This window comes from Bifidobacterium sp. SO4 (genome assembly GCF_018555355.1).
Classification (GTDB): domain Bacteria; phylum Actinomycetota; class Actinomycetes; order Actinomycetales; family Bifidobacteriaceae; genus Bifidobacterium; species Bifidobacterium miconisargentati.
This window is the reverse complement of sequence record NZ_JAFEJP010000015.1, coordinates 1-57,671: the sequence shown is the minus strand read 5'-3', so window position 1 is coordinate 57,671 and position 57,671 is coordinate 1. Positions and strand designations below refer to the sequence as shown.

The window sequence follows — 57,671 nt, the reverse complement described above, 5'->3', positions numbered from 1 at the left end:
ATACGGCGTGTTCCCGCCCACATTGCGCCCGAAGGCCCCTGAGCTGAAGGTCAACTCGCGCGAGACCATCACCATCAACATCAACGACTACGTGCGCGTGGGCGCCGGCAAGGAGCCGCATATCGAGTCGTCCGGCTCCGTGAGCGCCACCAAGGCGTCCAACTCGGATCTGTACGCGAACGACCACACGCTGAAGTTCACCGCCGTGGACAACTATTCCGGCCCGGCGTCCATCACCTTCACCGCCACGGACGGCAAACCCGGCACGGACAAGAACCGCATCATCAACTCGGCGGTGATCACGCTGCAGATCACCATCGTGGGCAAGGACGTGCCGCCGCCCACGTTCACCTCCTCCACCATCGACGTGGAGGCCGGAGCCGATCCGAAGACCATCGACCTGAAGGCGCTCACCCATGCCCCGGCCGGATTCGAATCCGAAGCCGCACGGTACACGTACGCCGGCGGCACCTCCTCCTCGGACCAGATCACGGCGAAGCTGTCCGGCAACGGCAGCCTGCAGATCTCCGCCACCAAGGAGGCACAGCCGGGCACCACCGCAACCGTCCCCGTGCAGATCAACTACGAGAAGGGCACGGTGAACGCCGGCGTGACCGTGCGCGTGGTGGCGTCCAGCCGTTCGCTGGCCCGCATCAGCGCCAAGACCCTGCAGCTCAAGGCCGGTTCCGGCGATTCCGTGGATGTGCTGGCGGACGCCTACAACCCGTTCCCGGATTCCCCGCTGACCGTGGTGGCCTGCAAGGCGGACGACTCCACCAAACTCACCGTCGACGCATGCGACCCCTCGGGCCGCATCTCCATCACCGCCGCCTCGGACATCGGCGCCTCCACGAGCACCGTGCTGGTGACCGTCGAGGATGGCAGCAAGGTCAAGGAGCGGCAGGTGACAGGCACCATCACCGTCTCCGTGATCGACCGGCCCGAGCCGCCGCTCCTCTCCCCCGTGGGCGGCGAACCGCAGAACGGATCGGTGACCCTGACATGGACGCCGGGCGCGGCCAACGGCAGCCCCATCACCGAATACCGGGTCGATTGGACCGGAGGCGCGGAGGGCAGCAAATCCTGCGGCGCCGTCACCTCCTGCCAGATCACGGGACTGACCAACAACAAGCCCTATTCGTTCACCGTGAGCGCCCGGAACGAAGTGGGCTGGTCCAAGCCGTCCGCCTCGGTGGAGGCCACGCCGGACCGCGTGCCCACCGCGCCGACCAATGTGACCATCACCGGCGGCAACAAGACCGCGACCGTCAACTGGGACACCCCCAAGGGTGATTTCGGCGGCGTGGACAACTATTCGGTGACCATCAGCGGCGCGGGCGCACCCCAGACCAAAGAAACCAACGGCACGGCCAACAAGATGACGTTCACGTTCCCCAACGGCGACATCAAGGACGGCACCACCGTGACCGCCACGGTCAAGGCGCACAACGCCATCAACTGGGGCGCCGAATCCGCCCCCTCCGAGGCGGCGGACGTCTGGGGCGACCCGGATGCGCCGACCATCGACCTGTCCAACAAGGACGAGGAGGTCACGGCCAAGATCACCCTCGGAGACAACCACAACGCCGGATGCCAGGCCATCGTGTTCGGCGGCGACACGGAAGGCAGCCTGTCCTGCTCCGAGGATTCCACCACGTTCACCGTCCACGAGAGCGATCTGAACCAGTCCAAGATCACCGTGACCGCCACGGTCAAGCCCAAACGCACGCCGTCCGATCCGGAGACCGGCAAGGCGTCCTTCACCCCCGTCTACGAGGTGCAGCAGCCCACGAACGTCCGCACCTCCGGTTCGGGCAGCACCTGCACCGTGCGCTGGAGCAAGCAGGGCCTCGTCCAGTCCTTCAACGTGACCGCGGACGGTCTGGGATCCACCACGGCCGGCAAGAACGAGACCTCCGCCACGTTCAGCATGGATCCGTGGGCCACCTGCGGCACGGCCTCGGTCGAGCAGGTGTTCAACGGCGAGACCAGCGATCCGGTCTCCGGAGGCCCGTCGGGCTCGCCGTACGTCTATGAGGTCAAGGCGAAGATCACCGCCCCCAGCAGTCTCAAGTGGGGCGACAGCAAGGACGTGGTCGAGGTGTCCGGCGGTTCCGTGGACACCTACGGCAAGGACGCCCGCTACCAGATCGTCATCAACGGCCAGGCGTTCGACTGGACTCCGGGACGCCCGCTGGACGTGACCGACCTCGACATCGACGATGACGACGACTACCGGTGGAGCATCAAGGTCACCAGCACCGAAGGCCTGAGCGGGCTCAACAACACCGTCTCCGGCGGCACGATCCGGGGAACCCGCCCCGGCGTCGAGCCCGACACCGACGGCGAGGCCTCCACGTCCTCCTTCAAATCCCGTTCCAGCACCCATGCACTGATCAGATCGCCATGGATATTGGGACTGGCTCGAACACCGGGGCGGTGAGGACCTTACGACCCATACGTTCCGAATAGTCCACGAATCCCTCGCCAATCCAGCGCACGGACATCAATCCGATGGCAGACAGACATAATCGACACACCCAAAGCCGCCGAACACAGCCGACGGCATAACCCGGCAGCATGACCAGCAACAGTAGGAGAACAATCCCCATGAGCGAACACATCGACGACGCAACGCAACTGTCCGACGCCACCAGGCTTTCGGACTCCACCGAATTCTCGGACTCCACCCGCCTGTCCGACGCCACGCGCCTCTCCGCCACGCCGCATGGCCGGTCCGATCACGCCCGCGGCAAGCAGCCCTCCGGCGGCAGGCAGGCCAAAGCCGCGTCGCCCGATACCAAGGCCAACGCCGCCGCATCTCCCGTGGTGCAGCCCAGCCTTCCTCAGCGTCCGGGCACCGGAAGCGCATCCAAGCCGTCCGGCCCGCAAACCGCGCCCATCACGCCGAAGCGGAAGGGCGACGAGGGTTTCCCGAAGAAGACCCGGCAGCGCGCGGCCTCCCAGGCCCCCGGTGCCATCGATTCCGGGCTGCTGCCGGAACCCACCGACAAGGTAAGGGAGTTCCAGGACTCCTTCCACGCGCTGGTGGAGAACATCTCGAAGGTGGTGGTCGGCAAGGTGCAGCCGATCCGCCAGTGCGTCACCGCGCTGCTGGTGGGTGGTCATATCCTGCTCGAGGACAATCCGGGCACCGGCAAGACCCAGCTGGCCCGAGGTTTGGCCAATTCCATCTCCACCAGCTTCAAGCGTATCCAGTTCACCCCCGATCTGCTGCCCTCGGATGTGGCGGGCGTGACCTTCTACGACCAGAAGCACAGCGAGTTCGAGTTCCGTGAGGGCCCGATCTTCGCGTCCATCGTGCTTGCCGACGAGATCAACCGCGCCTCGCCGAAGACCCAGTCCGCTTTACTGGAGGTCATGGAGGAGCAGAAGGTCACCGTGGACGGCGAAACCCATCCCGTGCCGCAGCCGTTCATCGTGATCGCCACGCAGAACCCCATCGAACAGCTCGGCACCTACAAACTGCCTGAGGCGCAGATGGATCGTTTCCTCATCAAGACCTCCATCGGATATCCGGGCCATGACGTCTCGGTGGATATCCTCAAGCAGCTGGACGTGACCGACCGCGCCGGCGAGATCTCCCCCGTGCTCACCGGCGGGGATGTGCTGAGCCTGCGTAAGGTGGCCTCCGATATCTACGTGGACGATGCGATCCGAGAATACGTGGTGCGTCTGGTGGAGGCCACACGTCACAACGAGAAGATCATGGTGGGCGCCTCCATGCGTGGCGCGCTGGCCCTGACCCGTTGCGCCCGCATCTGGGCCGCGGCGGATGGACGCGCCTACGTGGTGCCGGACGACGTCAAGGACCTGGCGGTGCCGGTGCTCGCACACCGCATCACGCTCACCCCGGAGGCCACCTTCGACGGCGCCACCGCCGAAAGCCTGATCGCTCAGATCCTGGAGGACGTGCCCGCCCCCACCATCGGACGATAACGAAAACACTCCTGCAGGAGAAGGTTTTCTCGGAAGGGATTTTCATGGATACCGCATCCACTGCAATCGCACGGCGACGCCGGAGACGCGAGCGCTCATTCAGACGCGCCGTCAGGACGGTCCGGAGATTCTTCGCCTCATACGTCTCGCCCCTGGGCTGGGCGGTGCTGGCGGCGGGGCTGGCATGCCTGATCGCGTTCGCGTTGCTGGGCTGGTACGAGCTGCTGGTCTTCGCCATCGTGGCGGCGGTGATGCTGCTCTCCGCCGTGGTGCTGTCCCTGGGCAACACGCGCTTCAACGCCGCGATCTCCGTGTCCAACCGGCGGGTGACCGTGGGAGACATGGTGTCCGTGCTGGTGGATATCGATAACAAGGGCCGCACGCCTACCACCAACGCGCGTGGCGACCTACCGATCGGCGACGCCCACGAACGGTTCACCATCCCGATGCTCGCTCCGGGCCAGGCCAAACAGACGGATGTGGAGTTCCGCACGGTCTCCCGCGCCATCCTGCCCATCGGCCCTTTGCGCATCCGCAAAGGCGACCCGTTCGGACTCATCCGCCACGAAAAGGAGCTGGCGGAGCGGCTCACCGTGTTCATTCATCCGAAGACCGTGCGTCTGAATACGCTGAGCTCCGGCGTGCCGCGCGATCTCGAGGGGCAGCCCTCCGGCCAGATCGTGGACGACGACCTCGATTTCTACGGCCTGCGTGAGTACGAGCCGGGCGACGACGTGCGCAACGTGCACTGGCTGAGCTCGGCGAAGACCGGCACCCTGATGATCCGCCAGTATGAGGCCACGCGCCGCACGGACACGTCGGTGACCATGAGCGTCAATCCCGACGATTACGCCACCAGCCAGGAATTCGAGATGGCCGTGTCCATCCACGCCTCCATCGGCGTGCAATGCCTGCTCCAGGACCGCCCACTCTTCTGCCATGCCGGCGAGTTGCATGCCCAGCCGCGCAACGCCATGGAGTTCCTGGACGCCTCCAGCGCCATCGAACCGGACCGCGAGGACAATCCGAATCTGGCCGAAGGCACGCTGCGGCACAGCCCGGACGCCTCGTTCTACTTCTTCACCGTCGGTTCGCTCAAAAGCGTGGATCAGATCAAGCGCATGACCATGGCGTTGCCCCGCTCCGCCAGTTGCGTGGTGCTGCAGGCCGATTCCGGTGCGAACCGCGGTATCAGGCGATTCGCCAACTTCACGCTGGCCACCGTGGGCGAGCTTGATGACCTGCCGCTCATCATGGGGGTGCTCGCATGACCGCCAACCGTCGCAAAGCTCCCATTAGCGCCAGCCAAGCCACGTATCGGGCCACCGGGGCGACCGGATCCGTCGCGCCGGCCCGATCAGGGCAGCCGAGCCAATCGGCACAATCGATTCGGCCAACCCAATCGACTCAGCCGAATCAGCCGGCTCAGCCAGCCCAGCCGACTCGCACCTCGGCCGGGTTCTTCACCGCGCCACGCACCGCACCCGGCCGGACACCGGGAGGACTGCCCGCCGGAACCGTCCCCGTCTCCGGCGCCACGTTCGGCGGCACCCTTGGCACCAACACCACCACCGGGTCATGGGCGGATTCCACCCACTCGGTCATCTGGATGACCCATGGGGACCTGGCCCATGGCATCGGCCGCTCCGGCCAGCCCTGGGGGCGTCATCTCATCAGTCTGACGGCCGTGGTCGCGATGATGCTGCTGGCGTTGTCCAATCTCATCGACGTCTACGGCGAACCCGTCGCATGGGCCGCGGCGGCGGTGCCGGCCACGCTGATCGGCACCCTGATAGCCCTCGCCGGCACACGCCCCATCCTGCGACTGTGGTGGCAGCTGGTGTTCCTGGCGTTCGCGCAGTTCATCGTAGGACCGGTGATCGCGTTCAACGGCACCACCACAGCCCATATCGTGCCCGGTCTCGAGACCCTGAGCCGCGGCTGGGAGGCAACGTTCGGCTCGTTCAAATACCTGATTTCCATAACGCCGCCCATCGGCACCGCGGACGGCTCGCTGATGGCCGTATGGACCATGGGCCTGTGGCTCACGTTTCTGGCCGGCATCTTCGCCATCCACGGCAACGCCTGGCTGTCCCTGGTCAGCGTGCCACCACTGGCGTGCGCCGTGGCCGTCTGCGCGTTGCTGGGCACCGGGACCGGCTGGCAGAGGCCGATCTGCGGCACCGCCTTCGCCATCGTGCTCATCGTGTGGCTGTCCTGGAGGCTCGACCTGTTCGAATGGGGCCGCTGGATCTCCAGTCTGATCATCGCGGTGCTTGCCGCGGGTCTGGCGTTCGGCGGCACGCTACTGGTGCCGCAGGACCGCATGGTGCTGCGCGACCGCTACAACCCGCCGCTGAACCCGTACGACTACACCAGCCCCCTGAGCGGCATACGCTCCTATATCAAGGATCACAAGAAGGACGTGCTCCTGACCGTCACCGATCTGCCGGCGAGAACTCCGGTACGTCTGGCGGTGATGGACCGTTTCGACGGCTCGGTATGGAACCTCTCCGATTCCAGCGAAGCTTCGGACTCCTCGAACTACGAGCGCGTGGGCACGTCCATCGCCACCAGCGAGAAGGGCTACCCGTTCACCGCCACCTTCACCGTGAACAAGGGGCTTGCCGACACCTGGCTGCCATTGGCCGGCGCGGCCAGAAGCGTGGATTTCAAGTCGAACAACGACACGTTCTATTACAATGCGGACACCGATTCGGCCATCATCCCCGCCGGCACGCACGAGGGCCTGACCTACACCGAAACCGGCATCGTCCCCACCAAGCCCAGCGACAAGCAGATCAACCAGGCCAAGGCCTCCCGCATCAGTCAGCCGCAGGCGCAGGAAGTGCCCGATTCGGTAAGCAAACTGGCCACGTCGATCGCCGGCGGCCAGGCTTCGGGAGGCGCAGCCGCCACCGCATTGGCCGATACCCTCAAGGAATCAGGCTGGTTCTCCCATGGCCTGCAGGGCGACTACCCGTCCGAGGCCGGCCACGGCAACTACCGCGTGAACAAGCTACTCGCGGGCACGGCCATGGTGGGCGATTCCGAACAGTACGCCTCGGCCATGGCGCTCATGGCCCGCGAACTCGGGCTGCCTTCGCGCGTGGTGATGGGCTTCCTGCCCAAGGACGAGGATGGCAGCATCTCGGACAAGCGCACCAAGAAGGAGACCGGCAACCACACCGTCACCGAATTCACCGGCAACGACGTGACCGCCTGGGTGGAGATCAAGCTCCAGAACCTCGGCTGGGTGGCCTTCTACCCCACGCCCAAGGAAACCAAGGTGCCGGACGAGAACCAGAACCTGACCCCGCCGAACCCGCAGACGCTGGTCCGCCAGCCTCCGGTGCCGCTGACCGACCCCCTGCGCGACAAGACCCAGGCCAAAGGCCAAAGTTCCCTGGCCGGAGCGGACGCGGACGCCGATTCCACCAATCTGTTCTGGCCAAAATTCTGGCGTGTGACCCGTCTGGTGGCACTCTACGGTAGTCCGGTTTGGCTGCTGCTCATCGTCTGCGGCCTGATTCTCACGGTGAAGGCGCTGGCACTGGCCCGAGCGAGAAGACACGGCAGCCCGCAGACTCGCGTGGCCGCCGGATGGGACGCCATCCACGCGCTGGCCGAGCAAAGCGGCATCACCGCCACCGGCACCAGACGCGATCAGGCCCAGTCCATCGCCCGTCAGCTCAACACCGACCCGCAGTCCTTCGCCCAACTGGGTCGCGAGGCCGACTACGCCACGTTCTCCGGCAAGGCCGTGCTCTCCAATCAGGCCTCCGCCTATTGGAAGAGCGTGGACAAGGTACGCAAATCGATGCTCGCGGCGCTACCCCGATTCAGGCGGATTCGCACCCGGCTTTCACTCAAGAGCGTGGTTATACTGTCAGGTAGACGCGCCACAGTCAGGAAGCCAAAGGGGTCTCGCACCGTCCGGCGCACGTCGAAGAAGGGAACGACGTCATGAGTTCAGGTTCCATCCGCACCGCCATCGCGAGTGACGTGGGCCTGAAACGCCGGAACAATCAGGACAGCGGCCTCGCCTCACACGGCGTATACGTGGTCTGCGACGGCATGGGCGGCGGCATGGGCGGCGAGCAGGCCAGCGGTCTGGCCATCCAGCGGTTCGCCCAACTCGCCGGACGTCCCGAACGCAACCGCGCCGACATCGACGACGCCCTGGCGCTCGCGCAGCACGACATCCTCCAATTGGGCCGCGAGCTCGGCGGCGTGGCCGGCACCACCATTTCCGGTCTGATTCTGCCGGTCACGCCCGATGCGCAGGATTCCCCGAAATCGATAGATTCGGCGGCTTCACCAACCTCGCCGGACCCGTCGAACCTGCCGGACGCTTCCAATCACACGCCAGCCGATGGCTCCGGCCGGGCTCCCCGCGAATTCATCGACCAGACCTATGTGGTGAATGTGGGCGATTCGCGCACCTACCACATGAATCCCGTACCCGGCACCGGCTCATCCGAAGCGCCCGTCTGGGATGTCTCCTCGTTCACCCGAATCACACGGGACCATTCCAAGCGTCAGGAGGCCATCGACTCCGGCCAGATGCTGCCGGAAGTGGCCGAAGCCACCATCCCACGCAACATCATCACCCAATGCCTTGGCGATCCGAACGGCATCGAGCCGGACGTCTACGTGGCGGATATGACCGGACGGTTCATCATCTGCTCGGACGGTCTGCACGGCGAAGTGCCGGATGAACGGATCGCCGCCATCGCCGCCGCCCACTCCTCCCCGCAGGAGGCCGTGGACGCGCTACTGGCCGCCGCGCTCAACGCGGGCGGTACGGACAACATCACTGTGATTGTGGTCGATATGCCGCCGACCTCGCCCAAACACCATGCGTTCAGCGCCTGCAAGCTGGACGCGGGTGAGGAAATCGGCGTCATCGAGGACGCAACACTGCAAACACTCAGGACGTTGCGTTCGGCATAGCCGAGCGGAGTTAAGGAGGAAAACCCATGGTTGATTACGATGCCGCGGTCGCTGCCGTACAGGATCCGAATGCGGATCCCATCCTGCTGGCGAAGGTCGCCTATGAGAATCCGGAGTTCGGCGCCAATGTGGCCGTAAACCCCCGCTGCTACCCCGGTCTGAAGCGCTGGCTGGCCGAGTTCGGCGACGAACGCGTCCGTCAGACCCTGGAGCAGATGGGCTTCACCGCCGACGCGATCGGCGGCCCGGTGGTGGATCAGCAGGCACCCGAAGCCGAGGCACCGGCCGAATCCGACGTGGTCTACGGTCAGGAGTCCACCGCGGAGACCTTCGCCGAAACATCCGAAACCGCTCAGCAGACCGACACCCAGCCCGCCGCCGACGCCTGGACCGACGACGGTCAGTCCGCCGAATCGCAGTCGGCATATGACGGTTACGCCGACCTGCAGTCCGTGTCCGATCAGCCGGCAGAATCGTACGCCGAAACCTACGGCACGACCGCCGATCAGCCGGCCGGCGTCCAACCCGCCGACCAACCCGCGGCCGGCTACGCGCAACCCGCCGCCGAGACCTATGCCCAGCCGGTTCAGCAGACGGTCCAACCGCAGCCGGTATTCGAGGAGCCGGTGGTCACCAACCCGTACGGTTTCACCGTGCAGCTGGCGCTGACCACCACCGATCAGATGCAGATCGCCCAAATCGCCCAGTACGCGCCGGAACTGCGCGTGTGCATCGCCCGCAACCCCAACACGTACCCGGCCCTGCTGGATTGGCTCGCACAGCTGGGCGACCCGGCCATCAACGCCGCGCTGGCCTCCCGCCAGTGACACATGATGCGGTGAAGTAGCGAAAGGACAGCATCATCATGGCCTTCATTCCTTATCCCCCGGCACCCGAATTCGGTTGGTACGCCGACGACCAGCCGACCGACCAGCCGGTTGATCAGCCGACAGACGCTGCGGTCGAGCCGGACAGCGCCGCGTCAGCGCCCGAAACCTCCGCGGCCGATGCCCTGCAATCGGTGACCGACCCCGCAATCGCCCCTACCGAATCGGTCAGCGACATCGCCGATGCCGCGACTCCCGCGGAAGGCACCCCGCACGCCGCCGAACATGACATCGAGGACTGGGACAGCACCGTGCTCTCCCCCTCGTTCACGTCGAAGGCGCCACAGAAGGTGTACCTGCTCCACAACGACCTGACCGGCCAGACCATCGTGATCGACAAGAGCACGCTGCTGGGCCGCAAGCCGTCCATGGACGTGCCGCAAGGAGCCAAGTCGGAACGCATCGAGGATCCGACCCGCACCACCTCGCGCAACCATGCCGCCATCAGCATCGACACCGACGGCGCGCTGTGGATCGAGGATTACGGTTCACTCAACGGCACCTACATCATCAAGGACGGTCAGGAGACCCAGGTGGTCAAGGGCACGCCGCTCAAGCTCGACGCCCCCGCCACCGTCCGCATCGGCGACCAGTTCTTCAACTTCACCGAACAGGCGAACTGAGTTCCGCTAGTCCCGAGCTTGCGCGTCGACCTCCGTGAGCTCGGGCGGCCGACGGGTCGAGAAGCGGAACATCATCACGGCGAGCACCGCGCCGAACACGGCCATGCCGGCGAACACCCACATGCTTTCGGGGAACGCGCGCAGGTAGGCGTCCGACTGGCCCGCACCGCCCGCGACCTGCGCCGCGGCGAACTCGGTGACCAGCGTGCTGGCCACGGCCGTGCCGATCGCCCCCGCCAACTGCTGTACCGTGTTCATCACCGCCGAACCATCGGCGTTCAGCCTGGCCGGCAGCTGATTCAGGGCGTGCGTCTGGTCGGGCACGAGCACGAACCCGGAGAACGCCATGAACACCGCATAGGCCACCGCGATCACCCAGATATTGCCGGAAATCAGAATGAACACGGCATCCATCACCGTGACGACCACGAATCCGATGACGATGAACTTCGGCGGGAAGTGATTCTTCAAGGCACCGCCGATCATCGGCGCCGAAATCGCACCGACCACCGCGCCGGGCAGCAGCGTCAACGCCGCCGTGAGGCTGCTCAGGCCGAACCCGCGCTGCAGCAGAATCGGCAGCAGGAAGTTCAGTCCCAGCACGCCGCCGGAGGCCATGAGCAGAATCAGCATGCCCAGCGAGAATCCCGGATACGCGAAGACGCGCACCTCCACCAGCGGCCGTTCCATGCGTAGCTGCATCGCCACGAACGCGGCCAGAACCGCCACGCTGGCGACCAATACCAGCCAGAACCGCCAATCGCCGTTCCATGAGGCGAAGAAGCTCACCGCGACGATCAGGCCGGCCAGGCCGACGGCGACCAGCAGCAGCGAGGGCACGCTGATGGTGGCCTGTGCGGCGTCGCCCTCATGACGAATCTCGGGCACGGTGGCCATGCCGAGCAGGAAGGAAATCAGCAGGAACGGCAGCATCGTGTAGAAGATCCAGTGCCAGTTCAGGTACTCCATCACCACGCCGCCGAACACCGGGCCGATGGCCGGCGCCGCACAGGTGACCAGGCTTACGATGCCGAGCATCGCTCCGCGCTGCTCCAGCGGGGCCTTCTCCAGAATGATGTTGGTGATGAGCGGCAGCGAAATGCCCGTACCGAGCGCCATGACGAGTCGCGCGGCCAGCAGCATCGGGAAGTTCACGGCGAACGCGCCCAGCAGCGTGCCCGTGGTGAAGATCACGACCGCCGCGACGAACAGCGCCCGCGTGGCGAAGCGACGCACCATGAACGGCGAGCTCGGAATCGCCACCGAAAGCAGCAGCAGATAACCGGTGGTGAGCCACTGCACCACGGACGCGCTGATCGCGAACTCCTCCATCAGCGTGGAGTAGGCGATGTTCAGCGACGTTTCGGACAGGATGCCCAGGAACGTGAGGATCGCGAGCGAGACCACCGCCACCACGAGCCTCGCGCCGACCGGACGTTTGCCGGATTCCACCGACTCTCCGGCGCGTGCCGCCCGTGCGTGCTGCGTGTCGTATCCGCCCATGCGTATGTTCCTTTCCATGTTCGATGATGTTTCGATGACGCCGTCGTCCTTCCACAGCCGATTCGTCAGCCGATCGATCAGGACAATCTGTCATGCTATCGGCGAATGTTACGCGAAACTCACCCGAAGTCCTTCGGCCCCGTCACCCTGGTGCCCTGCCGGCCCCGTCACCCTGGTGCCCTGCCAGCCCCGTCACCCTGGTGCCCTGCCAGTCCCGTCAGCCCCGTCCTTCCTGCGCGTCCGGCGCACCCCGCCGGGTTGCTCCCCGTCCATCTCGCCCGACATACCCCCGATGTGCGCCCTTGAACGGGGCGAATGTATGCTGAAAGTCTGACCAATAGGGCAACAAGGAGACGATTATGCGCGAACTCAACTGGGCCACGCTCGGATGCGGCGTCATCGCCAACCAACTCGAACAGGCGCTGGAAGGCGAAGGCCGCAAGCTGTATTCGGTGGCGAACCGCACACACGCCAAGGGCGTTGCCTTCGCCGAGAAGTACGGCATCGGCAAGGTCTACGACAACATCGACGACGTGTTCGCCGACCCGGATGTGGATGTGATCTACATTTCCACCCCGCACAACACGCATATCGAGTTCCTGCGCAAGGCGCTCACCGCGGGCAAGCACGTGCTGTGCGAGAAGTCCATCACGCTCAACAGCGAGGAGCTCAACGAGGCGGTGGCCCTCGCGGCGGCCAACGCCGTGGTGCTCGGCGAGGCCATGACGCTCTATCACATGCCGCTGTACCGTAAGCTCAACGAGATCATCGCCTCCGGCAAGCTGGGCGATTTGAAACTCATCCAGATGAACTTCGGCTCCTACAAGGAGTACGACATGACCAACCGTTTCTTCAACCGCGAGCTTGCGGGCGGTGCCATGTTGGACATCGGCGTGTACGCGCTCTCCTTCGTGCGCTGGTTCATGAGCTCCACCCCCGACCAGATTCTTTCGCAGGTCAAGCGCGCCCCGTCCGGCGTGGACGAGCAGGCCGGCATCCTGCTGACCAACCCGGACGGCCAGATGGCCACGGTCACGCTGTCGCTGCACGCCAAGCAGCCCAAGCGCGGCCTGCTCTCGTTCGACAAGGGCTTCGTGGAGATCTACGACTACCCGCGCGGCGAGCGTGCGACCATCACCTACGTGGAGGACGGCCACACCGAGGTCGTGGAGGCCGGCGAGACCGCCAAGGCCTTGGCCTACGAGGTGGCTGACATGGAGGCCGCCATCGCCGGCGACCGTTCCGTCATGCATCTCGATTACACGCGCGACGTGATGGATATGATGACCCTGATCCGCCGCGCCCAGTGGGGCATGACCTACCCCGAGGAAGAGCGCGAGCAGTAAACGCGGTTAACGGGCGGGAACCAAGTACCTCTAATAATCAACGGGAGCGGTAGAGGACGACATGCGTCCGCCGCTCCCGTTTCGTATGGTCCTACACCAGCGGTTCTCGCGCGTGCAGCTCACAGACGACACCGGTTTCCTTGCGAATCCATTCGGCGGCCTGCAGCGCGGCGATGTTCCACAGCGCATGCGGGATGCCGCCGAAGTCCGGTTGCGCGGACCAGAAGGTCAGGTCATCGGGAAACGCGGTGATGGCCGTCCCTTCCTCGGGCGCCGCTCCCCCACCCGGCATGACCGTGCGATACAGGCGGCGGGCCAACGTGGCCACGAATTCGTTGGCCGCGGCGAACGTCTCGTTCAAGTGTTCCTCGGCCGTCACGGGCGGCCCGACGATCTCCCACGATTCCACGTCCGAAGCGTCCCAATGCGCTGATTCGCCGTCCACCTTGCGCTCCAGCGTGACGAATAGCTTGGCGAACTCGCCGGACGTCAGCCCGGTGACCCGCCTGCGTGTGGCCAATTCAATCGGCGTCATGCGTCCTCCCCTAATCGTTTCCGACAGCAACCTTACGACCACTGCCATGGTATCCACTGTGGTATCCGCAAGACTTGCCGCACCGCCCAACGTCAGCCCGCAACACTTCTCATTCGCAGACCAAATGCCAGGGAGCTGCATTCGTATGGAAGGTCCTGCGGCCGTCCATGACCACGGTGAGTCCCGCAGGACCCTGGTACCGGGTTCCATCCGCGTCGAACGTGATGCTCAGTTCATGGCCGGCCACGGGCAGACGTTCGAGTCGGAACCACCGCACGCCCTCGGCCCTGTCGCCATCGCAAGAAACATCCGCTGCCGCCGTTCCGCGGATCAGAGGAATCTGCGGAGCCACGGTGATGACGCTGCGGCCCTCGACGTCCGAGACCTGCACGCCGGCCACGCCGCGCACCACCAGATCGCAGAACGCGGAATGGTTGTAGTCCTTGCCTCGTTCCAGCCCGCCCTTGTCGGCTCGCCAGCCCCATGATTCAAGTATGCGCCGCGAAATCCATTCGCCGGAATCCGGATCGAGATCCTCGTCAAGCCAATGGATACGCCCGCGTTCGGCATCCTCACGGAAGTGGATGGCCGCATACCGTCGCAGTTCCCGCCAGAAATCAATCTCAGTGACCCCGGCCACGCCATGATGCAATGCTTCCAGCATCCCATCCAGCATCTGTGTGGTGGCGAAAGGCCAGCTCGGCCCATTCCACTGGCATTCGTGCGGATCCGGGTTGTTCATGAATCCGGGGTGGCAGCGCTCGGCCGTGGTCGGCCCGACCGTTCCCCGGAAATGGTTTGGATCGGCAGCGAACCGCCATGCCTCGGCATGTTCGTCACCCGCCAGTCCGAACATCCACGGGATATAGCCCAGCAGTTCACGCACGTTGCGGTCGGACGGCATGCGCGCGAAGTCGAAGTCCGGCACCTCGCCGAGCCGGTCATCAAGCGGAATCACCTTGAAGAACCGCGCCCGATCGTCCCACAGCAGTTCCCGGATCAGCCTACGGAGGTCGTCGGCTTTCCGTGCGAACCGTTCGGCCAGATCCTCACGTCCGGCCCAATGCGCGATTCGGGCGATGGCCTCCGCATTTGCGGCCATGTAGCTGTTGAGCGTGGGGCGCAGTCCCGAACCGGAAATGGACAGCTCCATGGCATCCCGGTCGTCGTAGGACCAGAACAGGCCGTAGGAGGTCATGTTCGTGGCCTCCACGTGCCGGTAGAACCGTACGAAATCATCCAGCAGTGAGATGGCGAAATCCCTGTCGTCCCGCGCCACCGCGTACCGGCAGACCGAATCGACCGTCCATGTGGAGTACGAGGTCACGTCTCCGGGCCCGTCGAACCAGAATCGTGCGTCCTGCCGGGCCAGTTCGCCGCCGTCGCGCAGCCATTGGGCTTCCGCCAGATGATGCCCGTCCGCGCAGTTGATGGAATTGTACGGTCCGGCCCAGTACACGTCCGGAAGGAATTCGGTGATGAACCTGCCGCCGCCCGGCACGCTGCGGATGTGCTTGCGGAACACCCACCAGCGATAGTGCCAGATGTCCTCAAGCAGCGGGTCGGAGCAGGAGAAGCGGGGCACATTGGCCTCCATCCACTCCAGCGCCGCGTCGTTCGGGATATCCTGACGATACAGTTCACGGTCTTCCGTGTTGTATCGAAGCACATAATCAGCCATAGTGCTGGCCTGTGCGATCACAGATGTCATGATGAGCTCCAAATCGAGCCAAAATAGGAAACCGTAACGTTGCGGTTTCAGAGGACCAACAATGATAAGTCACGGCTCTGTTAAACCAAGTCAGACATGAATCCATGCCTGACTACCCCTCAGTCGGCTTTGCCGACAGCTCCCCTGACAAGGGGAGCCAAGAATAGGGGCCATGTCAATCTTGGTTTAACAGAACCTGAGCCATTCGACCGTGCGGCAGCAGTGCCCCGCTCCATCAGAGGAATCGAAGCTACGGCATCGTCCGACCGATTAGGCCGATAACCAGCGATAGACCAAGCCGGATCCGGCCGGAATCAGGCGGATTCGCCGCGCACCAGCTGGAATCCGACCGTCTCGCGGCGTACCGGCGTGGTGACGTCGCCGTTGATGCGATCGGCGAGCATGGAGACGGCGGAACGTGCCATGCCATCGAAATCAATGGCGATGGTGGACAGCAGCGGCGAGCTGTATGCGGCCGGGCTCACGCCGTCGAAGCCGAACACGGCCTTGTCCTCCGGAACCCGGATGCCCATGCTGTTGAGTCCGCGCATCAGACCGAAGGCGAGCAGGTCATTCATGCAGAACAGCGCATCGTAGCCGAGGTCGTTCTGGGCGATCATGGCCGCGGCCTTGAGTCCGCCGTCCACGGTCCATTCGCAGGGGATGGTGTCCGTTTCGGTGCCCAGGTCGGTTGCGATCATGGCCTTCGTGGCCAGTCCGATGCCGGTGTTGCGACCCGTGGCGCTGAATTCGCCGGCCTGGAAACGCTGGCCTCCCACGATGGCGGCGTGCTCGTAGCCGCGCTGCTTCAGGTAGGTGAAGGCGGCCTTGAACGCGGGTTCCAGTGGCAGGGCGACGTTGTCGTACAGCGGGTTCGGGGAGTAGTCCTCGAACAGCACGGCCGGATGGTTGCCGATCAGCGAACGCAACTCGTCCTCCCCCACGTTGTGCAGGTTGAGGATGAGTCCGTCGCACATTGGCGAGTTGACGCGCTTGAGGAAGTCACGCTCCACCGCGATCGAGGCGTTGGTCTGCTGGACGATGGTCTGCAGCCCGCGTTTGGCGGATTCCTTGGAGATGGCCCAGGCCAGGTCCGCGAAGTAGGGGTTTTCGAGTTCCGGCACCACGAAGGCGATGATGTCGCTCCTGCCCTGCTTGAGGAACCGGGCTGAAGCGTTGGCGCTGTATCGCACGGCCTGTGCGGCCTTGAGCACCTTCTCGCGGGTGGCGGCTTTGACGCCGTCGTCGCCGCGCAGGGCGGCGGATGCCGTGGTGACCGATACTCCGGCCTCGCGGGCCACATCCTTGAGCGTCGCCACGGCAGCACCTTTCGTCGCCATCGTCAATTTCCTTCCGTCATTGTAGCAACCGAAACGTTGCGGACCGGCTATTGCCTTTGCCCTATCTGCACCATCCGTCAGCCCTTGACCGCGCCGGCCACGAGGCCGGAGACGATCCAACGCTGGCAGAAGATGAAGAACACGACGACCGGCGCAAGGGCGATGCAGGTGATGGCCATGAACAGCGGCCAGTTGGTGGAGAACGCGGTGACCGCGTTGTACACCTGCAGCACCACCGTGCGCTTCTCCTCGGTGGAGATGAACACGCTGGGACGCAGGAAGTCGTTCCAGATCGCCAGGGTCTGGAAGACGACCACTGTGGCGAGAATGGGCCGGATGAGCGGCAGCACGATCTGCCAGTAGATGCGCCATGGACCGGCGCCGTCCACACGGGCGGCCTCCAGCAGTTCGACCGGCAGCTTGCGCATGTATCCGACGATGAGGTAGTAGCAGAACGCCGATTCGGTCAGATACAGCACAATCAGGCCAGGCAGCGTATCCACGATGCCGGCCGCGCCTTCCATTTTGTACAGCGGAAGCAACGTGGACTGCACCGGGATGCAGAAGGCGAGCGTGAGTACGGCGCCCATGCCCACGGTCAGCCAGTTCTTTTTGAGGATCATCGCATATGCGGCAAGCGAACCGACACCCACCTGGAGCATCACGCCGAATACGGTGACGATGAGCGTGTTGGCGAACGCGGTCCAGATGCTGCCGTCCGCCACGGCCTGGGCGTAGTTGGCGAACACCCATTCGGTCGGGAGCGCGAAGGGGTGCTTGGTCATGTCGACGCTCGTCTTGAACGAGCTGACGACCACGTAATACAGCGGCAGGGCGCACAGAATCGCCAGCCCCAAGGTGACGATGGAGCGCAGGATACGACGGGAAAGGCTGTTGGCCCGTGCATTGGTCATTCGAATCTCCTTTGGACGACGCCCGCGACGCATTGCTGCAGCGTGACGAGCAGGAAGCATGCGATGGTGAACACGACGGCGAGCGCGGAGCCCACACCATACTGCGATTGGCCGGTGCCACGCAGCAGAATGGCCTGGGTGATGGTCATGGTGGCGTTGCGCGGGCCGCCGCCGGTCAGGGTGAACGGCAGATCGTAGACTTTGAGGTTGCCCGTCATGATCAGGAAGGTGGAGACCACCACCGCCGGCACGAGCTGGGGCAAGGTGATATGGAAGAACTGCTGGCGGGAATTGGCCCCATCGATGAGCGACTGTTCGTAGAGGTCGGAGGGAATCGCCTGCATATACGCGAGGTACAGCGTCGCATGCCAGCCCACGCCCATCCAGACGGCCACGAAAATCACGCAGAACTGCGCCCAGTGGTTGTCGGAGGTCCAGGGAATCGGCGGGATGGTGAACAGGTCAAGGATCTGGTTGAAGATACCGGATTTCAGTGGGGAGAAGATCTGCCGCCAAATCAGACCGAGAATGGCCTGGGCGGGGATGCCGAGGAAGAAGAACAGTGAGCGGGCCAGGGAACGGCCGAAGAACTGCTTGTTCAACGTCACGGCGAGCGGCAAGGCGAACACGGTGATGAGCACGGTGGTGGAGATGGCGAACAACAGCGTGAAGCCAAGGCTGTTCAGCAGTTCCGGCTCGGAGAAGATGGTGGCGTAATTGGCCAGCCCCACCATCGAAAAATCATCGGAAAAGCCGTTGTAGTCGGTCAGCGAATAGTAGATGGACGAGAGCAGCGGGATCAGTGTCAGCACGACGAACACGACCATGATGGGCAATAGGAAGAAGAACGAGGCCCAATCGTTGGGAGTGATGCGTTTTCTGCCCGGTTCACGCGCTGTGCTGCGGGTTTGCGAGGCGATCATGAGGATACTTTCTGCATGTATGCATGCATGGGGTCACGGGAACCGAATCGGAAGAAACCGACCGGTTTGGGAATCGCGGCCCGCGGGGTGCTTGGGGAGGAGGCATCGCCATGCGCCGGCGCGGGCCACGAATGGGAAGGAAGGGAGCGGATGAAAGCGGGAGTCGTATCGGAGGTTTCGGAGAGCCTTACTTGACCGAATCCCACTTGGCGTCAAGGTTCTTGGCGGCGTCGGCCGGCGTGGTCTGGCCGCCCTGAATGCCTTGCTGCTGGGCGATGACTTCGGCGCTCATGGCCGTGGAGCCCTTCTCGAAGGAGACCCAGTGGAACTTGCCCTTGAAGAAGTAGTCGTCGTACAGGGGCTTGAGCTGCTCGTCGATGGTGGATTCGTAGTTGCTGGACACGGATGCGGAGCCGTAGGCGGTGGTGAACAGCTTCAGCCCCTCCTCCATGTTCATGAAGGCCAGGAATTTCTCCGCGGCGGCCTTCTTCTTGGTCTTGGCGCTGATGGCGAACGCCGGGTCGGCACCGCCGTCGACGTACGGCTCGGAACCGGGGTAAGCCGGGAACGGCGCGAATCCGTAGTTCACCCCGGCCGCCTTGATATCGTTGACGTCCCAGCCGCCGGTACGGTACATGGCGGTCTCACCATTCATGAAGGATTGCTTGACCTGGTCGGAATTGAGGCCGGTGGCTTCGGGAGGCAGGGCGCCGGACTTGATGAAGCCCTTGTTCCATGCTTCGAGCGCCTTGGTCCATTGGTCGGCGAAGGTGGACTTGCCGGCGTAGATCTCCTGGTCGCCGTTGGTGCCGGTGGATGCGTAGTAGCTGCCGAGCAGGCCGATGAGCGAGCCGGACATCTCCTGGCCGTTCTCCAGGAACGGTGTGATGCCCTTGTCCTTGAGCTTGCCGGCGAGCGTGGCGAAGTCGTCCAGGTTGTCCGGCACGGTGTCGTAGCCGACCTCCTTGAGCAGGTCCTTGTTGTAGACGATGCCGGCGAGCCAGCCGGAGATCGGCAGACCGTAGATCTTGCCGTCCTTGGTGTAGTCCGCGAAGTAGGATTCGTCCACGCCCTTCAGGTAGTCGGCGCCGGTGAGGTCCGCCGCGGCGCCGTTGTTCATGAGGTCGGCGCGGTTGTTGCCGTTGAGGTTGAACACGTCGGGTGCCTGGTTGCCGGCGATGCGGGTCTGCAGCGTGGAGTTGTATTCCGAATCGCCCTGGCTGTAGGAGATCTTCACCTTGATGTCCGGATTGGCTTTTTCGAAGGCGGCGACCACCGGGTCCATGGTGTTCTTGTTGTAGTACGAGTAGACGGTGATCGTGTTGTCCGAAGAGCCGCCCGCCGAGCTTGAGCCGCAGGCCGCCATGGGGATGGCCAGCGCTACGGCGCCGACCGCCGCCGCAATCGCCTTGAAGGTACGTGACCGCATTGTCTTGTTCTCCTTAATCGATGCCTTCGCGAGAATTCATCAGGTTTTTCACGAAGGCCTTTGTGTTGTCTTTCTCGCTCTTCCATGAGCGATGACTTCATCGTACCACGATTTTTCCGTAACGTTACGAAATATGAATTGCACGACATCATGAAGCCACACAATGCCAGTAATTACAACGTTTTTATCTCGATTGACAAGCAAAAGACATGGCGTGTCGTAACGTTACGTTTATTCATTAATCCAAATCGTTACGGATAGCCACCAAAGCACAAGCCGCCGTGCGACTTGCCACCCCGAACTCCACCCGTTAGCCTGATTGCAGACAGGGAAGGACCAGGCGCACCGGCTTCCCGATAAGGCCCATCGCCTCCGCAACAAGGCAAGGAGTCCGCCGTTGTACGAGGAAATCGACGCCCTGCAGGAACGGGATCAGTATTACGTCATCGACTACATCCCGTACGATACGGACGATCCGCGATTCCTGAAGCTGGAGGAGTATTTCGAACGGACCTATCTGCCGTCGTTCGCGGAGAAGATCATCCGCATCATCCTGAAGACCATCTACCGTTTTCCCTGCGCGATCTATGTGACGGGCCCATCGGAAGACGACGATTCCATGCGGCTCTCCGAAGCCGGCGACACACCAAGCCGCATAGAACGCACGCCGAACAACGCCGAACCGGCTTCCGAAGCGACAATCCCCATCTCAATCCCCTATGACACCGACATCAGCGGCTATCCGCCGGCCGAGCTTGCCGCGATCATACGACGCATCATCCTCACCGACGGCCCGTCCTCGGTACAGGTGCTGTGTTCCATTCCGCACCGCGAACACCCATCCCGTTTCCTCATCAGCATCGGCGGCGGATTCTCCGTGACGGTCTACGGTGCCAAACCCCGAACGGAGGCCACCGACCTGCTGCAGGCACTGGCCACACAGGAGGGACTGTTCCTGAAGCACCGCTCGGAGCGCTGAAACCGGCGGCATCGCGACTTGCCGACCGCGGCATTCGTCCCACAACGCGCACCACAACGCGACCCGTCGCAAGCCGCGCCATTCCAGCCCTTCCGATACCATGGTGGGCGGTGGTTTGGCACGGCATCAACCGATATGCGGACAGAAAAACGGGCACATGGACGCCCCGTTTTGTCGGCACGTCACGATTCGTGTCATTCCTGAATGTGTCATTTACGCTTGCGAGGTCCGGAAATCGTTGATTTTCCGGGCAAATAGGAGTGCTAGAGAACAACATGGCAGAATTCGTATTCCAGATGATCAAGGCGCGCAAGTCCTTCGGCGACCGCGTGATCCTTGACGACGTGACCCTGAGCTTCCTGCCGGGCGCGAAGATCGGCGTGGTGGGCCCCAACGGCATGGGTAAGTCCACGCTGCTCAAGATCATGGCCGGCCTGGAGACCGTCTCCAACGGCGAGGCCACGCTGACCCCGGGCTTCACGGTGGGCATCCTGCAGCAGGAGCCGCCGCTGGACGACACCAAGACCGTGGGCGAGAACATCAAGATGGCGTTCGGTCCGATCGCCGACAAGGTGGCCCGCTTCAACCAGATCGGCGAGGAGATGGCCAACCCGGACGCCGACTTCGACGCCCTGATGGACGAGATGGGCAAGCTCCAGACCGAGATCGACGCCGCCAACGGTTGGGATCTCGACTCCCAGCTCGAGCAGGCCATGGACGCCCTGCAGTGCCCGGACCCGGACACCCCGGTGAACGTGTGCTCCGGTGGCGAGCGCCGCCGCGTGGCCCTGTGCAAGCTCCTGCTCGAGGCCCCGGATCTGCTGCTGCTCGACGAGCCCACCAACCATCTGGACGCCGAGTCCATCCTGTGGCTGGAGCAGTTCCTGCACCAGTACAAGGGCGCCGTCATCGCCGTGACCCACGACCGTTACTTCATGGACAACGTGGCCGAGTGGATCTGCGAGGTCGACCGCGGCCACCTGTACCCGTACAAGGGCAACTACTCCACCTACCTGGAGACCAAGGCCAAGCGTCTGGAGATCCAGGGCGCCAAGGACGCCAAGCTGGCCAAGCGCCTCAAGAACGAGCTCGAATGGGTCCGCTCCTCGCCGAAGGCCCGTCAGGCCAAGAACAAGGCCCGTCTGGAGCGTTACGACCAGATGGAGAACGAGGCACGCAACAACAAGAAGCTCGACTTCTCCGAGATCCAGATCCCGGCCGGTCCGCGACTGGGCTCCACGGTGCTGGAAGCCAACCACATCCACAAGGCGTTCGGCGACCGCGTGCTCATCGACGACCTGTCCTTCACCCTGCCGCGTAACGGCATCGTGGGCGTGATCGGCCCGAACGGCGTGGGTAAGTCCACCCTGTTCAAGACCATCGTTGGCCTGGAGCCGCTCACCAGCGGCGAGCTGAAGATCGGCGACACCGTCAAGATCAGCTACGTGGACCAGAACCGCGAGGGCCTGGACCCGAACAAGAACCTGTGGGAGGCGGTCTCCGGCGGTCTCGACTTCATCGAAGTGGCCGGCGTGGAGGTGCCGACCCGCGCCTACGTGGCCAGCTTCGGCTTCAAGGGTTCCGACCAGCAGAAGCTCACCGGCGTGCTTTCCGGTGGCGAGCGCAACCGTCTGAACCTGGCCCTGACCCTGAAGCAGGGCGGCAACCTGTTGCTCCTCGACGAGCCCACGAACGACCTCGACGTGGAGACCCTGGAAAGCCTCGAGAACGCGCTGCTCGCCTTCCCGGGCTGCGCCGTGGTGATCTCCCACGACCGTTGGTTCCTCGACCGCGTGGCCACGCACATCCTGGCGTGGGAGGGCGATGACGAGAACCCGGCCAAGTGGTACTGGTTCGAGGGCAACTTCCAGGCCTACCAGGAGAACCGCGTGGCCCGCCTCGGCGAGGATGCGGCCCGCCCGCACCGCCTGCACAAGAAGCTCGTGCGCGGCTGAGCGTCGCTGACGACGTTGCGTTAGCGACGTGCTTCGCAATCGCATAATAGGACCGTCACCGATTATGGTGGCGGTCCTTTTCATATACCTCGTCAATCCAAGCCAGTGCAATCCCCCACCGAACTACCCCTCAGTCGGCCTACGCCGACAGCTCCCCTGACAAGGGGAGCCAAGGAAAAAACAAGGCTCTGTTAAACCAAGATTGACATGGCCCTTATTCTTGGCTCCCCTTGTCAGGGGAGCTGTCGGCGAAGCCGACTGAGGGGTAGTCAGACATGGATTCATGTCAATCTTGGTTTAACAGAGCCAAAAACAACGGCAGTCGACGACTGTGATTGCAAACATCGTCCGCAATCGCGTCCGCGATATGAGACGATTCCAGACCTTACCGCACGTTTACCTTCCTCACAGGCTCGTTACATGGCGCTCCCGCATCTCTTAACCCTCCCTGCGTACACTGCAATGCAGAAGCGCAAAGTAGACCCACAACCACGGAATCGAGGAATCATGGCTCACACCGCCACCGTCACGCCTTTGGAACATCTGGTGAAGGTGCTCAAGTTGGGCGAGCCCTCCTCCTACCGCGACCACACCTACATCAACGGCGAGAGCCTGTACTTCCCCACCGGTCGCGTCTATGGCGGCCAGGTCATCGCCCAATCGGTGATCGCCGCGTCCAAGACCGTGGCGCCCTCGCGCCTGCCACATTCGGTGCACGGCTACTTCATCGCCGCCGGCGACATCCGCCAGGATCTCCTCTTCGATGTGGAGACGCTGCGCGACGGCCGCTCGTTCTCCGCACGCCGGGTCAACGTCACGCAGTCCGAAGGCCCGATCCTCACCGCCATCGCCTCCTTCCAGGAGACCGGCCAGGAGGGTGTGGAGTTCGCCGATCCGATGCCCGAGAACCTGCCCGACCCCGAATCGCTTACGTCCGCCAAGCAGCTCATGCAGCCGTTTGCGGAGAAGTCGCCGTTCGCCGACTACTACGCCGAGAAGTCGCCGTTCGACATCCGTCACGTCACGCCGACCGTGATGCTGCGCGCCGACCGGAAGTCCGCGGAGCACGATTCCGGCAAGCAGATGGTGTGGATGAAGGCCGACGGCCATGTGGACGTGCCGCAGATCATGCATCGCGCGATGCTGGCGCTCGGCTGCGACCAGGTGATGATGGAGCCGGTGCTGCGCCGCGCGGGCCTGTCCATCTCCACGCCGGGCATCTCCTACGCCTCCATCGACCATTCGATGTGGTGGTACCGCGACGTGGACATCAACCAGTGGCATCTGTACGTGCAAGACACGCCCACCGCCGCCCACGGCCGCGGTCTCGGCATCGCCAAGGTCTACTCGCAGGATGGCCAGCTGGTGGCCGCCATCGCCCAGGAGGCCATGGTCCGCGTGCCGCAGCAGTGAGCGGAATAACCGGAAAGACGACTGCGCCGTCGGCCCATCCATGATTGCGGATGAGCCGGCGGCGTAGTCGTCTATAGGGCGATGCATCCGAACACTTCCGGATCTCGCATCCCTTTTAGTCTCACTTTTGTTCAACGGCTTCCCTCGACAGGGAAGCCGGAATGGTAAGCCTTACTGCTTGAAGGCCTGAGCCACGTCCTGACGGTTCTTGGCCTGCTTGAGTTTGGCGCTTTCCGGCCCGTCGTTGGGCGGCAGCTGGCACAGCCATTCGCCGATGATGCCGATGACCATGTCCGCGATGCAGATCACGGCCGAGACGGCGCATTCGATGACCGCGTCATGGTAGAACGGCGCCTCGAAATGGCCGATGCTCATGAGGATCTGGCCCACATACCAGCCGGAGAGCGCCGCGCCCGCAAGTCCTAGCGCCTTGGCCAGCACCAGCGTGTACACCGCCACCGTGGGGTTCACGAAGCTGTGCGGACGTTTCTTGGGGTCGGTGTTGGCGTATTTGTGCACCTGCAGCGCCATGATCAGCACCAGCAGGCCGAGCACGGCCAGGAGGCCGGCCACCACCCAGGGCGCGCCGATGAGCGAGAGCCCGGAGCTTTCGCCGTAGGAGGCCAGTCCGATGCCCGCCAGCAGGCCCAGTGCGGCGGCCAGCGCAAACTGCCACCATGGGGTTCGTCGTGCCTTCATTTCCATACTACCTTATCGTTCGGTCCGCTTGGTTCGCGCCACTTAGCGCTGCGAAAGAATCCAGTTGTCGGACAGCATCCCCACCTGTCCCGCGTCCGGTGCCATGGCCAGCAGGAACGAGACGGGGTCGCCGCCCAGCGTGGCGTTCGGGTCCATGTCCATCCAGGGGGCCAGCACCGAGGCGTGGGTGCGGGCGGATGGCCAGGGTACGCGGCAGTTCGGCTCGTCCGAGGTCACACCGTCCATGTCGACCAGGTCAAGGTCGATGAGTCCCTCCTGCGAGGCCTCGACCGCGCCAAGTGCGGCGATGAGGTCCGCGGCCGGCAGCTTGGTTTCGATCTGCATGACCGCGCTCATGGCGTCGGGGCTGTCGAAATGGGCCACGTGGTAGAGCGGCGAGATGCCTTCCACCTGATTGCCGGGGATGCCGTCAATGGTCACGATGGCTTCGCGGAACAGCCGTTCAGCGTCCGTGGAGGTGGAGTCCATCGAGATGACGGCCCTGCGGGAGACGGCCGGCGCGTACTGATCGGCCGGCTGCTTGGCGTCTGCCGAGGCCATCGAGGCCGGAGAGGCCGACGATTGTGCCGATACATCCACTGCCGGGGTCGCCGCTGAATCACCGGCCCCGCTCTCGCGCCGGCCGCCCAGCATCCAGTCCTCGGCGGCCAGTTCGACCGCGTCACGGTCCGGTGCGGCCGCGAGCAGGTCGTGCACCAGTCCCCCGTGCGCGCCGGCCAGTCGGGCGTTGGGGTTCAGCGCATTCCACGGGCCCAGCACGAAGGCGCGCTGCCAGGCACGCGGGTGCGGCAGGGCCAGGTCCTCGTCGGCGCTGGTGATGCCGTCGAAATCGATAATGTCCAGGTCCAGCGGGCGGGAGTCCCAGTGATGCTCGCGGGTGCGGCCGTGGTCGGCCTCGATCTGCTGGAGGGCGGCGAGCAGTTCATGGCTACCCATCGTGGTCTCGAGCTCGATGACCGCGTTGAAGAAGTCGGGCGCGCCGTCCGCCATGCCCCATGCGGCGGTGCGGAACAGCGGCGAGATGCCGGTCACCTGGGTGCCGGGCAGTCCGTCGATCTCGCGCACGGCGGCGCGCAACGTGGATTCGACCTCGCCGATGTTGCCGCCCAGCGCCACCACGGCATGGTGCATCACGTGTCGGGGCGCGGAACCGGAGGACTTGCCTTGTGCGGCATCAGTGGTCTCGATTCGGCCACCGGTACCACCAACACCGTTTGCACCGGCATCACCGGTCAAAGCGGCACGGTTGCCCGCCGCAACCGCAACTTCCGCGACTCCCGTACGGACTCGTTCGCGGGTGATGGAGACGGCCACGTCGTCGAAGGGCACGGTGATGGGCGCGTGCGGCTTGTGTACGGTCACGTCCACCTTGGCGATGGGGTCGATGGCGAGCAGCCGGTCGGCGATGAGCTGGGCTATGCGTTCGATGAGGTCCACATGTTCGCCCTCGATCACGGCCACGATCTCCTTGGCGGCCCGGCCGTAGTCCACCGTGTCCGTCAGGGCGTCGGTGCGGCCGGCGGCGGACAGGTCGAGGTACAGCGTGGCGTCCACCACGAACGGCTGGGCGCGCTCGTGCTCGAAGTCGAGCACGCCGTGGGTGCCGTTGGCGCGTACGCCGGTCAGTCGAATCGTATCCATCTCCGCACTCCTATCGGTGTTGTCGTAGACTTCGCCAATGCCGTACCGGCAACCTACTGTTCGCTGTACTTGCGCCAGGCGTTGCCAGCGATGACGGCGGCGCGGCTCTTGGTCACGTCGTGCACGCGGACGGCCCAGGCGCCATGCTCGGCGCACAGGGCGGACAGGCCGGCGGTCACGTTGTCGCGTTCGGCCATATCGGCGTCCGCGACGCCCGCTTCGGCCAGCATCGCCGAGATGAAGCGCTTGCGGGACTGGCCGATGAGCACCGGATATCCCGTGGCGCGGAAGGCTTCCAGCCCGGCCAGCAGCGGCAGGTTGTGTTCGATGCCCGGCTTGGAGAAGCCCAGACCCGGGTCGATGATGATGCGTTCGGGCTTGACGCCGGCGGCCAGCACGCCGTCCACCTGACGCATGAGCTCGTCGTGCACGTCCTTGAGTACGCCATGCTCGTACACGGACGTGTCCTGATCGGGGTTCGCGCCCTTGGAACCGGCGAGCCAGCCGCGCCAGTGCTGCACGATGTACAGGCAGTCGTGGTCGGCCACCACGTGCGGCAGGTCGGCGTCCAGCGTGCCGCCGGAGACGTCGTTGATGATCTGCGCGCCGCCTTCGAGGGCGGCCTTGGCCACCGAGGCGCGCGTGGTGTCAATGGAGAGCACGGCGCCGGCCGGGATCAGCGCGGAGACCGCGCCGGTGATGCGCTTGAGCTCGTCCTCCTCGGAGACGCGCTTGGCGCCGGGGCGGGTGGATTCGGCACCGATGTCGATGATGTCCGCGCCGGCGGCCATCATGTCGCGGCCGTGCTGGGCGGCCTTGTCCGGGTCCAGCCAAAGGCCTCCGTCCGAGAAGGAATCCTCGGTGATGTTGAGCACGCCCATCACCATCGTGTCCGATGCGTCATGCAATGCCTGCAGATTGGTCATATGTCATTCCCCTTCGTTTTTTCGACTTCCTTTGCGGGAGGGCTGGCTCGCATAGCAAGGCCCAGCAGAATCGAGCCGATACTGGCCGGAAGGCTCCCCTCAGTCAGCTTCGCTGACGGCTCCCCTCAGAGAGGGGAGCCTAGGTTACGTTACTTGTCAAGAATCAGGCTCATGGCCTCGGCGCGGGTGGCGGGGTTGCGCAGCAGGCCGCGCACCGCGGAGGTCACCGTACGGGCGGAGGACTTCTTGATGCCGCGCATGGACATGCACAGGTGCTCGCATTCGGTCACCACGATCACGCCGCGCGCGCCCGCGTACTCCACGAGGGCGTCGGCGATCTGCTGGGTGAGTCGTTCCTGCACCTGCGGCCTGCGGGCGTACACCTCCACGAGGCGGGCCAGCTTGCTCAGGCCCATCACGCCGTCCTTGGCCGGGATGTAGCCCACATGCGCCACGCCATGGAACGGCAGCAGGTGGTGCTCGCACACCGAATACAGTTCGATGTCCTTGACCAGCACGAGCTCGTCGGTGTCCACGTCGAAGTGCTTCTCCAGCACGTCCGCGGGCGAGGCCTGCAGTCCCGAGAACAGTTCCTTGCAGGCACGGGCGATACGGTCCGGCGTCTCCACGAGGCCTTCGCGCTCCGGGTCCTCGCCGATGGACTTGAGGAACAGACGCACGGCCTGGCGCACGCCCTCCTCGTCGTAGTGGGCGGCGCGCTCGACGGCGGTCGTTTCCTCGGTCATTGCTCTCTCCATCTCATTCATTCCCAATGAACGAGCCCGCAGCCCATCCTGCACGGACAGGTCAGGCTGCGGGCTCGTATTGCACAATTACTGTTTTCTCTTCTCAAGGAGTCGCAATCGTATCCGGACTCCCCTCAGTTTCCTCCCGACCCCTGGCTCCTCTTCGGGAAGGGAGCCAGCGGCGCCGGGAGGAGCCGACTACTCCTCGGGCTTCATGCCCACCGAGCGCTTGAGGGACTCGGGAATCTCCACCGGAGGCTTGTCCGAATCGGGGCGACGGTCGTTGGACAGCCACACCGGGCGGACCGGCGCCTTCTTGATCGGCGCGAAGATCTCGGCCAGTTCCTTCTCGTTGAGCGTCTCCTTGACCAGCAGCTGGCGGACCAGCTCGTCAAGGATCTCGCGGTTGTCGTTGATGATGTTCCACGCCTCGGTGTGCGCGGTCTCCACCAGCTTGAGCACCTCGTCGTCGATGATCTCGGCGGTGCGGTTCGAGTAGTTGTGCGGGGCCAGGCTGCCCAGATCGCCGCTCTGGTCCTCGTCGTCCGCCCACTTGATGGCGCCGAGCTGCTTCGAGAAGCCGTACTGGGTCACCATCGTGCGGGCGATGTTCGTGGCCTTCTCGATGTCGTTGGACGCGCCGGTGGTCGGGTCGTGGAAGACGATCTCCTCGGCGGTGCGGCCGCCCATGGCGTAGGCCATCTGGTCGAGCAGCTGGTTGCGGGACTGCGAGTAACGATCGGAGGTGGGCATCACGGCGGTGTAGCCGAGCGCGCGGCCTCGCGGCAGGATCGTCACCTTGGTCACCGGGTCGGTGTTGTGCAGGGCCGCCGCGACCAGCGCGTGGCCGCCCTCGTGATAGGCGGTGTTGCGCAGCTCGTCGAGGGCCATGCCCTTGGACTTGCGGCGCGGGCCGGCCTGCACGCGGTCGATGGCCTCGTCGATGGCGCGGTTGTCGATGAGCTGGGCGCCGGCGCGGGCGCACAGCAGGGCGGCCTCGTTGAGCACGTTGGCCAGGTCGGCGCCGGTGAAGCCCGGCGTGCGGACGGCCACCATGTGCAGGTCCACGTCCGGCACGAACGGCTTGCCCTTGGCGTGCACCTTGAGGATCGCCTCGCGGCCTTCGAGGTCCGGGGCGGCCACACCCACCTGACGGTCGAATCGGCCGGGGCGCAGCAGGGCCGGGTCGAGCACGTCGGGACGGTTGGTGGCGGCGATGATGATGAGGTTGGTGTCGTTGTCGAAGCCGTCCATCTCCACGAGCAGCTGGTTCAGCGTCTGCTCGCGCTCGTCGTGGCCGCCGCCCATGCCGGAGCCGCGCTTGCGGCCCACGGCGTCGATCTCGTCGATGAAGATGATGGCAGGGGCGTTCTTCTTGGCCTCGTCGAACAGGTCACGCACACGGGAGGCGCCGAGACCCACGAACATCTCCACGAAGTCGGAGCCGGCCATGGCGTAGAACGGCACGCCCGCCTCGCCTGCGATGGCTCGCGCGAGCAGCGTCTTACCGGTGCCGGGAGGACCGTACAGCAGCACGCCGCGCGGGATGCGGGCACCCAAGGCCTTGTACTTGGACGGGTCCTTGAGGAAGTCCTTGATCTCCTCCACCTCGGCGAGCGCCTCGTCCTCGCCGGCCACGTCGGAGAACTTGGTGGTGGGCGTCTGGCCTTCGAGCAGCTTGCCGTTGTTCTTCTTGCCCATGCCCATCATGCCGGAGGCGCCGCCCATGCGGCTCATGAGCCACCAGAACAGTGCGAAGAAGATGATGAACGGCAGGATCGAGGTGAGCAGGTAGCTCAGCATGCTCGTCTGCTGGATGTTGGAGGTCCAGCCCTTGGACAGGTCGCCGTTCTCCACCGCCTTGGCCACCTGCGCGCCCTGCGCGAAGGTGTAGTAGAACTGCACGTCCTTGCCGTAGTTGGTGGTCTTGCCGGTGTCCGCGTTCTTCTTGGTGAAGTCCTCCTTCAACTCAAGGCGGACCACCTGCTTGTTGTCCGTGATCTCGGCATAGGTGGCCTTGCCCTGGTTGAGCAGCGCGAAGCCGTCCTTGGTGTCGATGGTCTTGGTGCCCGTGCCGGCGAACATCTGGAACATCAGCACGCACATGACCACCAGCACCGCACCCCACAGCCACGGGGACTGCCAGAACGGGCGGTCGCCGTTGTTGCCGTTGCGATTGCCGTTGTTGCCGTGGTTATTGCGGTTGAACGGATTGGTGAACGGGTTGCCGTTATTACGGTTGTTCGGGTTCGGGTTGTTCCCGTTGCCCGGCCCAGGACCCTGGGGGAAGCTCATACGTTATTCTCCTTGGTACACGGACGGCTTGAGCACCGCAATCGAGTCGAGATTGCGGTAGCGCTCGTCGTAGTCGAGGCCGAAGCCCACCACGAACTCGTCCGGAATCTCATAGCCGGCGTACTTCACGTCCACTTCCACCTCACGGCGGGAGGGCTTGCTCAGCAACGCGAACACCTCCACGGAGGCCGCGCCACGGCGCTTCAATTCGTCGACCAGCCACGCAAGCGTGCGTCCTGAATCGATAATATCCTCCACGATGAGAATGTGCCGGCCGCGAACATCGGCGGACAAATCCTGACGAACCGTCACCTGGCCGCTGGACACCGTACCCGAGCCGTAACTGGACAGACTCATGAAATCGATCTGCACCGGGATGCTCACGGCCTCGGAGAATGCGACCAGCGTGTTCACGGCGCCCTTGAGGACCGCGATCAGCAGCGGGTTCTTGCCTCGGTAATCCTCGCTCACCTGTGCGGCGACCTCACGGATTTTGCTGTCAATCTGTGCTTTACTGACCAGCTCGTGGTCAATGTCTTCCTTAACGTCAGCGATTCGCATGCGCTCCATCTTGGCACACGCGAATGACGTGTTTCTTGCGATTCGCTGAATAACCACTGGGAAGATGGACGGGGCCCTGACCGTGCCAGTCGGTGATGAGCCGGTCGATGGCGTCCACCTGCGCCGCGCCCGCCCGGATGCCGGCCTGTTCCAGCGCACGCCCGATCACGCGGCGGCGGATGGCCGGGTGTTCGGCACCGAGCCGTGCGGCGTCGATGCGCAGCACCGCTCCCCCGTCCGCGCCGCTGACGACCTGTGCGGCCACGCGGACGGCGGCGGAGTCAAGATAGTCCTTGTCGGCTTGCGTCAATGCCGTGCTTTCGGCGAGGTGACGGGCCACGTCGCGGCCGGCGAACCGCGCGATGGCGGGCAGCAGGTCGTGCCGGACGCGCGAGCGCAGCGGATAGTCGGCGGACAGTTCGCCGTCGATGGACTCGCCGTTGGTGGGGTCGTCCCAGTATGCGATGCCGAGGTCCCGGCAGATGCCGGTGGTGTCCGCGCGGGTCAGGCCGAGCAACGGACGCAGGAAGGCGACGCCTCCACGGGTGAAGCGCGGCGGCATGCCGGCGGTGGCATCGATGCCGGTGTTCCGCAGCAGTCCGATGAGCACGGTCTCCGCCTGGTCGTCCATCGTGTGTGCCAACAGAACGGCTGCGGCGCGACACTCCCCCGCAATCTCGATGATGGCTTGGTAGCGGGCCTCGCGGGCGGCCGCCTCGAGGCCTTCGCCGGACTCTCGCACGGCGACCTTACGGGTGATGACCGGGGTCAGGCCGAGCTGTTCGCAGCGTTGCGCGGCGGTTGCGGCGACTTCGGCCGAACCGGCTTGCAGGCCGTGGTCGATGATGACGGCACCGCAGCGCAGTCCCAGCGAGGCGCAGACGGTATGGGCGACGGCCGCAAGGGCCATGGAGTCGCGCCCTCCCGAGCAGGCGACCAGCACGAACGGGGCATCGGGGGCTGCGCGATGCTCTCCATGCTGGGCGAATTCGGGCGACTGACGCTCCAATCCAGCCTCAGCCAGCGCCGCGCGCACCGCCCCCACCGCCTTGCGCAACCGTGCCGTATATGCCATGTCAGTTCCTTTGAATCGTGTGGCGGTTATCCGTGGTACTCCCCTCAGTCCGCTCCGCGGCCAGCTCCCCTCAGAGAGGGGAGCCGAAGTCCGGCTTACCTGGCTCCCCTCTCTGAGGGCTGAGCCGTGAAGCAGGAAGTCCAGTGGACTTCCTGTAGGCGAAGTGAGCGGCTTCGCCGCGAAGGCTCTGCGATAGCAGAGCTGTCACCGAAGGTGACTGAGGGGAGCACCACGGGATATGCCCTCTACAGCTCCGTGAGTTTGGTGATGAAGGCGTCGATGGCGTTGCGGGCGGCCTCCATATCATCGGGGTTGTTGACCACCACGGCGAAGGCCAGCGCACCGCCGTTCGTGCGCGAGACGTTGCCGGCCATCGAAGTGACCGTGCCGAGGCTGCCGGTTTTGACGCGCAGCAGTCCGGCCGCGGCATCGTCGTCATACCGGTATTGGGCGGTGCCCACCAGACCGGCGATGGACAGTCCCTCGGCCGCCGCGGCGCCCTCGCCTTCCGTAAGGTTGCGCTGCTGGACGGCCACGAGCGTGCGTACCGTGAGTTTGGAACCGGGCGACAGTCCCGAGCAGTCGGCCATGGTCAGGCCGGACGTGTCGATGCCGAGCTTATCGAGTGCTTCGTGCACGGCCTTGGTGCCGCCTTCCGGACTGTTGTCCTTGCCGCGGGCCAGGGCGGTGAGTCGGCCGAACTCCTCGGCGAGCGTGTTGTCCGAGTGGCGCAAGGTGAAGGCCAGGATTTCGGCCAGTGTGGCGGAGCTGACTGAAGCGAGCGGGCTGGTGGAGGAAGGCGCGTTGCCCTCGGCCGGATCGCCTTCCACGGTAATGCCCTGGTCGGCCAGCAGCGAGGCGAATTCCTCGGCCACATCGGCGGCCGTGTGCTGGGAGAGTTCCGGGTATCCGGCGGAATCGTCGGGGTTGGCGGGCGCGGGCATGGCATCCGTGTACTGTCGGCCGCCGTCGATGGCCATCGAGGAGACGGGCGTGTAATAGACGGTGTAATCGCTCAGGACCGTGTTGGTGCTCTCGCTCAGGCCGTCGGGCACGCGCGCGTCGCCGAACAGCGAATCGTCGTAGGCGAGACGCACGGTGCTGATGCCACGCTGGGCCAGGGCCGCGGCGGCTGATTGGGCGAGCGTGGCGAGGCCCGCACGACCGTTGATGTGGTCGGGGTCGGATTCGCCGGAGCCCAGCAGCATGTCACCGTTGCCTTTGAGGGTCAGCGTGTCCACGCCGTCGGTCTGGGCGAGGAACACCTGCGTATCCAGCGTGGAGGCCATGTTGAGCGTGCTCGATGCGGCGAGCGCGGTGAGTGTCTTCATGGTGGAGGCGGGCTCGCGCGAGGTGCCGGCCTCGTGTTCGGCGGCCACGTTGCCCTGCGCGTCCTCGATGATGGCCGAGGTGTCCGAGCCTACGCCTTCGGTGGCGAGCAGGTCGTCGATCAGTGCGGAGGCGGCCTTGGCGTCCACGGTTTTGGTCAGGTCGAGCTTGCCGGCCACTGTGCCGCCGGTTTTGGCGGTGAGCGGGTCTGCGAATGTTGGCACATCCACGTTCTTCAGCGTCAGTGGGCCGGGCGCGACATCCAGGATGTCGGCGGTGCAGTAACCCGCGAACAGGGCGACGGTCACCAATGCGGAGACGGCCACGGTGAGCGGACGGCGGCGGGAGGCACGGGATTGCCGTTGCTGTTGACGCTGCGTTTCACGCCGTTGGCGACGTGACACCGCTGTGGATACCATCGTGCTCCTTCGTGGGTTCGCCGGCGCGGGCAAGGCCGGGCGGCGGAACCTGAATCAACCGTCAGTGCTGCAATGAGGCGAACGAATCGAGCGTGGAGACGACCGAGAGCATTCGCGCATCCAACAGCTTACCGCCCAGCCATGTCCCGAGCGCCAGCATGCCCGCGCCGTTGACCAGCACGATGGGGATCAGCACCCAGAACATCGTGTCGATCACGCCCGTGACAGTCAGCACGATGGCCACGATACCGGTGGGCAGCAGGAGCAGAATCGTACCGAACAGGTAGATGAACGGGAAGAATCCCTGGGCCATGGCGCGACCCTGCGGCGAGGAGAACGGCTTGTCCAGCGAAGGCACCGGATACATGAACACGCATGAGGTGATTTCGGCCAGTCCCAATCCGCAGCAAGCGCATGCGAGGCCGATCGACCATAGCAGGATGCCGAACAGCAGCCGGACGGGATGCGCCCAGTCGCCGGTGAAGATGGCGATGCCCACGCCCAGCGCCACAAGATAGACCAGGGCGATGCCCAGATAGACGAGCACGCGGCCGATGCGGTTCTGCAGGCCCCGTACGCCGGAGATCGCCTCCATCGTGAAGCCGCGGCCGTCGTAGGCCAGACCGTTGCTTTCGGCGATGGAAAGCATCCAGCCGGTCCAGATCAACGACACCCAGACGATCGCGCTTTCGCCGCGCGCTTGGAAGGCGAACACCACCACGAACAGTATCGGCATCAGGAAAATCATGCCCTGTCTCGGGTCGCGCTTGAGGTACGTGAACAGTCGGGCGGCGACGGCTCCTGGCACGGAATCTGGCATCCAGCCGAACGCGCCGATGCCCTTGGCGGTGACCGTTTTGGCGCCGGCCCCGGTGGTCAGCCGTTCGTGCCTGAAGCACCAGGTGCATGCGGCGAAGCAGACCACCCAGGTGACGGCCAGCACGGCGAGATGGCCGAGCAGGGCGAGCCCGTTGGCCGCGGCCGCATCGAACGGCAGTTGGAAGGCCGCGCCGAACGGGGTCCAGGCAAGAATGGTGGCGAATGCGGCGATCATCTGGCCGCGATCATTCGGGGCGATGTGTTCCAGCATGCCGGAGTTCACCATGATGTTCGGCAACTGGCACAGCGCAATGAAGCCGAGCACGACCACGATGTAGAACAGGTTCTTGCCGCGGCTGGAGGTCACGAGCGTGGTCGCCAAAGATATGAGCAGTTTGGACAGGCTCATCATGGTGAACACGGCGAGGGCAGCGGCGACCAGGGAGGTCACGACGGCCGCCCCGCCCATATGTCGGTAGGCCAAGGTCCACACCATGAGGGAGAGCATGCCGGTGATCGCGGGCAGGCCGGACATGCCGGCAAGCAGCAGTCCGAATTGCAGCTGGCGGTCCGGCAGACCGTACAACGCGAACTTGCGCGGGCTCATGGTGGAGCCCTCGCCAATCAGCATAAGCTGGATGAAGGCCACCGTGACGGTGAGCATCGAACCGAAGATGACGACGAGGGCACGGAGGACGGCGAAGTGACCGTAGTCAGCGGGCAGCGGGCCCGACGCTCCGGCGCCGTCGAGGCCGCCCGCGCCCCATGCGGCCATGCCGGTGATGATGACGGTGGCCACGGCGGTGATCATGGCGACGACATAGGCCACGGTCTGCCAGACGGACTTCTTCAGCGTGGCCCAGGTGAGGGACCAGCGCAGGCGTATGAGGGTGAGTGCGGTGGTCATCGGACGGCCGTTTCGTTCGGGTTCGGCTGGAATTGCGACGGCACCGGCGCGGTGGGATTCGGCAGGGGTTGCGCCGGCGCCGGTGCGACCGGTGTCGGTGGCATCTCCGGTGAGCCCGCAGATGCCGGTACGTGCGGGGCTCCGCCGTCGAGCCAGGAAAGGTGCGCGGCTTCGTGACGGCCGCCGACCAGTTGCAGGAAGCGATCCTCGAGGTCCTCGCCGGCGGCCACCTGATCGACCGTGCCGGCGGCACACACCTGGCCGTTGTTGATCACGGCCACATGCGTGCACATCTTCTCGACGAGGGACATGACGTGCGAGGAGATGATCACCGTGCCGCCGGTGCCCGCGTATTCGATGAGGATGTCTTTCAGATTGGCGCTGGAGACCGGGTCCACGGATTCGAACGGCTCGTCGAGCACGAGGATGCGCGGGCTGTGGATCATCGCGGAGGCCAGGCAGATCTTCTTGGTCATGCCGGCCGAGTAGTCAGAGACCATGGTGTTCGCGGCCTGTGCGAGGTCGAAGGCGTTGAGGAGGTCGTGCGCGCGGCTCAGGGCTTCGGCGCGCTTCATGCCGCGCAGCATGCCGGCGTAGACCAGTAGCTGCAGGCCGGTGAGGCGGTCGAAGATCTGGTCGGGCTGGGGCATCACGCCGATGGAGCGTTTGGCGGCGTTCACGTCCTGCCAGACGTTGCGGCCCAGGATCATGGCGAGGCCCGCGTCCGGGACCAGCAGGCCGGTGACCATGTTGAGCGTGGTGGTCTTGCCGGCGCCGTTGGGGCCGACGAGGCCGTAGAACGAGCCGACCGGGATGTCGAGGGACAGGCCGTTGACGGCGATCTTGTTGCCGAATCGCTTGAAGAGGCCGCGGATGGAGACGGCGGCTGATGGGTTCGGCGGCACCGGCTGCGGGGCGTAGTACGGCTGGGGTTGTGCCGGCTGCTGCGAGTAGGGCTGCTGTGACTGTGCCGATGGCTGCGACTGCGGCATGGGCGATGTCGGCGTCACGGGCGGCTGCGACTGCGGCATGGGCGATGTCGGCGTCACGGGCGGCTGCGATTGCGATTGGATTGGAGCTGGAGATTGCGGGAATTGAGGCGTGTAGTGGGCTTGCGGCGTCGTCGCCGCGGAAAATGCAGCATTTCTATCGCTGTTGTCTAGGCTCATGACTCCACTCTAGCCCAGAAACCAGCGCCACGCCGGGAGGCTGTGGACGGATGTGTACGTGAGCCGATCCGGCTCCGGCTCCCCTCTCTGAGGGGAGCTGTCAGCCTCGACATGGATGTCCTGCGCATTCGTACCCCTGGCTCCCCTCTCTGAGGGGAGCTGTCAGCGAAGCTGACTGAGGGGAGCCTGCAGGAAGTCATCCGTGCGCTCCCCTCAGCCTCACTACGTTCGGCAGCTCCCCTCAAAGAGGGGAGCCAGATTTGCGCTCGGCTATCGCCTCGCTCAGGCTGAAGCCAGCCGGAAGCCCACTGGGCTTCCTTGATGGCTTCAGCCTTTATGCGTAATCGGCTTCCACTGGGCCTTGGCGAAGATGGCCTGGAAGGAGATGGGGACGTAGCTGAGCATGTAGATCGGGAAACTCAGCACGTAGGCCAGCAGCTCCTTGTTGGTGGCGCCGATCTGGTCGCGTTCGACGATGATGGTCAGCGCTGCCAGCGCCATCAGACCCAGAACCGAGGTCACGATGCCGCTCGACCAGCCGGCCAGCGACTGCACCTGGCTGGACCAGCTTACGAACCCGAGCGCCGCGAACAGGATGCCCATCAGCATACGAATCACGCCGAGCACGGTGAACGGGCAGAGCATCAGCGTGAAGTCGATGCAGGAGAAGTCGCGCTCACGGACGGCGCGCTTGAGCAGCGCCGGACCATAGTAGCGGAACACCTGCAGGAATCCCTTGCTCCAGCGCAGGCGCTGACGCCAGCTCTGCGCGAACGTCACCGGCTGCTCGTCGTACAGGATAGCGGTGCCGCAGTAGCCCACACGGTCTCCGTGCAGGATGGAGTCCATAGTGAACTCGAGGTCCTCGGTGAGCAGGTGGAACTTCCAGCCCTTGTTGCGCTTCATGATCTCGCGGGAGAACATGAAGCCAGTGCCGCCCACATGGCAGGAGGAGCCGAGGATCATGCGCGAGTTGGACAGGAATCGCGATTCGCGGATGAACCACAGGGCCGAACCGGAGGAGACCCAATTGTCCGCCAGGTTCACCGAGTTGCGGTAGCTGGTCAGGATACGGAAGCCGGAGCAGAAGGCCTTGTTCATCTCCTCGAAGTAATGCTTGTCCAGCTTGTTGTCCGCGTCGAAGACGAAGTAGGCGTCGTAGTCGTCCGCCACGCCGATGTCCATCATGTGCGTGAGCAGGTAGCTCAGCGCGTATCCCTTGCCGACCTGTTCGAGGTTGTGGCGTTCGACCACATGGCAGCCGCGGGCGCGCACCACGTCGGCGGTGTGGTCGGTGCAGTTGTCCGCCACGAGCCAGATGTCGATGAGGTCGGACGGGTAGGTCTGGGCGCGAATCGAGTCGATGAGGTTGCCGATCACATTCTCCTCGTTGCGCGCGGAGATGAGCACGGCGTACCGCGTGATCATCGGGGCCTCGGGGAAGCGCACCGGCTTGGCGAACAGGGACATGACGATGCACACGCCCTGATAGATCACGCCCGCGCCGCCCACGATCATCAGAAGGACGTCAAGTACGGTCAGAAGCGTCATCAGCGCCACCCCGCTCTCGGATTGCTGGAAATGGATTGGTCGGATGTTTCGGACGCGCCGTCGTCGCCGGATTCCGCGGGACCGGAGGCGGCGGCCGTCTGACCGGAGCCGTCCGTATCACCGGAATCATCGGAATCACCGGACTTACGCGGCTTACGCGACGTGCCGGACTTGCCGGACGTCTTTTCGGAGGGCTTGCCGGCAGCGTGCTCCAGATGCATCGGCTGCGGGATGCCTTCGGTATCCTCGGCGTCCGCGGCGGCGTATGCTCCGACGTTCGTCCTGCCGGACGGCCGCGACCCTTCGGAGCGTTCCGGCGAACCAGCCACGGTCCCATCGGGCACGTCGCCCTCCTCGGTACCGCGCAGTCCCTTGCGGACCCCCGCGGACAGCACGTTCTTCGGGATGGCCACGGTGGCGGAATCGTCCATGTCGCGCTGGGTGTCCTCGTGCTCGGGAATGGCGTAGATCTGTTCCTGCAGCAGGCGCAGCTCCTCGTTCATCGGCACGCGGCTGCTGGAACCCTTGGCGGCGCGCGGCATGTGCTCGCCGATCGGATGCAGCACGTGCTCGCCGAACGCCTCAGACGCCTCCACGATCTTGGACTTCTTGTCCGAGACCGGATCGTTCATGAGAGGCGAATCGATCAGTTCATACCGGCGGGTGTACACACGGAAGATGGCCTGGATGGAGGCCACCACCGGCAGCGCCAGGAACGCGCCGAACGCGCCGAACAGCGAGCCGAACGCCAGCACGGCCAGGAAGGCCACGGCGGCGTTGATGTCCATGGTGCGCTGAGAGATCTTCGGCGAGAGGATCAGGTTCTCGATCTGCTGGTAGATGATGATGAACGCCAGCACGGCCACCGCGTACACCCATCCGCGGTTGCCCCAAGCGAACAGCACTGGCAGGGCGCCGCCGATGTACGTGCCCACCGTGGGGATGAACTGGGAGACCACGCCGCAGAACAGCGCCAACGGCAGCCAGTACGGCACCTTGAGCACCTCCAGGAAGATGGCGGTGCAGGTGGCGTTGATCATGGCCAGAATCGAACGGGAGAACAGGAACGACGAGATTTGGCCCTGCGCCACGGTCCACACCAGAAGGAAGCGACGCTGCGTGTTGGGCGCCAGCCACTGGCAGAACGAGCGGCGCAGCTTGGGGCCGGCCGCGGAGATGTAATAGGTGGTCATGATCACGGTCATGAGGTCCAGCAGGAAGGAGAACAGGCCTCCCACCGTACTCATGGCGGTGCCGGCGAAGTCCGTGACCCACGAGGTCTGGATGTTGTTGAAGATCTCGGTGCCGAGGCTGTCGATCTCCGGCAGCTGGAACTTGGAATACGGTTGCAGGAACTCGCGCAACTGCTCGTACATGGCCGGCAGTCCCTTGACCATGGCGATCACCTGCTGGACGAACATGTTGCCGAACAGCGTGAGCAGCACACCGATAATCACCGCGAGCCCCACCAGACCAACGGCCGAGGCCACGCCGCGTTTCCAGCCGTGCGAGACCAGCGCCACCACCAGCGGTTCGATGGCGAGCGCCAGGAACAGGGAGATGATCACATCCAGCACCAGGTAGGAGATGCTGCCCCAGGAGCGCCAGCAGAAGCTGAACACCACGATGGCGATGGCCACGTACATCAGCGCGCGGCTGAACCATTCCGGTGGCCTGCGGGGATCGCCCTTGGCCGGGAACAGCGTGCCGAAATCGATGCGGTTCTCGTCGCCGGCGGGGGTTTCCGTACCCGTATATGCGGCGGTATGGTCGGCGCCTGCGGCCGTCTGGTCATCGATGCCGGTCCGGCCGCCGGCGGACATGTTCGTGGTCGTGTTTGCGTGTACGGTTCCGTTCGCCCCGATCCCGGACTGTCCCCCGGTCCGGCCGGTGCCATTCATATTGCGCGCGCGTTCGCTCATGGCTCCCCATTGTAGCGGGGCGGTCGAAGAGCAACCCGGCGGCGGACGGGGACGGACGGAAACGAGATGTACGTGACTGCGACGTACGCGCGTCGCAGTCCACGGTCAGCCGGCCTGCGGAAGCCGGCGAACAGGCGGTGGACAGACGGTGAACGGACGTCGTCTTCGCTCTCGGCGTACACCCGCTTCCCTATCCTTGAAGCCATGCTCAACGTTTCGATCATCATCCCCGCGTGGAACGAAGCCGAACGCATCCACGACTGTCTGCTCAACGCGACCCGTCAGACCGTCATGCCGCATGAGGTGCTGGTGGTGGACAACAAGTCCACGGACGATACCTGCGCCATCGTGGAGCAGTTCATCAAGGACCATCCGGAAGCGCCCGTCAAGCTGCTGCACCAGAACGATGAGCAGGGACTGATCCCCACCCGCAACTACGGTCTCAACGCCGCGACCGGCGATGTGCTGGGCCGTTTCGACGCCGATTGCATGATCCGGCCCGACTGGGTCGAGGTGGTCTCCGGCATCTTCACCGAGGATCCGGCCGCGATGGGTGCCACCGGTCCGGTGATGTACTACGACATGCCCTCCCGTCATTTCGGGTTGAAGGGCGACAATTCCCTGCGCAAGCGCATCTACAAGGCCGACGGCGGCCAGCCGCTGCTGTTCGGCTCGAACATGGCCCTGCGTGCCTCGGCCTGGCACCAGATCGCGGACGAGGTGTGCCGCGACAAGGCGGACGTGATGCACGAGGACATCGACATCTCGCTGCACCTCATGGGCAAGGGGCTGAAGACCGTGTATTCGCCGCGCATGATCGCCGCGATGAGCGCCCGGCGCATGGACACCTCCTTCGGCTCGTTCCTTAATTACATGCGCAGGTTCCGCAACACGTTCAACGCGCATCCGCAGCATTGGCGCAAGCACAAGCCGGAGATCCTGTTCACCGCCATGTATCCGGCGATGCACCTGTTCTACCCGGTGTGGCAGAAGGTCCTCAGCACGGCGGACATCAACCCGGCGGAGGCCGCGTGGATCAACGAGCAGATGCAGCTCGCCGAGTCGCAGGGCAAGCAGCTCTACGACGAGACGCCCACCGACGAGGAATACGACGAGAAGCACGCCGAATAATCGGAATCGTGTCGGCGTTGCCCCGACGCCGCATCGGTTTTTTGGGGAAAAGTACCACTGGGCTCATGTCAGTGGTACAAAAATCCAAAGTCGGGAAAAATTATGGGGAAAGGTACCGCTGAAAGTCGTTCAGCGGTACCTTTCCCCATTCTATTGAGCGTCTATCGGGTGTAGCGCCTCACGAAGGCTTACATCAGGCTCTTGTAGATGGCGAGGATGTCCTCCTCGGTGGCCTTGCGCGGGTTGCCCGGGGTGCACACGTCGTTGAAGGCGTCGTGGGCCAGCGGGGCAAGGTCGGCCTCGGTGGCGCCCACCTCGGAGATGGTGGTCGGGTTCTTGAGGTCCACGGTCAGCTTGTGGACGGCCTGCACGGCCTCCTCGCGCACCTTCTCGAGGTCGCCGGTGTAGGCGTCCTCGACACCGAAGGCGTCGGCGATGTCACGGTACTTCTCACCGGTGAAGTCCTTGTTGTACTCCATGACCGGGGCCAGCAGGATGCCGTTAGCCACGCCGTGGGCCACGCCCAGACGACCGCCCAGCGGGTGGGCCATGCCGTGCACCAGGCCGAGGCCGACGTTGGAGTAGGCCATACCGGTGATGTAGGAGGCGTACGCCATCTGCTCGCCGGCCGGGATGTCGCCGTCGGCGGACTTGGCAAGGTTCTTGGCGATCATGCGGATGGTCTGCATGGACAGGCAGTCGGACAGGCTCCAGGCGCCCGGGGTGATGTAGCCCTCGATGGCGTGGGTCAGGGCGTCCAGGCCGGTGGCGACCTTCAGGCCGCGCGGCATGGAGTCGGTCAGGTCCGGGTCCACGAAGGCGACGATCGGGATGTCGTGCGGGTCGACGGCCACGAACTTGCGCTTGTTGGCGGTGTCGGTGATCACGTAGTTGATGGTGGTCTCGGAGGCGGTGCCGGCGGTGGTGGGCACGCCGAAGATCGGCACCGACGGGTTCTTGGTGTCCGCGACGCCCTCAAGGGAGAGCACGTCGGAGAACTCAGGGTTGGCGGTGATGATGCCGATGCCCTTGCAGGTGTCCTGCGGGGAGCCGCCGCCCAGGCCGATCAGGAAGTCGGCACCGGAAGCGGCGAACTTCTCGACGCCGTCCTTGATGCACTCGACCGGCGGGTTCGGCTTGACGTTGGAGAACACCTCGTACGGCAGGCCGGCCTCATCCAGGACCTTGGTGACCTTCTCGGCGGTGCCGGTCTCCAGCAGGACCGGATCGGTGACGATGAAGGCCTTGGTGAAGCCGTGCTGCTTGGCGACGGTCGGAATCTCCTTGATGGCGCCGCGGCCGAAGTAGGCGGTCTGGTTGAAAATCATGCGATAGACCATAGGTGCTCTCCTTTTGAGCTCGTACCTTATGTATTCGGTACTTTTCAGTACTTTCCGTAAGCCATTCGTTCGTTGAACGGCCCAACGATTCACCAGTGTACCCCGCATGTGAACGTTAACCTGGAAACACGCTGGGAATGTATGGGCAAAATAGCCAAATTAGGTAAATCATCAAACGATATCGGCGCAACAACCGGAATCGCATCGAATCACACCGAATCACGCAACATCATGCCGGAATCATGTGGCATTCGGACTGCGAGGCTCAGGACATCGCATCCGGATCGAAACACCACGACACGGCTTCCTGTCGGGTTTCGCAGTCACACATCGTCCGCCGAGGGCGAACAGCGCGCCAGCGATCGAGGAAGGGCATCGAATCAAGTCAACGGACGGACTAGGATACCAAACCAAAGTTGGGGTTTGAACTTGGATAGATTCGACCAGAATAATGCAAAATCGAGGTGGAGTATGGCAAATGGCAAGGCTATGACGGTCGCGGAGATGGTGTCGCTGTTCGTGGAACCGACCGCTCCGGTGCGTGTGGATGCGTTCGACGGCTCGCATTTCGGCCCGGAGGACGCTGATCTCAACGTCAAGATCACCAGTCCGAACTGCATGTACCAGCTGCTGGCGCATCCGAACGAGATCGGCATCGTGCGCGCCTACGTACTCGGTGACTTCGACGTGGCCGGCATCGACTATGCGGACCCCTACCCCGCCATGCGCAAGCTCATCTCCCTGGCCAAGTACGTCAAGCCGATCACCCCGGTCTCCCTGGCGCGCGTCTCCGCCGGCATCCTCAGCCACGGCTTCCGCAAGCCGCCGGTGCCGGCCACCGAGGGACCGAGCAAGTTCGCCCGCATCAAGCAGGGACTCATGCCGCACACGGAAAAGGCCGACTCCGAGACCGTGAGCTTCCACTACGACATGTCCAACGAGTTCTACGCCGACTTCCTGGGTCCGTCCATGACCTACACCTGCGCGGTGTTCGAGAACGAGGATATGAGCCTAGAGGACGCGCAGGCCAATAAGCTGCGGCTCATCCTCGACAAGCTCGGCCTGAAGCCCGGCGAGCGTCTGCTGGACATCGGCTGCGGCTGGGGTTCGATGGTCATCACGGCCGCGCGCCGCGGCATCAAGGCGCTGGGCGTCACGCTGTCCAAGGAACAGGCCGCGTACGCGAACGAATGGATCGCACGCGAGGGACTGCAGGACCTGGCCGAGGTGCGCGTGCAGGACTACCGCGAGGTACCCGAGCATGACTTCGACGGCATCTGCTCCATCGGCATGATGGAGCACGTGGGCGTGAAGAACTACCAGAGCTACTTCGAGGAGATGTTCCGGCTGTTGAAGCCGATGGGCCGCCTGCTCAACCACCAGATCACCATCAGCCACGACAAGCCGAACGGCAAGCCCGGCACGGACGAGTTCCTGGACCGCTACATCTTCCCGGACGGCGATCTGGGCGCGCCCGGCTTCATCGAGTCGTGCATCCATGATGCCGGCTTCAACATGGTGCATCAGGAGAACCTGCGCCAGCACTATGCGCTCACGCTGCACCACTGGAACCGCAACCTGTCCGAGCACTGGGACGACGCCGTTCGTCAGGTGGGCTTCGAGCGCGCCAAGGTGTGGGGCATGTACATGGCCGCCTGCGCGCTGAACTTCGAACTCGACGGCATTCAGATCCACCAGTTCCTGGCCATCAAGCCCGACCGCGTGGGTCACCCGGACGGCAAGTGGTACCCGCTGCGCCCGTGGTGGAAGGCGTGAGGTTAACCGTAGTCCTATCTACGGTTTGACGGACTTTTCAAATCGCTTCTTCTCGCATGGATTTCGAGAAGAAGCGATTTTTTCAATGAATACCGTTATTTGACCGTTATTTGACGATTTCGCAGAATTCGATGGTTTCGGCGTTGGGGCCGGTGACGTTAAAGTACCGGATGCCCTTGTCCCAGAACGAGGGAATGGACTGGATTTCTGTTTCCCTGATGTCCAGCCCCAAGGCCTTGGCGTTCTCGTAGGCCGCCTCGATATCGGGCGTGTCCAGCGCCCAATGATTGATCGCGCCGGTCGTCATAGGCGCGGGATCGCCTTCCCATGTCTCGATGGTCAGGTGCCCGTATCGCAGGAATGCGCATCGGTTCTCGCCGTTATGGTAGACGCCGACAAGCTTGAACCCGATCTTCTCCGTGTAGAAGCGGATGGTCTCGTCGAGATCCTTGGCCGGCATGCCGGAATGCTGTAGGTCGGTAGTGAAATCGGTCATAGGCTGCGCCATGGTGTTCTCCTTTGAACAGAGTTGGATAAACGGTTGTATGCGAATCCCATTATTCCACTCGCCGGAGCGTTACAAGGCTTTCACGTTTTGGCCCTTAACTCCACAACCTATAACCCCGCAATTGCCTATAACCCTTGTTGCAATTGAATGCAGTGAGTTTATGGTGAGTCGGCGGGTTTATGGTGAGCTTGGCCGGAAACCGGAAAACCCCGCAAGCCTTGGAATTCTTGGCTTGCGGGGTTCCGCGTGGTGGCTCCGAACGGCGTCGATCCGTTGACCTAGCGATTTATTGAATATGAAAATTAACAGTTTTCATATAATACTAGACCTTTGAATTACCTCTAAAAACCACGGAATTACAAACTCAGCGTTTGCTATGACGCATCATTAATACTCGTCGAATGTGCGGAATAAATGCGGAATCCTATACAGTCCACTTATCTAATCCGTTATGCTGCCTTGTTGATTCGTTCGTTGCACCGATCTACGACACGCTGCCAGTAATCGGCGAATCTTGCCGGTCGTTCTCGTTTCCATCGTTGGAAGTCTTCGTCGGTCATGTTTTCGGGCTTCCAGTTGGAGTGCGTGTCTCTTAATCGTAGCTTTACTAATTCGTCGGCCGTAGTCCAGAGCACGCCGTTTTCGCCCCATCTGGCTTCGTAGGTGTCCATCGGACATGTGTTGTTGTGGCATTCGCGTTCTGACGGTGTTCCGGCCTTGTTGAGGTCCTTGAGCACGGAGAGGTAAGCGGCTATGAGTCGTGATGCTGGATCGTCGCCGTTGGCGTCCATTTGGCGGGCTACGGTGCGGGCGAGTTCCACTAGGGCCGCGTATTGGGGTTGTTCGTCAAGCCGTTTGGCGCGTATGGTGCGGTTCACGGCTGTGAGGTGCTTGCGGCTCATGTGGTGTTTTTCCTTGAGGGGATGAAGGGTGAAAAAAATCGTGAACGGGGAGAGGCCAGGCGGCGACACGGAAGGTGGTCCGGCATTGGCTTCGTTTGAAGCGTTGACGCCCCTCCCCGTTCGGTTCGGCTTACTTTCCGGCCGGCGCGGCGAGGGATACGCGCACGATGCGTTGAGGCGAATAGCAGTCGAGCTGGTATCGTCCTTCGACGCGTGCAATAGTCTGGTTCGTGCCGAAGTTCGCGTACGGGTTCCATTCGACCTGTAATGAGCCATCAGTGCTGATGTTGATGGAGTTGGAGCCGATCAGGTAGCCGGTGCCTGCGGCCACCGAAGCTGCCGTGACGATTGTCACGCCGAACACCTTGCGGGTGATGGCGTCGAGTACGTTGCTCATGTAGTAGTCGCCGTTGGCGTTCTTCAGTCGCTGGAGCCTGAGCCAATCGGTTGGGTTGACGGCGAGGTAGAGCGCGTTGACGTTGATTTGTTCGAGCTTGCCCAACGCGGCGGCGATGGTGTCCAAAGGCGTGTTGTCGTATTCCTGCTCCTGCACGCCCTTGATGTGGGCGAGTCCGGTGAGGTGTTCGCCGGTGCCGTCGCCGTTGACTACTTCGTTTTCCAAGGCGTCGATGACGCTGTCGGTCATGCGCCGGCCGATCCACTGGTCTAGGTTGGCGATATCCCGGAGGGCGTATTTGTCGATAGGCTCGGACAGCGTGGCGATCACGCGCAACCGCTGTTCCACCTTGCGCATGGACAGTTTCGTGGTGGGCTTCTGCCCGCCTTCGGCCACGATGGATGCACCGCCCTTGTCTTCCGGGGTGACTTCCTGCAAGGCGTCGTACACGGGTGCCGTGCGGGTGATGGTCGGGATAACGCTCACGAGACGTGGCCGCGACTCGGCCCCGAGGTCGGCGGCAATGGGGTCGGTGTTGATGAGTGGCACTTGGAACGCGGTGGAGCCTTCGGACACGAGTCCCTTGGTCACTCCCATTCTCGTGGAGTAGTCGCGCGCCATGCGCGGCATGATCGTGGTCAGTGACTTCAGGTCGAGGAACGCAGCGCCGGATGCGGGCGTGGCATCGAACGCGGACGCGGCGCGCTGCATGTCGGCGAGCGCCGTTTTGGTCTGGACGGGTGCGGGCTTGGTGTCGGGTTCGTGGTCCTTGGTCTGGACGGGTGCGGGCTTGGTCTGTGGCGTGTAGTCCTTCTGTGCCGTGGCGTCGGCGGGTGCCGGCGTTTCCTCGTGTGGTGCCGTGGTGACGGTTCCCTTGATGTCGATGGTGTTGGTGGTGTCTGCCATGGTGGTGTTCCTTTCTGCGGTGGTGGCGGACTTGATGTTGACGACTTCGGCCCGTGGGTTGGCGGGTGTGGGCGTCAGACTTATTTCGAGGAGTTCGGCGCTGTCGATGATCCTTGCGCCGTCCTGTCGTCGTGTGGCGTGTTTGGCGATCATGCCCACGGACATGCCGCGTATGACGCCGTGCTTCAGGAGGCGGTAGGCTTCGGCGGCTGTGGGGTTGTCGAGGTCGAGACGTGCCGTGACCAATAGGCCGTGTTCGTCCTCGATGGCCTTGGTGGTGCTGCCGATCACGTTTCCGGGCTTGTCGGCGTCGTGGTTCCATAGAATCGGCAAGCTGTCGCCGGAACGTGCGTATTCGGAGAAGGCGCCCTTGGTGATGATGTCGCCTTGCCTGTCCAGGTTGCCGTATGCCGCCGCGTAGCCGGTGAGTATGCCGTCTCCCTTGTCGGCGAGCGCCGTTGCCGTCTTATGGGTGATTTCGTTCATTGTCTGCCTTCCTGTGCCTGCTGGGTTCGTCCGCCGTCCTGTGGTGATGGTTGTCCGCCTTCGGTGACGTTCAACGGTGTGATGAGTTCGTCGCCTTCCGGCACGGGCGGGCGGTTGACGAGTCGGCGTGCTTCGTTGGTGGTCATCCACGGCCGGCCGGTTGCCGTGCTCAATGCCTGGTATTGGGTTTCGAGCGTTCCACGAAGTTTCGCATCCAAGTTGGCTTCCACGTACAGGTCCGGTTCCCCGCACGCCTCGGGAAGCACAAGATTCAGGGTCTCTTCGAGGGCAATAAGGTATGGGGCGAGTTCCACGCTCCATAGTTGGTCTTTGTATTCCGCGATGTTGCTTTTGGTGCCGGTTCTGAAGCCGATGTTTTCGGGGCTGATCCCGTACAGGTTCGCCACGAAGCACGCTATCGAGGTGCGAGCGGCGCTGTCGTCCATGTCCACGGGCTTGAACATGCCGTTCACGGCGCGCATTTCCATGCCGTCTTCCAAGAGGATTGTTGATCCCGCCTTGGCCCCGTCCCCGCTGAATTGCGCCCAGTCGCGGGCGAAGCGCGAGCGTGTGGCGTCGTCCCATGCGGGCGCGTCCGTGGGCCTGTAGAGATATGCAGGCACACGGGCGGCGTTACTGGCGATGTTGCGCCGATAGTCGGCGAGCGCGCGCCCCTCTGCGAGTATCGGGGCGATGGTGTCCGGTATCGGCATGCCCGTCTCGTATCCGGTGGACAGCATGACGGCAGACGAGGGAAGCGGGATAGCGGTCGTATGGCCGTCTATGGTCACGTTCAGCCGTATGGGTTCCTGATTGCCATTCACATCCACATTGAAATTCATCGGGGCCACGCGGCGGATCAACGGGGAGCCATACGGGCCGGGCGTCAACAGAGCAAGCATCCTGTCGGTCAGCAGCAGGTCCAGCAGCAGGTCGCGGAACAATGCGTAGCGCGTCACGCCCGGCAGCACGGACGGACGGGACAGCACGCCGGCCAGCTTCGAGCCCGTGGCCTCGCTCCTGTCCCCGTTCGCGTCCTTCCGATACGCCTTGAACGGCAGAGACGCGATATTCGACGCGATGAAGCCCGTGACCGTGCGCACGGCCCACTCCGTAGCCCACACATCACCCGAATACCTGCCGAACGGGCCCGCGGACGGCGAGCGCGACGACTGCCACGCCGGTTCCTGCCGATTCACGGCGTCCGTCGTGTTCTTGCGGACAAACCAATCGAGTAACCCCACGACACCTCCTAATTGATACTGATAACGATTATAGATTGCGATAAAATGATGCGTGGAAATCATGCATTTCCTGCCATCACCAATGAATGGTGCTGTTGGATGACACGGCCCCGGTCTCGAACCTATTCGTCCGGGGCTTTCCGCTACTTCTCGCTTAAACCGTCGATTGTGGCGACTATGGCGGAATATACGGGGCTTGCGGCCTCCATGATCGGCGTTGTCGTCTGTTCGCAGCACGTTTTATCGCTTGGGCCAGTGCCGAGTTCCACCGCTTCCGCCGCGGCTCTGAGACGACTGGCTGGCATGGCTACATAACGTTGCGTAGTGGCCACGGATGAGTGGCCGAGCAACTGGCAGACAATGTAGATATCGTGAGTCTCCTCGTAAATGCGAGTGGCATATCGGTGACGAAGGGTGTGTGTTGTCCATCCGTCCGGCAATAAATCACCGACAAGCTTGCCTATGCTATTCGGGTGCAAGTGTCCATTGTGCTCCCCTGGGAACAGATATCCGGCGCATGGGCGAATGAGAGCGGCCAGATCGTCGCATATCGGAATCGTGCGCTGTTTGTCGCCTTTTCCTATGACGGTTAACGTCCAGCCGAGATGGTCCCTTCGGACATCTTCGCCCTTTACCGCCGCTATTTCACTTCGGCGTAACCCGCATTCAGCCGCAAGGCGGACCATGATGGTCTCTCGTCGGTCAGCCATGCTCAATGCAGCGATTATTTCCCGATCAGGGCATGGGCGCGGCTTTGGCGGGGCTTCTCGGACTTTCGGAAGCTGGTCTATCGGATTGTCTTTGCGTTGTCCGGTAGCCTGCATCCACGCGAAGAAACGTTTTACGGTGTCTCGGTAGCCCTTACGAGTGTTGCGCTTCCATGCCTGCGCACCGAAATACGCAGTCAGCCCTCGCCCCGTTACCTCGGTTGGCGCTACCTTCAAAGCGCGGGCTATATGCGAAATCTGACAACGGCGGGTCTTCATCGTCGCCTCCGAAAAACCGGCCGCGCGCATAGACCCTACCCACTCGGATATCAAAGGAGTCCACGACTCCGGTGTTCCCCACGGCTCCTGACGGACCATGGCAACATACCTCCCGAATATTAATTGAATAAGAAATATAGTTCATTCAAATTAGTTCTTGCGTCTAGCACGTCTAGCTATCTAGGCGTTGAAATCACTGGGGTTTAGGCATCTAGAGATCGCGTCTAGCGCGTCTAGCGCAAGCTGTGCGGCCTAGACGTGCTAGACGCAATTGCTAGATGCTCCAAGCCCTTGCACGAGAAGGGTTAGACGGCTAGACGAACTAGACATACGTTGGTCATGAAAGCCGCCATGAGTTTCCCGACAGCTTCCCGCTATCCGGGCCGCATATTTTCACATGTCCCCCTTCGTATAGGTCGGCGAGCGCGTCATATGTGTACTGGCGGTAAGCGCGCGTAACATTCTGTGATATGCGCCATCCCCTGATCCCTTCGCGGCCGGGGTTGTGCGCCTGTAGGTACTCTGTGATTCTCGCCTTGGCGTTCTCGATGCCGCGTTGCTTGACTTCGGCCTTCGCGGTTTCGGTGATTTCGAACTCGTCGGCCATGTCACGGGATCGCGTGGCGCGCATGTCCCGTATGCAGTCAGTGCGGTATCCGGCCGACTTGTTGAGGATGGTTTTCGCGTTGTCCCATTCGGTTTCGGTGACATAAGGGTATGCGTCAGGGCGTTCGAGGAACGCAAGCAGTGCGGCCACCCTCGCGGCGGTCTGGAGCAGGTGCGCGTCGAGTGGGTCTCGAGTCTTGCCCCGGTTGGCACGTATGCGCTCACACTCGAAGTCGTCTGCCGCCTTGTCGGGGAATGCTACCGTAATGAAGGCGTTCTGATATTCGCCAGCTTTGTGTATACCATCCGAGTTGGGGTTGTAGTATGCCTCGAAAACGGCCTTATCGGGGTCCGGTGGGAGTTTGCTTGTCGGGTAGGGGAAACAGGTCAGGGACGACAGCACCTCGGGTGTGGAAACGGCGTGCATGGGAGTGCGCGGGTCGGCTACATCAAACCATAGGAACCGTTGCGGCAGTCCCGACCCCTCGTTATCAAGAATCACGTTGGCATTCGATGGCTGTACGCCGGTGATGAGGCTTAGACGGTAGCCTAGCCGGGGTATCTCGTAACGGTTGTCCTCGGCGCGGTTCGCGGCCCCTATCGGCTCGCCTTGATACGCGGATAGCAGCGTACTGACCAGTGTGGAACCCACACGCTTCGCGGCACCTCCCAGATGGGTTATCTCCGGCATGGACAGCAGCGAGCGCGGCGACGACAATTTCAGTCTCGACGATCCGTCGTCACCACGTTCACGGTAGGTGTACATAGTGGGTATCCCCTCGCCTGACGCGGGCAGTCGCGTTCCGGCGTTTCTTATGTCGGGAACGAGGGTCGCAGCGGCACGCTCCGTGATACCTTTTCCCGAACCCGAGGGGCCGATCAGAGCAAGGAACACGTTCAACGGCATGGGTTGCATGTTGTTTAACGGATCTATAACCACAGTCGGCGGCAATGCAACAGACAGACGGCATAGCACCGCGGAAAGCAACGCCCATGGGTTTACTCTGATTCCTCGGGATCGCGCGTAAAGGCGTATTTCCGACAACGCTACAGACGACTTCCAGAATTGGTCATTGTCCTCGGGACAGGATTCCAACGGATCGTACATGACACCTTCGGCCGTACGCGGGATGCCGTCGCCCATAATCTCACCTCGTCCCGGCATAATGTCATTAACGTCATTCTCTTCCACAAGCCGATTATTCATTTGACGCTGTTGCCATGACTGCGAGCTCATGTCAAAATCAATCGTCATCAGAACCCCTTTCATCTGGATTGAAGTCAAAAAGAGGCTTAGACTGAATATGTCGAGCCGCTTCCAAGTTGCGCGATTCGATATTTCCTCGGCTCGAATCGGTTGCCCCCGAATCGAGCCTTTCCCATAGGTCCCATACCTGCAACAAACTGACGCCGATAAATAGCCAGGCTGTCGCAAAACATCCAGTCTCAATGTAGCCCCATGCCGCCAATATGCAGATAAGAACGCAAATCAGCTGCATGGCGTCTCCTTTGCATGTCGATGCATGAAAGCAAGAACACTGTTACGCCGATATACGATTTGCCCTTTGGCCGTGGTCTCATACTCAGGCCCCACGCCGTCGCATCTCCACCGTCTGATCGTTGCCAAGGGCAGGCCCAGCGCAACAGCCACCACGGGTTCGGAGGCAAGTAAAGGCATGCACATATATTTCAGTTGCTCAGAAGTAAAGTTAATCGATTTCGCGCCCATCGCTCACTCCTCCCCTCCAACTCGTTCCGTAATCCATTGCTCCACATCTTCCGGCCTCCACCGAACCTGCTTGCCAATTTTGACCGATGGCGGCATGGACTCCGGGTGATAGCAACGGTTTCGAAATATCGTTGACTTGCTGATACCCAGTCGTTTTGCAAGGTCATCAGCAGTCCACAAAGGCTTTATCTGAATAGTTCCACCATTCATTAGCAGTTCCTTTCAATAGATTCCCACCTATGTCATATATGGGAATGTGTAATCAATAGATACCACATGCACACCCGTGACACAACAGTGCATTTCCTGGGCGTGTCATAGGCGGGTATTCTTGACAGCATGAAGACGGCTGAACTGAAACAATCACTCGACGCACGACTCTGCGGACTTCCCGACGAACTATCATTCTTCACCGTTGCCCCATTGGGAAGCGACATTGTAGCGCCGGCCATAATCGGCATGAGAGATATCTCCATCGATGAAGTGTCTGGAGCCTACATACATGAAATACGAGTTGAGTGGAACATACACACGCAAAGCTTCGACACCACGAAACTCGACATTGTCACGCCATTGGCGATGAGCCAGCCAGTCACAGGCTCTATGCTGCGAAAAATTCCCGTCGATAAGTATCGACACATGGTAGTGAAATCCGCACTCTTGCGATATCTGGGCGATGGCGTCTACGAACCTTTTGACTTCGATAGCATTAAATCTCTGAAAGAAAAAGCCAAGAACGGAGCTAATAAAGAGAACCTCGAAGCCGTGGAACGAATTTACGCTGTCGGCAAGCACGTCAGCGATTCGCCTCGTAAACTCGTTGCCGACGCTTTCGGCATATCCCCCCGGACCGCAACGAATTGGATCAATCTAACTCCCACAGGCGTTTCAACGCCACCAGATAGAACCACTTACCTATAAATATCGCTAGAATCTCCCCTATGGCTCGCACGCGAATGCCTATAGGCACTTATGGAACAATCAAGACAGACGAGATGGGACCGGGAAAATGGCGCGCACGAGCGCGCTATCGGTTCTCCAATGGCGATTTGAAACAGGTACAACGGTTTGGCAGTACTGAAGCAAAAGCCGTTGCCAATCTTAAGAAAGCCTTGAAAACCATTGACAGCGGCATCTCCAGTTCCATATCTCCCAATATGGTCTTATCGGCATTGGCTGACAGATTCATAGCCGATCGACGCGAACGCAGGTCCGAAGGCACTGTACAAACATATCAAGTGGCGGTCAACGCACACATAAAACCAGATATAGGTAAGCTGACTGTGCGTGAGGCCACTCCAGAACGCTTAAACGCATTTCTTGTATCCGTTGCCAAGGATCACGGACATGGTGCGGCTAAGAATTGCCGCAGCGTACTATCTGGCATGATGACGCTTGCAGTGCGTAACGGAGCAATTAACCACAATCCTGTTCGAGAAGTGGAGGCAATAGAAAAACCAAGGAAACCAGGCACAGCCCCTATTCCCCCGGAACGCCTAGGGGAATTTCTTCAGGCGGTCGAGAACGACGCAAGAATGCAGAATGCCGACTTGGTTGATCTGTTCAAAGTGATGGCAGGCACTGGATTCAGGATGGGTGAAGTATGCGGCTTGACATGGAATGTCATCAATTTTGAAAAGAATCAGATTGAAATCTGCCGTCAAGCTAAATACATCAATGGAAAGGGCGCAATACTTCAAGAATTCGCCAAGACCCATGCAAGCATGAGGACGATAACGGCCCCCGATTCGGTAATGCACGTACTTCGCGAGAGAGCGCAACAGGCCATACGGAACAACTACGATTTGGTGTTCCCGTCCATTAGGGGTGGCGTCCTTGATCCGAATAACGCCGAGCGCGCTTTGAGAGAACGCCGCGACGCCCTTGGCTTCCCAGGGATATCGTCTCACTCTCTACGTAAATGCGTAGCGACGATTCTTGACGGACAGGGAATGACGCCACGAGATATAGCCGACTATCTAGGACATTCCAAGCCGTCCATGACCCTTGACGTATACATGCAGAGAAGTCGCAGCACTGGAAAGTCCGCGAAAAAACTCGAAACCATCTTATCCGACATCATTCATTAGATTTGAATATGCGGAATAGATGCGGAATTTCGCATAAATGCGGAATGGTTTAACCAAACCGGAAAACCCCGCAAGCCTTGGAATTCTTGGCTTGCGGGGTTCCGCGTGGTGGCTCCGAACGGCGTCGATCCGTTGACCTAGCGATTTTCAGTCGCTCGCTCTACCAACTGAGCTACAGAGCCATGAACAGCAGAAGATTTGAATCAAATCCTCGACCATTCCAGCGACCCCGGCCGGACTTGAACCGGTGACCTCCGCCGTGACAGGGCGGCGCTCTAACCAACTGAGCTACGGGGCCGTGTGTCTCACTTGCGTGAAGCAACAGATGTATATATTACTGATTTCCAGCAATCACGCAAACTACGGCGTGTCCCGCGGAGTTCCAACGATTTCACGTTCGTCCAAACAGGTGCGCACCACAGAGACCTCGCCAAAATCCCGAGCGAAAGCCCAGGTACAAGGTAGGGCTCTGTTAAGCCAAGATTGACATGAATTCCATTGGACTACCCATCAGTCGGCTTTGCCGCCAGCTCCCCTGACAAGGGGAGCCAAGAATAGGGGCATATCAATCTTGGTTTAACAGAGCCAAAGGTAAAGCAACAACGCGAATACAGACCACAGCCGCATCATCGCACCCGCATCATCGCACCCGCATCATCACAGCCGCATCATCGCACTCGCAGCATCACAGCCGCAACCGCACCATATCCGTTCGGGGAAACGACTTGGTATGGTGAACTACAGCATATTTCGATACGTAATGGCCGCCCGTCACCCCGCGGCGCCCACCAGCGAGAGGCATCAATCACAGCATGACCAACCCCGAATCCGACGTCGCCCCGGAGTCCCCGGATCTCGAAATCACCGACGATACCCGCGCCGCCGCAGACAACAACCCCATCGAAACGGAAGCCGGCACCGGCCACCCGATGCACAAGGTCCTTTCCTTCGTTCGCCGCTCGGGCCGCCTGGACGACCGCCTGCAGCGCGCATGGGACCGCTACGCCGACACCTATCTTCTGGACATCGCCGCCGGTAACGGCCTGCTGGATGTGCGCGAGGGCGTGCAGCTCAGCCGCGAGTTCGTCGAACGGACCTGGGGCAACGGCAATCCGCTCATCGTGGAGATCGGCACCGGCCAGGGCGAGAACGTGGTGGCCGCGGCCGCCACGCATCCGGATACGAACTTCCTGGCATTGGAGGTGTACGACCCGGGCGTGGCACACACCATGCTGCTTGCCGGCAAGCAGGAGCTGACGAATCTGCGTGTGGCCCAGGTCAACGCGCCGGAGCTGTTCAAGGTCGCTGAGGCCGGGTCCGTGGCCGAGGTCTGGACCTTCTTCCCGGATCCGTGGCCCAAGAAGAAGCATCACAAGCGCCGCATCGTGCAGGAGGGCCTGGCCGCGGACATCCATCGCGCGCTCGGTGAGGGCGGCGTATGGCGCATCGCCACCGATATCGAGGACTACGCCCTGCACGTCCACGAAGTGATGGACGACCTGCCCGGCTGGCACAACATCGGCACCATGACCGCAAGTCTGCCGCTGGAGCACGTGGGCAAAGGCAACGCCGACCTGGCCGCGGACATGCCACACGCCGACTTCACCGAATCCGAACGATTCGCCGGTCGCGTGCTCACCAATTTCGAGAAGAAGGGCCTGACAGCCGGTCGCGTGATTCACGACTTCACCTATCAGGCAGTCGGCGAGGACACGGATACGAATACGGACAAGGCGGAAGCCTGACCGGTCATCCCCAGATGCCGGCCCGGCTGGCAGTCGGCGACCGGGCCGGCATCTCCCAGCAAATCGGCGACCCGCACGATACGTCGGCGTGTCGCCGATTTGCATTAATCCAGATCTTCCAGTAATGTTACACGAGTTGTCCGCCCCCATCGTCTAACGGTTAGGACACCAGACTTTCAATCTGACAACGAGAGTTCGACTCTCTCTGGGGGTACTCGCCGGCTCCGGGTTCCACGAGGTATCGTGGCCCGGAGCCTTTTGTTTCCAACGGTTTCAGGCCGCCAGCTTGGCCTTCAGTTGCTCGCACAGGAAACCCGGCGGTGGCCACTGCCACCAAAGATGCACCTCCGTCACTGCTCATTCCGCGCATCATCTGCTCGTACATCGACGCATCCAGCAGGGAGAGCGGGGGGACGTTGAAGAATTCCGCCACTGCGGCGATATCCTGGATGGTCCAGGAGGTCTTGCCGGTCATCTTCGCGGACACGGCGCCCCTCTTCAGCCCCAGTGCCGCGCAAAGTGACTGCTGGGTCATCCCGCGGCCGGTCAGCTGCATGTTGACGTTCCAGATGAATACCCTCTGCAGGTAGTCGCCGAGTCCATTGGATTCGGACGACGGTTCGATTTTTGCCATATCAAGTCCTTTCAGATTGGAGTTGTCCAATATCGATGGACATAATCCTACAACAATGATTTGCTGCTGTGCAAGTTTCTTGATATATTGTCTATTGTGAATGGACTGACGGCAAAAATAATGGATTCTCCGATGCGTCGCTATATGACGGCGGCGGGTCTGAGCTGCCGAGACCTCGCGAGGGAGATGGGTACGTCCAAATCCTCGGTCGCGGGAAAGGTCAACGGCTCGATACCGTGGCAGCAGTCCGACCTGATCTGGCTGGCCATTCACCGAAACCTGTCCCCTGGGTATGTGCTCGGCATCGACGCCTATCTCACGGATGGCGGGTGGAAACCCGAAACGAGAATCCCCGGACCGGCTGGAACCCGGCGCGGGGATTGAACGGCAACAACCATGGAGCCGCGGGCGCGCATATCCGCCAAGATCAGACGCCCGTCGTTCCGATTCCCCGAAGGAGGGTCATCGCCATGACCGATTCTACCAATACCGCCGGCATTCGCCCGGCATCCGACGTGCCTCACGTTTTTTGAGCGCGAAATGGGTAGTGGTGCCTCACCTGGAGTGAGCGCGAAACCGGGTTGGTCTGTTTGGCTTGTCGTATGGAAGACAGGATCAGCATGGCGACGAAGCGGCA

At 62.7% G+C, this 57,671-nt stretch carries 43 protein-coding genes, 3 tRNA genes and 1 pseudogene (1 of these 47 running past the window's edge); 17 read left to right on the top strand and 30 right to left on the bottom strand.

Annotated elements, in window-relative coordinates; translation table 11 throughout:
- From JS536_RS09740 to JS536_RS09710, 7 genes are all read left to right on the top strand, one after another.
- Nucleotides 1–2,443, top strand: the end of a protein-coding gene (locus JS536_RS09740; RefSeq protein ID WP_214356776.1) for an Ig-like domain-containing protein. 3,536 nt of this gene lie to the left of the window's left edge; only the last 2,443 of its 5,979 coding nucleotides appear in the window; the start codon falls outside the window, past its left edge; its stop codon occupies nt 2,441–2,443.
- A 167-nt stretch (nt 2,444–2,610) separates the two neighbouring features.
- Nucleotides 2,611–3,960 carry an AAA family ATPase gene (locus JS536_RS09735; RefSeq protein ID WP_214356775.1) on the top strand — a complete coding sequence of 450 codons (1,350 nt, stop codon included), beginning with the start codon at nt 2,611–2,613 and terminating at the stop codon, nt 3,958–3,960.
- Between the two features lie 44 nt (nt 3,961–4,004).
- Complete coding sequence (locus tag JS536_RS09730) at nt 4,005–5,231, top strand: DUF58 domain-containing protein (protein WP_214305161.1); 1,227 nt, start codon at nt 4,005–4,007, stop codon at nt 5,229–5,231.
- A 338-nt stretch (nt 5,232–5,569) separates the two neighbouring features.
- Nucleotides 5,570–7,930, top strand: a complete 2,361-nt coding sequence (locus JS536_RS09725) for a transglutaminase domain-containing protein (RefSeq protein ID WP_214356782.1) — start codon at nt 5,570–5,572, stop codon at nt 7,928–7,930.
- Complete coding sequence (locus tag JS536_RS09720) at nt 7,927–8,916, top strand: serine/threonine-protein phosphatase (RefSeq protein ID WP_214356774.1); 990 nt, start codon at nt 7,927–7,929, stop codon at nt 8,914–8,916. The genes JS536_RS09725 and JS536_RS09720 overlap by 4 nt, the downstream gene beginning before the upstream one ends.
- Nucleotides 8,917–8,942: 26 nt before the next feature.
- On the top strand, nt 8,943–9,743 hold the full coding sequence (locus JS536_RS09715) for a hypothetical protein (protein WP_214356773.1): 801 nt from the start codon (nt 8,943–8,945) through the stop codon (nt 9,741–9,743).
- 38 nt (nt 9,744–9,781) lie between these two features.
- Complete coding sequence (locus JS536_RS09710; protein ID WP_214356772.1) at nt 9,782–10,426, top strand: FHA domain-containing protein; 645 nt, start codon at nt 9,782–9,784, stop codon at nt 10,424–10,426.
- A gap of 6 nt (nt 10,427–10,432) precedes the next feature.
- Here JS536_RS09710 and JS536_RS09705 read toward each other — a convergent pair whose 3' ends face one another.
- Complete coding sequence (locus tag JS536_RS09705; RefSeq protein ID WP_214356771.1) at nt 10,433–11,929, bottom strand: DHA2 family efflux MFS transporter permease subunit; 1,497 nt, start codon at nt 11,927–11,929, stop codon at nt 10,433–10,435.
- Nucleotides 11,930–12,288: 359 nt separating this feature from the next.
- Between JS536_RS09705 and JS536_RS09700 the strand changes: the two genes are divergently transcribed.
- On the top strand, nt 12,289–13,275 hold the full coding sequence (locus JS536_RS09700) for a Gfo/Idh/MocA family oxidoreductase (protein ID WP_214356770.1): 987 nt from the start codon (nt 12,289–12,291) through the stop codon (nt 13,273–13,275).
- A 91-nt stretch (nt 13,276–13,366) separates the two neighbouring features.
- Here the strand turns inward: JS536_RS09700 and JS536_RS09695 are convergent, their stop codons facing one another.
- The 6 genes from JS536_RS09695 to JS536_RS09670 all read right to left on the bottom strand — a co-directional run bounded on the left by JS536_RS09695 (nt 13,367) and on the right by JS536_RS09670 (nt 20,127).
- Nucleotides 13,367–13,810: a hypothetical protein gene (locus JS536_RS09695; protein WP_214356769.1), complete on the bottom strand. Its 444-nt coding sequence runs from the start codon at nt 13,808–13,810 to the stop codon at nt 13,367–13,369.
- Nucleotides 13,811–13,919: 109 nt separating this feature from the next.
- Nucleotides 13,920–15,521, bottom strand: a complete 1,602-nt coding sequence (locus JS536_RS09690) for a hypothetical protein (RefSeq protein WP_214356768.1) — start codon at nt 15,519–15,521, stop codon at nt 13,920–13,922.
- Between the two features lie 314 nt (nt 15,522–15,835).
- The gene (locus JS536_RS09685; RefSeq protein WP_214356767.1) at nt 15,836–16,861 is read right to left on the bottom strand and encodes a LacI family DNA-binding transcriptional regulator; all 1,026 of its coding nucleotides are present in this window, start codon (nt 16,859–16,861) and stop codon (nt 15,836–15,838) included.
- Nucleotides 16,862–16,938: 77 nt separating this feature from the next.
- Nucleotides 16,939–17,775 carry a carbohydrate ABC transporter permease gene (locus JS536_RS09680; RefSeq protein WP_214356766.1) on the bottom strand — a complete coding sequence of 279 codons (837 nt, stop codon included), beginning with the start codon at nt 17,773–17,775 and terminating at the stop codon, nt 16,939–16,941.
- The gene (locus JS536_RS09675) at nt 17,772–18,698 is read right to left on the bottom strand and encodes a sugar ABC transporter permease (RefSeq protein ID WP_214356765.1); all 927 of its coding nucleotides are present in this window, start codon (nt 18,696–18,698) and stop codon (nt 17,772–17,774) included. Before JS536_RS09675 ends, JS536_RS09680 begins: the two co-directional genes overlap by 4 nt.
- Before the next feature lie 187 nt (nt 18,699–18,885).
- Entirely contained in the window at nt 18,886–20,127 is a 1,242-nt protein-coding gene (locus JS536_RS09670) for an extracellular solute-binding protein (protein WP_214356764.1), read from the bottom strand.
- Nucleotides 20,128–20,524: 397 nt separating this feature from the next.
- Here JS536_RS09670 and JS536_RS09665 point away from each other — a divergent pair, with 397 nt between their 5' ends.
- The 3 genes from JS536_RS09665 to JS536_RS09655 all read left to right on the top strand — a co-directional run bounded on the left by JS536_RS09665 (nt 20,525) and on the right by JS536_RS09655 (nt 24,474).
- Complete coding sequence (locus tag JS536_RS09665) at nt 20,525–21,106, top strand: hypothetical protein (protein ID WP_214356763.1); 582 nt, start codon at nt 20,525–20,527, stop codon at nt 21,104–21,106.
- A 275-nt stretch (nt 21,107–21,381) separates the two neighbouring features.
- A complete protein-coding gene (ettA, locus tag JS536_RS09660) occupies nt 21,382–23,061 on the top strand; it encodes an energy-dependent translational throttle protein EttA (protein ID WP_214356762.1) in 1,680 nt (559 codons plus the stop codon).
- Nucleotides 23,062–23,568: 507 nt separating this feature from the next.
- The gene (locus tag JS536_RS09655) at nt 23,569–24,474 is read left to right on the top strand and encodes an acyl-CoA thioesterase domain-containing protein (protein WP_214305153.1); all 906 of its coding nucleotides are present in this window, start codon (nt 23,569–23,571) and stop codon (nt 24,472–24,474) included.
- Nucleotides 24,475–24,645: 171 nt separating this feature from the next.
- Here the strand turns inward: JS536_RS09655 and JS536_RS09650 are convergent, their stop codons facing one another.
- The 12 genes and pseudogenes from JS536_RS09650 to JS536_RS09595 all read right to left on the bottom strand — a co-directional run.
- Complete coding sequence (locus JS536_RS09650; RefSeq protein ID WP_214356761.1) at nt 24,646–25,173, bottom strand: DUF3180 domain-containing protein; 528 nt, start codon at nt 25,171–25,173, stop codon at nt 24,646–24,648.
- 42 nt (nt 25,174–25,215) lie between these two features.
- Complete coding sequence (gene folK / locus JS536_RS09645; protein ID WP_214356760.1) at nt 25,216–26,835, bottom strand: 2-amino-4-hydroxy-6-hydroxymethyldihydropteridine diphosphokinase; 1,620 nt, start codon at nt 26,833–26,835, stop codon at nt 25,216–25,218.
- 53 nt (nt 26,836–26,888) lie between these two features.
- Nucleotides 26,889–27,761 (bottom strand): dihydropteroate synthase, encoded by an 873-nt coding sequence (gene folP, locus JS536_RS09640; protein ID WP_214356759.1) that lies wholly within the window; start codon nt 27,759–27,761, stop codon nt 26,889–26,891.
- Nucleotides 27,762–27,910: 149 nt separating this feature from the next.
- The gene (folE, locus tag JS536_RS09635; RefSeq protein WP_109057789.1) at nt 27,911–28,507 is read right to left on the bottom strand and encodes a GTP cyclohydrolase I FolE; all 597 of its coding nucleotides are present in this window, start codon (nt 28,505–28,507) and stop codon (nt 27,911–27,913) included.
- A gap of 198 nt (nt 28,508–28,705) precedes the next feature.
- Nucleotides 28,706–30,802, bottom strand: coding sequence for an ATP-dependent zinc metalloprotease FtsH (gene ftsH, locus JS536_RS09630; protein ID WP_214356758.1), 2,097 nt, complete (start codon nt 30,800–30,802; stop codon nt 28,706–28,708).
- Nucleotides 30,803–30,805: 3 nt separating this feature from the next.
- Nucleotides 30,806–31,363 carry a hypoxanthine phosphoribosyltransferase gene (hpt, locus tag JS536_RS09625; protein WP_214356757.1) on the bottom strand — a complete coding sequence of 186 codons (558 nt, stop codon included), beginning with the start codon at nt 31,361–31,363 and terminating at the stop codon, nt 30,806–30,808.
- On the bottom strand, nt 31,350–32,438 hold the full coding sequence (gene tilS, locus JS536_RS09620; RefSeq protein WP_214356756.1) for a tRNA lysidine(34) synthetase TilS: 1,089 nt from the start codon (nt 32,436–32,438) through the stop codon (nt 31,350–31,352). Before tilS ends, hpt begins: the two co-directional genes overlap by 14 nt.
- Nucleotides 32,439–32,683: 245 nt before the next feature.
- Nucleotides 32,684–34,186 carry a D-alanyl-D-alanine carboxypeptidase/D-alanyl-D-alanine-endopeptidase gene (gene dacB / locus JS536_RS09615; protein ID WP_214356755.1) on the bottom strand — a complete coding sequence of 501 codons (1,503 nt, stop codon included), beginning with the start codon at nt 34,184–34,186 and terminating at the stop codon, nt 32,684–32,686.
- 61 nt (nt 34,187–34,247) lie between these two features.
- Nucleotides 34,248–35,912 (bottom strand): ABC transporter permease, encoded by a 1,665-nt coding sequence (locus JS536_RS09610; RefSeq protein ID WP_214356754.1) that lies wholly within the window; start codon nt 35,910–35,912, stop codon nt 34,248–34,250.
- The gene (locus tag JS536_RS09605) at nt 35,909–36,904 is read right to left on the bottom strand and encodes an ABC transporter ATP-binding protein (RefSeq protein WP_214356781.1); all 996 of its coding nucleotides are present in this window, start codon (nt 36,902–36,904) and stop codon (nt 35,909–35,911) included. Before JS536_RS09605 ends, JS536_RS09610 begins: the two co-directional genes overlap by 4 nt.
- Before the next feature lie 504 nt (nt 36,905–37,408).
- Nucleotides 37,409–38,632, bottom strand: coding sequence for a glycosyltransferase (locus JS536_RS09600; RefSeq protein WP_214356753.1), 1,224 nt, complete (start codon nt 38,630–38,632; stop codon nt 37,409–37,411).
- Between the two features lie 362 nt (nt 38,633–38,994).
- Nucleotides 38,995–40,554, bottom strand: a pseudogene (locus JS536_RS09595) (AI-2E family transporter); the annotation flags it as partial.
- Nucleotides 40,555–40,758: 204 nt separating this feature from the next.
- On the opposite strand from JS536_RS09595, the gene JS536_RS09590 reads away from it, so the two are divergent.
- Entirely contained in the window at nt 40,759–41,685 is a 927-nt protein-coding gene (locus tag JS536_RS09590) for a glycosyltransferase family 2 protein (RefSeq protein WP_214356752.1), read from the top strand.
- A gap of 188 nt (nt 41,686–41,873) precedes the next feature.
- Here JS536_RS09590 and fucO read toward each other — a convergent pair whose 3' ends face one another.
- Entirely contained in the window at nt 41,874–43,025 is a 1,152-nt protein-coding gene (gene fucO, locus JS536_RS09585) for a lactaldehyde reductase (protein WP_109057780.1), read from the bottom strand.
- 471 nt (nt 43,026–43,496) lie between these two features.
- Here fucO and JS536_RS09580 point away from each other — a divergent pair, with 471 nt between their 5' ends.
- The gene (locus JS536_RS09580) at nt 43,497–44,801 is read left to right on the top strand and encodes a class I SAM-dependent methyltransferase (protein WP_109057779.1); all 1,305 of its coding nucleotides are present in this window, start codon (nt 43,497–43,499) and stop codon (nt 44,799–44,801) included.
- A 106-nt stretch (nt 44,802–44,907) separates the two neighbouring features.
- Here JS536_RS09580 and JS536_RS09575 read toward each other — a convergent pair whose 3' ends face one another.
- From JS536_RS09575 to JS536_RS09540, 8 genes are all read right to left on the bottom strand, one after another.
- The gene (locus tag JS536_RS09575) at nt 44,908–45,309 is read right to left on the bottom strand and encodes a VOC family protein (RefSeq protein WP_214356751.1); all 402 of its coding nucleotides are present in this window, start codon (nt 45,307–45,309) and stop codon (nt 44,908–44,910) included.
- Nucleotides 45,310–45,758: 449 nt separating this feature from the next.
- The gene (locus tag JS536_RS09570) at nt 45,759–46,211 is read right to left on the bottom strand and encodes a hypothetical protein (RefSeq protein ID WP_214356750.1); all 453 of its coding nucleotides are present in this window, start codon (nt 46,209–46,211) and stop codon (nt 45,759–45,761) included.
- Between the two features lie 130 nt (nt 46,212–46,341).
- On the bottom strand, nt 46,342–48,000 hold the full coding sequence (locus JS536_RS09565) for an HK97 family phage prohead protease (RefSeq protein ID WP_214356749.1): 1,659 nt from the start codon (nt 47,998–48,000) through the stop codon (nt 46,342–46,344).
- Nucleotides 47,997–49,307, bottom strand: a complete 1,311-nt coding sequence (locus JS536_RS09560) for a phage portal protein (RefSeq protein ID WP_214356748.1) — start codon at nt 49,305–49,307, stop codon at nt 47,997–47,999. The genes JS536_RS09565 and JS536_RS09560 overlap by 4 nt, the downstream gene beginning before the upstream one ends.
- Before the next feature lie 80 nt (nt 49,308–49,387).
- A complete protein-coding gene (locus JS536_RS09555; RefSeq protein ID WP_214356747.1) occupies nt 49,388–50,329 on the bottom strand; it encodes a tyrosine-type recombinase/integrase in 942 nt (313 codons plus the stop codon).
- 238 nt (nt 50,330–50,567) lie between these two features.
- The gene (locus tag JS536_RS09550; RefSeq protein WP_214356746.1) at nt 50,568–52,091 is read right to left on the bottom strand and encodes a DUF3987 domain-containing protein; all 1,524 of its coding nucleotides are present in this window, start codon (nt 52,089–52,091) and stop codon (nt 50,568–50,570) included.
- Complete coding sequence (locus JS536_RS09545; RefSeq protein ID WP_214356745.1) at nt 52,081–52,335, bottom strand: hypothetical protein; 255 nt, start codon at nt 52,333–52,335, stop codon at nt 52,081–52,083. Before JS536_RS09545 ends, JS536_RS09550 begins: the two co-directional genes overlap by 11 nt.
- Nucleotides 52,336–52,568: 233 nt before the next feature.
- Nucleotides 52,569–52,775 carry a helix-turn-helix domain-containing protein gene (locus JS536_RS09540; protein WP_214356744.1) on the bottom strand — a complete coding sequence of 69 codons (207 nt, stop codon included), beginning with the start codon at nt 52,773–52,775 and terminating at the stop codon, nt 52,569–52,571.
- Nucleotides 52,776–52,904: 129 nt separating this feature from the next.
- On the opposite strand from JS536_RS09540, the gene JS536_RS09535 reads away from it, so the two are divergent.
- Both JS536_RS09535 and JS536_RS09530 read left to right on the top strand, forming a co-directional pair.
- Entirely contained in the window at nt 52,905–53,486 is a 582-nt protein-coding gene (locus JS536_RS09535) for a hypothetical protein (protein WP_214356743.1), read from the top strand.
- A 20-nt stretch (nt 53,487–53,506) separates the two neighbouring features.
- Complete coding sequence (locus JS536_RS09530; RefSeq protein WP_214356742.1) at nt 53,507–54,655, top strand: site-specific integrase; 1,149 nt, start codon at nt 53,507–53,509, stop codon at nt 54,653–54,655.
- Nucleotides 54,656–54,761: 106 nt separating this feature from the next.
- Here the strand turns inward: JS536_RS09530 and JS536_RS09525 are convergent.
- Nucleotides 54,762–54,837 (bottom strand) — tRNA-Phe (locus JS536_RS09525).
- A gap of 42 nt (nt 54,838–54,879) precedes the next feature.
- Nucleotides 54,880–54,953: transfer RNA gene (locus JS536_RS09520), tRNA-Asp, on the bottom strand.
- Nucleotides 54,954–55,467: 514 nt separating this feature from the next.
- Here JS536_RS09520 and trmB point away from each other — a divergent pair.
- Together trmB and JS536_RS09510 are read left to right on the top strand one after the other, a co-directional pair.
- On the top strand, nt 55,468–56,400 hold the full coding sequence (gene trmB, locus JS536_RS09515; RefSeq protein WP_214356741.1) for a tRNA (guanosine(46)-N7)-methyltransferase TrmB: 933 nt from the start codon (nt 55,468–55,470) through the stop codon (nt 56,398–56,400).
- A gap of 142 nt (nt 56,401–56,542) precedes the next feature.
- Nucleotides 56,543–56,614, top strand: a tRNA-Glu gene (locus JS536_RS09510).
- The last annotated feature ends 1,057 nt before the right edge of the window (nt 56,615–57,671 follow it).

Coding starts and splice junctions, on each gene's coding strand:
- JS536_RS09735 (WP_214356775.1), top strand. CDS start 2,611: ATGAGCGAACACATCGACGACGCAACGCAACTGTCCGACGCCACCAGG.
- JS536_RS09730 (WP_214305161.1), top strand. CDS start 4,005: ATGGATACCGCATCCACTGCAATCGCACGGCGACGCCGGAGACGCGAG.
- JS536_RS09725 (WP_214356782.1), top strand. CDS start 5,570: ATGACCCATGGGGACCTGGCCCATGGCATCGGCCGCTCCGGCCAGCCC.
- JS536_RS09720 (WP_214356774.1), top strand. CDS start 7,927: ATGAGTTCAGGTTCCATCCGCACCGCCATCGCGAGTGACGTGGGCCTG.
- JS536_RS09715 (WP_214356773.1), top strand. CDS start 8,943: ATGGTTGATTACGATGCCGCGGTCGCTGCCGTACAGGATCCGAATGCG.
- JS536_RS09710 (WP_214356772.1), top strand. CDS start 9,782: ATGGCCTTCATTCCTTATCCCCCGGCACCCGAATTCGGTTGGTACGCC.
- JS536_RS09705 (WP_214356771.1), bottom strand. CDS start 11,929: ATGGGCGGATACGACACGCAGCACGCACGGGCGGCACGCGCCGGAGAG.
- JS536_RS09700 (WP_214356770.1), top strand. CDS start 12,289: ATGCGCGAACTCAACTGGGCCACGCTCGGATGCGGCGTCATCGCCAAC.
- JS536_RS09695 (WP_214356769.1), bottom strand. CDS start 13,810: ATGACGCCGATTGAATTGGCCACACGCAGGCGGGTCACCGGGCTGACG.
- JS536_RS09690 (WP_214356768.1), bottom strand. CDS start 15,521: ATGACATCTGTGATCGCACAGGCCAGCACTATGGCTGATTATGTGCTT.
- JS536_RS09685 (WP_214356767.1), bottom strand. CDS start 16,861: ATGGCGACGAAAGGTGCTGCCGTGGCGACGCTCAAGGATGTGGCCCGC.
- JS536_RS09680 (WP_214356766.1), bottom strand. CDS start 17,775: ATGACCAATGCACGGGCCAACAGCCTTTCCCGTCGTATCCTGCGCTCC.
- JS536_RS09675 (WP_214356765.1), bottom strand. CDS start 18,698: ATGATCGCCTCGCAAACCCGCAGCACAGCGCGTGAACCGGGCAGAAAA.
- JS536_RS09670 (WP_214356764.1), bottom strand. CDS start 20,127: ATGCGGTCACGTACCTTCAAGGCGATTGCGGCGGCGGTCGGCGCCGTA.
- ettA (WP_214356762.1), top strand. CDS start 21,382: ATGGCAGAATTCGTATTCCAGATGATCAAGGCGCGCAAGTCCTTCGGC.
- JS536_RS09655 (WP_214305153.1), top strand. CDS start 23,569: ATGGCTCACACCGCCACCGTCACGCCTTTGGAACATCTGGTGAAGGTG.
- JS536_RS09650 (WP_214356761.1), bottom strand. CDS start 25,173: ATGAAGGCACGACGAACCCCATGGTGGCAGTTTGCGCTGGCCGCCGCA.
- folK (WP_214356760.1), bottom strand. CDS start 26,835: ATGGATACGATTCGACTGACCGGCGTACGCGCCAACGGCACCCACGGC.
- folP (WP_214356759.1), bottom strand. CDS start 27,761: ATGACCAATCTGCAGGCATTGCATGACGCATCGGACACGATGGTGATG.
- folE (WP_109057789.1), bottom strand. CDS start 28,507: ATGACCGAGGAAACGACCGCCGTCGAGCGCGCCGCCCACTACGACGAG.
- ftsH (WP_214356758.1), bottom strand. CDS start 30,802: ATGAGCTTCCCCCAGGGTCCTGGGCCGGGCAACGGGAACAACCCGAAC.
- hpt (WP_214356757.1), bottom strand. CDS start 31,363: ATGCGAATCGCTGACGTTAAGGAAGACATTGACCACGAGCTGGTCAGT.
- tilS (WP_214356756.1), bottom strand. CDS start 32,438: ATGGCATATACGGCACGGTTGCGCAAGGCGGTGGGGGCGGTGCGCGCG.
- dacB (WP_214356755.1), bottom strand. CDS start 34,186: ATGGTATCCACAGCGGTGTCACGTCGCCAACGGCGTGAAACGCAGCGT.
- JS536_RS09610 (WP_214356754.1), bottom strand. CDS start 35,912: ATGACCACCGCACTCACCCTCATACGCCTGCGCTGGTCCCTCACCTGG.
- JS536_RS09605 (WP_214356781.1), bottom strand. CDS start 36,904: ATGCCGCAGTCGCAGCCATCGGCACAGTCACAGCAGCCCTACTCGCAG.
- JS536_RS09600 (WP_214356753.1), bottom strand. CDS start 38,632: ATGACGCTTCTGACCGTACTTGACGTCCTTCTGATGATCGTGGGCGGC.
- JS536_RS09590 (WP_214356752.1), top strand. CDS start 40,759: ATGCTCAACGTTTCGATCATCATCCCCGCGTGGAACGAAGCCGAACGC.
- fucO (WP_109057780.1), bottom strand. CDS start 43,025: ATGGTCTATCGCATGATTTTCAACCAGACCGCCTACTTCGGCCGCGGC.
- JS536_RS09580 (WP_109057779.1), top strand. CDS start 43,497: ATGGCAAATGGCAAGGCTATGACGGTCGCGGAGATGGTGTCGCTGTTC.
- JS536_RS09575 (WP_214356751.1), bottom strand. CDS start 45,309: ATGGCGCAGCCTATGACCGATTTCACTACCGACCTACAGCATTCCGGC.
- JS536_RS09570 (WP_214356750.1), bottom strand. CDS start 46,211: ATGAGCCGCAAGCACCTCACAGCCGTGAACCGCACCATACGCGCCAAA.
- JS536_RS09565 (WP_214356749.1), bottom strand. CDS start 48,000: ATGAACGAAATCACCCATAAGACGGCAACGGCGCTCGCCGACAAGGGA.
- JS536_RS09560 (WP_214356748.1), bottom strand. CDS start 49,307: ATGATTTCCACGCATCATTTTATCGCAATCTATAATCGTTATCAGTAT.
- JS536_RS09555 (WP_214356747.1), bottom strand. CDS start 50,329: ATGGTCCGTCAGGAGCCGTGGGGAACACCGGAGTCGTGGACTCCTTTG.
- JS536_RS09550 (WP_214356746.1), bottom strand. CDS start 52,091: ATGACGATTGATTTTGACATGAGCTCGCAGTCATGGCAACAGCGTCAA.
- JS536_RS09545 (WP_214356745.1), bottom strand. CDS start 52,335: ATGCAGCTGATTTGCGTTCTTATCTGCATATTGGCGGCATGGGGCTAC.
- JS536_RS09540 (WP_214356744.1), bottom strand. CDS start 52,775: ATGAATGGTGGAACTATTCAGATAAAGCCTTTGTGGACTGCTGATGAC.
- JS536_RS09535 (WP_214356743.1), top strand. CDS start 52,905: ATGAAGACGGCTGAACTGAAACAATCACTCGACGCACGACTCTGCGGA.
- JS536_RS09530 (WP_214356742.1), top strand. CDS start 53,507: ATGGCTCGCACGCGAATGCCTATAGGCACTTATGGAACAATCAAGACA.
- trmB (WP_214356741.1), top strand. CDS start 55,468: ATGACCAACCCCGAATCCGACGTCGCCCCGGAGTCCCCGGATCTCGAA.